Source organism: Actinacidiphila acididurans, from assembly GCF_016918855.1.
Taxonomy (GTDB): domain Bacteria; phylum Actinomycetota; class Actinomycetes; order Streptomycetales; family Streptomycetaceae; genus Actinacidiphila; species Actinacidiphila acididurans.
In genome coordinates this window covers 1-57,671 of the sequence record NZ_JADKYB010000033.1, presented here as the reverse complement: position 1 = coordinate 57,671, position 57,671 = coordinate 1, and the positions used below count along the sequence as shown (strand labels likewise).

Genomic DNA, 57,671 nt, shown 5'->3' with positions numbered 1-57,671 from the left:
CACGCCCCACGTCACCGCCCCCGCAGCCGCGCCCGCTCCCCCCGCCACGGGAGCGGGAGCGGTCCCCGGGCTGGCCTTCGCGGTCACCGGCGCCGAGGAGGAGCGGTACGCCGCCGTGCCCACGCTCCGTTTCCGCCTGGAGATCACCCGCACCGGCGGCCCCGCGATCGCCTCGCTCGCGCTGACCGCGGACGTACGGATCGACGTGGCCCGCCGCCGTTACGGACCCGACGAACGCCGCGCGCTGGCCGAGCTGTTCGGCCTGCCCGACCAGTGGGCCACCGCGCTGCGCCCGCTGACCTGGGCCCGTACCACCGTGCACGTGCCGGCTTTCGACACCCGTACCACCGCCGATCTCCCGGTCGCCTGCTCGTACGACACCGAACTCGCGGTCACCAAGTACCTGCGAGCGGTGCGGGACGGGGACGTGCCGCTGGACTTCCTGTTCAGCGGCACCGTCTTCCACCACGGCCCGGACCGGGCCCTGCGGGCCGGGCGGATCCCGTGGTCCGGCGAGGCGGCGTACGCGCTACCGGCCGACCGCTGGCACGCCCTGACCGGCCGTTACCACGCGGGCGGCCCCTGGCTGCGGCTGTCCCACGACACGTACGAACGCCTCGACGCCTACCGCGCCCGCCACGTCCTGCGCACCCCCGACGAGGCCGTCGCCGCCCTGCTCGCCCGCGCCCCCCACCACGACCCGGAACCGGAATGACTGACACCACCACCGATCCCCTGCCGCCCGGCGGCACCGAAGACGCGGCTCAGGTCCGGGCCGAGGTCGAGGTCGAGGTCGAGAAGATCGTGCGGACCTGCCTCTACGAGGGCTATCTGCTGTGGCCCTACCGCCGGTCCGCGCTGAAGAACACCAAGCGCTGGACCTTCGGCGGCGTCTTCCCGCCCGCCTGCGCGGCACCGCTGGGCGAGCCCGGCACGATGACCACGCAGGTGCTGTACGAGGGCGACGACCGCGACCTGACCGTCCGCGTACGGTTCCTGCACGTGGTGGACCGCACGGTGCTGCGGGACGGACCCGGCGGACCCGAGCCGGTCGCCGAACTCACCGTGGACGGACGCACGTACGTCTCCTGGCAGGAGGCCACCGAACGCGAGACCGTGCTGGCCGGCGGGCCGGGCACCGCGGCGATCGACGTGCCGGCCGGCACCGCCACCGAACCGCTGCCCGGCGGCGCCTGCTTGGTACGGAGCTGGCAGCCGCTGACCGGCACGGTCGAGGTCACCGCGGAACCGGTCGCGGACGGGGTGCGGCGGCTGACGGTGCGGATCGCCAACACCACGCCCTGCCCGGCGCCGTCGCCGGGTGCCCTCGGCGCCCGCGAGGAGGCCGCGGCCCACGCCTTCGTGTCCACCCACACCGTGCTGCACAGCTCCGGCGGCCGGTTCGTCTCGCTGCTCGCCCCTCCGCGGCCGCTGGCCGAGGCCGCGGCGGGCTGCCGCCAGCAGGGCACCTGGCCGGTGCTGGTCGGGCGTGACACCGGCGACGGCCGCGCCACCACCGTGCTGTCCTCGCCGGTCACCCTCTACGACTTCCCCCGGGTGGCCCCGGAGAGCCCCGGCGACCTTTTCGACGGCACCGAGATCGACCAGTTGCTGGTGCTGAGCGTGCTCAGCCTCACCGAGGAGGAGCAGGCCGAGGCCCGCGCCACCGACCCGCGCGCCCGGGAGATCCTGGACCGCTGCGCGGCCCTGTCCGGCGACGGCCTGATGGCGCTGCACGGCACGATCCGGGAATTCCGCGAGCTGCGCGGACTCGCCGGGGCGGGGGAGGCGCGGTGAGCGAGTCGACGAGGAGCGCGGTGAGCATGCCTGCGAGCGGTACGACGAGCACGCCGGGGAGCGGACCGATGAGTACACCGGCGAGCGGCCTCGCCGACACCGCACTGAGCACGGCGCAGGGCACCCCGGCCGGCACGCCGGCCGGCGCCGCACCCAGCGGCTCGGCCGGCGCTCCGGGCAGCGGCACGTCCAGCACGCCGATCAGCGGCCCGTTGAGCGCCAACCCCTTCCGCCCCGGCAGCAAGGTGCGGCTGCGCCCGTCGCGCAGCGCCGACATCCTCGATCTGGCGCTGGCCGGGCGCACGGCCGAGGTGACCGCGGTCGAGGAGGACCTGGACGGGCAGGTGCACGTCGCGGTCGTGCTGGACGGGGACCCCGGGCGGGACCTGGGCGCCGCGGTCCAGATCGGCCACCGCTTCTTCTTCTCGCCCGAGGAGCTGGAACCGGCCGGCCCGCCCGGCGCCGCCGCCGCGCCGCCGAGGACGCGGGTCCTGGTGGCGGGCGTCGGCAACGTCTTCCTCGCCGACGACGGCTTCGGGCCCGCGGCCGCGGCCGCGCTCGCCCGGACCGAGTTGCCGGAGGGCGTGCACGTGGCCGACTTCGGCATCCGCGGGATGGACCTGGCGTACCGGATGCTGGACGGCTACGACACAGTGGTGCTGCTGGACGCCGCCCCGCACGGCGAACCCCCCGGCACTCTCAGCGTCATCGAGCCCGACCCGGACGCGCTGCCGTCCGGCGCAGCCCCCGAGGCCCACGCCATGGACCCGGTCAAGGTGCTCGCGCTGGCCCGCACCCTGGGCGGCGGCGCCCTGCCGCGTGTCCTGGTCGTCGGCTGCGAGCCCCAGGTCCGGATGGCCGGCGACGACCCCGACGTGGTGGTCGCCCTCAGCGATCCGGTCCGCGAGGCGGTCGACCGCTCGGTCCCGTTCGTCCACACCCTCCTCGCCGACCTCCTCACCGCAGCCGGAAGGAGGTGATCACGCCATGAAGAACGGCATCCTCATCCCGCCCGGCGTCGTCCGCGCCACCACCGCGGCCCTCGCGGTCGCCTTCCTCGCCCTCGCCATGGGCACCGCCCCGGAAATCCGCCGCTACCTGAAGCTCAAGTCGATGTGAGAAGCCGCGGGCCGGGCGCCGGTTCCGCCCGAGCCGGCCCCCAGCCCCCGGCCCCCGTTCCACGGCACGTACCGGGCAGCGACAAGTCCACGGCGCCGCGCCCGACGGACGCGATGCGGCGCCCGGCGGCGCGGACCGGACGGGCCACCGGCCCGGCAGGCGACCGTACGACCCACCGGGCCGGCCCCAACGCCCGCGCTTCGTCGCCGGCAGGCGCGGACGAGGCTCGGCCGCAACACCGCCCCCGAACCACGCGCAACGCGCCCCGGCCGGGCAGGCACCCTTCGACCCCCTGGGTCCGGGCCTGCCCGGCTCACCCTTTTCCTGCGCACCCCGCAGGGGACCCTCAGCAGTCCCGCAGTTCCGGGGACTGGTTGAGCACCTGGGCGCGCAGGGAGGTGAATTCCTGGTAAGGGGCGGCGGATTCGGTGCCGGGGAGGAAGACGGCGACGCGGTGGCAGTTCTGGAAGGCGAGGCGGACGCCGAAGTGGCGTTCCAGGCTGCCGCGGATGGCGTCGCTGGACAGGGCGCGCAGCAATTGGCCGCGCTGGGCCTCGCTCGCCGGGGGCTCGGTGTTGTCGGCGAAGGGGGCCGAGCCGGCGCCCAGGGTGCGGGTGAGGCCGGCGATCAGGTCGTACGCGTACGGCAGGGAGGTGCGGACGGTGTCGACGAAGGCGGCTTCGTCGACCGGTCCGGCCTCGGCCTCGGCGAGCAGGGCGGGGGAGACGTCGAGCGACATGGCGGATCCGTTCGGTTCGAGGATTGTTGCGGGTGGGGGGATCAGGCCGGGGCCGGTGCCTGGGCGAGCAGGGCCCGCGGGCCGTGCCGGAAGCCGGGGTCGACCTGGCGGGACAGATCCTGGCCGGTGGCGCGGTCGGCCCAGGCCGCGGCGTTCTTCAGGTGGAAGGCGACGGCCTGCTCCTGGAAGGCGGCCCAGTCCTTCGTACGGGCCTCCATCGCGGTCCGCAGCAGGTCCAGGGCGGCCCGGTTGACCGGCTCGAGGCCGTCGAGGGAGGCGTGGCCGCCCTGGTCGAGGGCGCGGACGTAGCGCGAGTGCGCCACGCAGGCGAGCAGGTCGTCACCGGCCTGCTCGCGCAGGAAGGCGATGTCGTCCGGGCCGGTCACCTTGTTGCCGACGACGGCGAGCGCGATGCCGTACTCGGCCGCGTAGTCCCGGTACTGACGGTAGACGGACATGCCCTTGCGGGTGGGTTCGGCCACGACGAAGGTCAGGTCGAAGCGGGTGAACAGGCCCGAGGCGAAGGCGTCGGCGCCGGCCGTCATGTCGACCACCACGTGCCGGCCGGGGCCGTCCACCAGGTGGTTGAGGTAGAGCTCCACCGCGCCGACCTTGGCGTGGTAGCAGGCCACGCCCAGGTCCTCCGCCGCGAAGGCGCCGGTGACCAGCAGCAGCACCCCGTCCACCCGCCGGGCCAGGCCGTGGATCGGGTCGTCGCCACCGGGCACCAGCAGTCGGGAGCCGCGGCCGGGCGGCGTGGTCTTCACCATGGCGGCGGCCGACTCGATCAGCGGATTGTCGCCCCGCAGGTACTCCTTGATCGGGGTCAGCCGGGCGCCCAGCGCGGGCAGCGCCGGCACCTCGTCCTCCGCCAGCCCGAGGGCCACCCCGAGGTGCTGGTTGATGTCGGCGTCCACCGCGACCACGGTGTCGCCGGCGGCGGCCAGATGCCGGGCGAACAGCGCGGACAGCGTGGTCTTGCCGCTGCCGCCCTTGCCCACGAAGGCGATTTTCACAGCCCATCACCCCGCTCCGTACACATGGAAATGGAAACGACTTTCAATACGGTGAGCTTGGCCCGGCCGCTGATCCGTCGTCAAGTCGAATCCCTCCAATGGGGGATGCGCGCCGGCCTCGAAGGCGTCGTTTCTCCTGGCGCCGCCCGCAGGGCGCACCTGGGAAAGAGGCACCCTTTCGCGCATAATGTGACGTATGTCGCACGCACTGCACCTCGCCCAGCAGCCGGAGGCGGACGAACTGCTCGCACGGAGTCCGCTCGCGCTGCTGGTCGGGATGCTGCTGGACCAGCAGGTGCCGATGGAGTGGGCGTTCACCGGGCCGTACACGATCGCGCGGCGGATGGGCGGCGAGGATCTGGACGCGCAGGCGATCGCGGCCTACGAGCCGGACGACTTCGCCGCGCTGCTGTCGCAGAAGCCCGCAGTGCACCGGTATCCGGGGGCCATGGCCAAGCGGGTGCAGCAGCTGTGCCAGTACCTGGTGGACGAGTACGACGGCGATGCCGCCGCGCTGTGGGAGGGGGCCGCCGACGGGCGGGAGCTGCTGGAGCGGCTGAAGGGGCTGCCGGGATACGGCGACCAGAAGGCGAAGATCTTCCTGGCGCTGCTCGGCAAGCGGCTCGGCGTACGGCCGTCCGGGTGGCAGGAGGCCGCCGGGTCGTACGGGGAGCACGGCTGCTACCGCTCGGTCGCCGACATCACCGGCCCGGAGTCGCTCGCGCAGGTACGGGCCCACAAGCAGGAGGCCAAGGCGGCGGCGAAAGCCGCGAAGGCGGCCAAGGGCCCGAGGGCGCCGCGCTCGTCCCGGCCTCGGGCCTGAACCGGCCCACCGGACCAGGCAGCACGGAACGGGCAGGCACGGAACGGGCAGGCACGGAGACCGCAAGAGCCCCCGGCGGCCGGCGGGAGCACCCCGGCCGCCGGGTGCGGGGCCCCGGGCAGTGGGCGCCAGGAGCCCCGCGCGGCCGGACCCTCAGGACCGCGGCGTCAGCCGCAGCGTGGCCTCGCGTGCCGCGGGCGCGACCATCGGGTCCACGTACTGGGGGCCGAAGCGCTGGTACTTCGTCCGGTAGGCCGCGTCGAGGCGTTCGTTGACGGACGCGTCGCCCTCGTCCGCGAAGTCGACGTCCTTGGTGACGCCGCCGGCGTCGACGCGGCCCTCGTGACGGGCCTGGGCGCCGCGGAACCAGCCGCTGGTGCGGCCCTTGAAGGAGCGGACGTAGAGGTCGTCCCCGTCGCGCACCACCCAGATCGTCACCGGGTCGCGCAGGGTGCCGTCGGGCCGCAGGCCCGCGATGCGCAGTTCGTCCGCCGACCCGATGCGGTCCAGCTCGTCGTTCGTCCATGCCGCCATGGGGCGTGCCTCCTGCTCTGCTCGGTCGTGGTCGGCGGCGCTTCGGTAAGAAGCAGCCGCTGCTGTACGAATCGGTCGCCGGGCCCGCCGCCTGAAGACGCACTGGGCCGCCCGGGGCACCCGGCGCCGCGGACCAGGACGGTCAGCGGCGGCCGGCCGCGATGTCCAGCAGGTCGGCCAGCCCGTCGATGGACCAGTCCGCGGCGGCCCGCACCTCCGGGTCGTCGGCCCACCAGTGGCCCCAGGGGCCGCGCCGCAGGTGGGCGCTGCGCAGGCCCGCGGCGCGCACCGGGAAGACGTCGTTGACCGGGTGGTCGCCGACGTAGACGACCTCCTCGGGGCGGCAGCCGGCCGCTTCGACCACCCGGCGGTAGAAGGCGGGGTCCGGCTTGGCGACGCCCCACTCCCCCGAGGTGGCGATCACGTCGGCGGGCACGTCGAGCGCGCGCAGCAGTTCGCCGATCCGGGCCGGCTGATTGCCGGCCACCACCACCCGTGTCCCGGCCGCGCGCAGCGCCGTCAGCACCGGGCGCACGTCCTCGTAGAGGTCCTCCTCCGCCAGCCGCACCCCGACGCCGGCGGCCTCCCGCGCGGCCTGCTCGGCCGCCACGTCCACCCCCGGCCGGGCCAGCCGCAGCGCGTCGGAGTTGTCCCGCCCGGCCACCACGACCGCTCCCACCAGCGCCGACAGCGTGTGCCGCGGCACCTTCAGCCAGTCCGCCCAGGTCTCCCAGTCACGGTCGTCGCGGATCAGCGTCTCGCCCACGTCCAGTCCCACCGCACGGATCGCCACGCAACCCAGCGTACGGCCGCATCCCCGCCCCCGCCCCGGCGTTCCGCCGGCGAACGGGCCGTCACGGAACCGCGGGCACCCGTGACGCGTGGTCACATCCGGGCGCCCGCCACGGGGTGGGCACCCGTACGGACGGTTCGGCGAAGAGGGAGCGCATGGAGTTCACGGGCAACGGCGGACACAGGCCGACGGGAACGGCGTACGGGGCCGGGCGGTGGGTACGGGCGGCGGCGCCCGTGGTCTGCGCCGCGGCCACAGTGGCGGCGCTGGCCGGCTGCTCCTCGTCGTCGGACAACAAGGACAGCAGCGCGTCGGGTCCGAACTCGCCCTCGGCCACGAGCACTTCGGCCCCCGGCAGCACTGCGGCCGCGGACGCCGGCGTGAGCGCGGGCCGGCCGGACGACGCGTGCACCATGATGACGTCCGACCAGGTGGCCCAGCTCGTGGGCACCCCCGGCCCGTACACCGGGGCGCACGAGGACCCGGCGCAGGACGGTTCGCCGGTGTGGGGCTGCACCTGGGGCACCCCCGCCTCGTACGCGGACGTCCGGGAGATCGACCGGGCCCGGTTCACGCAGGACACGTCGAGCCCGAGCGCGGACGACGTGGTCGCGCCGCTGAGCGGCATCGGCGACAAGGCGGCGCTGGAGAAGCGCAAGAGCGACGGCAGCAATCCGTACGTGTACTTCGCCGCGGGCGGCGCCTATTACGAGGTCGAGGTCGTGGTGGACCGGCGCGAACTCGGTGCCGCCAACGCCCCGAAGGAGGTCCTCGGGGAGCAGGGGCTGGCGAAGATCCTGGCGGCCGAGCTGGCCGGCTGAGGCCCTTGCCCGGCCGAGCCGCGGCTCGCGCGTCCGGCCCGCCCCCGGAGGGAGGGGGCGGGCCGGACCGACAAGGGGCCGTACGGGGTGTCACTTGGCCTTGTGCACGAAGGCGTCGGTCCAGGTCTTCGCCAGGTCCACCGAGTGGCCCTTGACCGTGGGGTCGAAGGCGGAGAGCACGGTGAGCACGGTCTGCGGGCCGTCGGCCGGCATCAGGCCGTCGGGCGAGTACATGCCCTTCTCGTTGTCGAGCGCCTTGACGTACACGTCCTTGCCGACGCCCGCGTAGTAGTCGGCCGGCATCCGGTCGGCGATCTCGGCGGCGGAGTGCGACTGGATCCAGTGCAGTGTCTCCACGTACACGTCGACCAGCCGCTGCACGACGTCCGGGTTCTTCTGCACGTAAGCCGTCGTCAGGTACAGGCACGACGCCGGGTAGGTGCCGCCGAGGGCCGTCTTGGCGCCGGCCGCGGTGCGCATGTCGATCAGCGGCTGGGCGAGGTGCTTGCGCTCCAGCATGGAGATGGTCGGCTCGGTGGTCATCCCTGCGTCGATCTGCTTGTTCTGCATCGCCGCCACGAAGGTGGAGCCCGCGCCGACCGCGACGGAGGTGGCGGCGCCGGCCTTCACGCCGTTCTTGGCCTCCAGGTACTGGGTGAGGAAGTTGGTGGAGGAGCCGAGGCCGGTGACGCCCAGGTGCTTGCCGGTGAAGTCGGCGGGGCTCTTCACGGTCGCGGCCTCGTCGGTGCGGACCATCTCGACCTCGCCCGGCGCCTGGAGGAGCTGCACCACGGACTCGGTGGACTTGCCCTTGGACTGGAGGTCGATGTTGTGGTCGTAGAAGCCGATGACCGCGTCCACCTGGCCGGCCAGCATCGCGGTCTCGGCGTCCACCCCCGCGGGCTCGTCCGAGAGCTGCACGTTGATGCCGTGCGCCTGGTAGTAGCCCAGGCTCTTGGCGAGCATCGCGGGCAGGTAGATCTGCTTGTCCAGGCCGCCGACCATGATTCTGACCGTGGCCTCGCCCTTGGCGTTCTTCGGCGCGGTCTTGGCGCCGTGCCCCCCGCAGGCCGAGGTGCCCACGGCGAGGGCGGCACAGGTGGCGGTGGCGAGCAGGGTCTTGAGCACCGGCTTCATCGCGGGTCTCCTTCGGGTGTACGGGGCGGGGGCGTGCGGAGGGGGTACGGGCGGGGGTACGGAACAGGGCGCGCGGGAGGGCGTACGGCCGGTGGGGCGGCGGGTCACAGGCCCGTGCCGTCGCCCGCGGACTGGGCGGGACGCCAGCGCAGCACCCGCTTCTCGAACCGGGTGACGACGAACTCCGCGATCAGCGCGAGCACGGCGATCAGCAGGGTGCCGGCGTAGACGCCGTCGGCGTTGAAGTTGCCCTGGGCCTGCGCGATGAGCTGGCCCAGGCCGGCCTGGGCGCCCAGCATCTCGCCGACGATGGCGCCGATCAGCGCGAAGCCGAAGGCCGCGTGCAGGGAGGCGACGATCCAGGTCATCGCCGAGGGCAGCACCACGTGGGAGGTGACCCGCCACTCGGAGGCGCCCAGGATGCGGGCGTTGGCGATCAGGTTGCGGTCCACCTCGCGGGTGCCCTGGAAGGCGTTGAAGAAGACCGAGAAGAACACCAGCACGACGGCGAGCGCGACCTTGCCGGAGGGGCCGAGCCCGAACCAGATGATGAACATCGAGCCGAGCACGATGCGGGGGATGGAGTTGGCCGCCTTGATGAACGGCGCCATCACGTCGGCCAGCGCCCGGATCCGGCCCAGCGCGATGCCCAGCACCACGCCGGAGACGGTCCCGATGAGGAAGCCGAGCACGGTCTCCTGCATGGTGACGGCGATGTTGTGCCAGATCGAGCCGAGCGAGGTGCCGTCGGCGAACCAGGTCCGCAGCTGCTTGACCACGCCGTCCGGCGAACCGTAGGTGAAGGTGTCCAGCGCGCCGGAGGAGGCGCCCAGTTGCCAGCCGCCGAGCACGGCCGCGACCAGCGCGACCTGGGTGAGCAGGATCAGCAGCCGGCGCCGGCGGGCCCGGGCCCGCGCGCCCCTGATCAGGGCGGCCTCCTCGGCGGTGCCGGCGAGCGCGCCGGAGGAGGGCGGGGCGGCGCCGGGGACGGAGGCGGTGCCGGTGTGGGTGTCGGTCATCACGGGGCTCCTGGTCATTCGGCGTCACTCGGCCCGGTCGGCGGTGGTCGGGGAAGAGTTCCGGGAAGAACTCGCGGACGTGCTCGGCGACGGCGTCCCGGAAGCGGTGGCAGGTGCGGGTACGGGCGCGGATTCGGGCGCGGGCGCGTCGCCGGCCGTACGGGCGTAGGCGAGCCGGACCTCGTCGCGCAGGCTGGACCAGATCTGCTCGTACAGCTCGACGAAGCGCGGCTGGAAGCGGATCTCCTGGACCTTGCGGGGGCGCGGCAGGTCGACCCGGAAGGTGTCCTTGACGGTGCCGGGGCCGACGGTGAGGACGACGACCTTGTCGGCGAGGGCGATCGCCTCCTCGAGGTCGTGGGTGACGAACACGACCGCGGGCCGGGTCAGTTCCCACAGCGCCAGCAGCTCGTCCTGCACGATCTGCCGAGTCTGCACGTCCAGCGCCGAGAACGGCTCGTCCATCAGCAGGATCTCCGGCTCGTTGATCAGCGTCTGGGCGAGCGCGACGCGCTTGCGCATGCCGCCGGAGAGCTGGTGCGGCAGCCGGTCCTCGAAGCCGGACAGCCCCACCCGGCGCAGCCAGTCGCGGGCCCTGGAGAGCGCCTCCTTCTTCGCGGCGCCGCGGAACTGCGGGCCGGCCGCCACGTTGTCCAGCACCGACTTCCAGGGGAAGACGGCGTCGGTCTGGAACATGAAGCCGACCCGCGGGTCGATGCCGGTCACCGGCTCGCCGTGGACCAGGGCCCGGCCGGCGCTGGCCCGCTCCAGCCCGGAGATCAGCGAGAGCGTGGTCGACTTGCCGCAGCCGGTCGGCCCGACCACCGCGCAGAACTCGCCGGGCGCCACGGTCAGGTCCAGGTCGCGCAGCGCGGTGTAGACACCGCCGGACGGGGTCCGGAACCTCTTCGTGGCCGCGCGCAGCTCGATCGCGGCAGCCGCCGACGCAGCCTCGGACGCCGACGCTGCCGCGGACTTCGACGCCGACTTCGCAGCGGTGGCCGGAGCCGCCGGGGTCCCCGAGCCGTCCCTCGCCGTGCCTGTCACTGTGCCCCCTTTCCGCACCGCCGGTGCGACCGTGCGTGGTACCGGCAGTGCTGGTGATGCCGGTGGTGCCGGTGTCTCCGGCGGGTGTCGTGACCGTAGGGCGCGGCAGAGGACCGGGCGAGGCTTGCGCACGTTGCGCGGTTTTCCCGCGTTCACCGGGGTTCTGCGCGTTCTGCTCACCGCGCCGGGGGTGGGCAAGACGGCCGTCACCAGGCACAATCTCCGGCACGCGGGCCCGGCGAAGGGGCCGGGTCCGGGTGCGGCCGGTCCGCGGGGCGTCCCGCTCCGCCGGGGGCGGGCGCCGCGCCGAGCGTGAGGTGTGCCAGGAACACGGAGGCGCCGGTGCCGACCGTCCGTAGCCGTGCCGTCCCGGCGGCAGGCGTCGCCGCCGTACGGACCGCCCTTGTCGCCGTCGCCGTCCGGCTCCGAAAGGCAGTGCGGGCCCGCCCCCACCGCGGCGGCAAGCGGCGGCTGTCCACCCGGATCCTGGTCAGCCAGGTGCTGATCCTCGCGGTGACCGGCGTCATCGGCTTCCTGCTGCTGGCCGTCGCCCAGCGCACCGAGCTGGACCGGGCGTACGAGCAGCGGGCGCTGGCCATCGCGCAGACCACGGCGGCCGAGCCGCAGATCCAGCAGGCCATGGAGTACGGGACCGGCGGCGACGTGGTCCAGGCCGTCGCCGAGCGCATCCGCCGGGCGTCGCGCGCCTCGTACGTCGTGGTGATCGACCTGCACGGGGTGCGGCACTCGCACCGGATGCCGGACCTGGTCGGCAAGCGGGTCGAGGAGCCGATCGTGGTGCGCGACGGCCGCCCGCACGTCGGCATCGACGAGGGCGCCACCGGGCGGTCGGCCAACGGCAAGGCGCCGCTGTACGGTCCCAGCGGCTCCCTGGTCGGCGAGGTGTCGGTGGGCATACCGGAGCAGGCCGTGGTCGGCGAGCTGTGGCGGGAGCTGCCCACCTTCGGGCTGTACGCCGGGATCGCCACGGCGGTGGGCTCGGTGGCCGCCTTCCTGCTGGCGCGGAAGCTGAAGCGGTCCACGTTCGGCCTGGAGCTGGAGGAGATCGCCGGGCTGCTCCAGGACCGCGAGGCGATGCTGCACGGCATCCGGGAGGGCGTGCTCGCCTTCGACCCGCAGGGCAGGATCACCGTCGTCAACGACGAGGCCCGGCGGCTGCTGGGCCTGGGCACGGCGCTGGGCAGCAGGCTGGAGGACGTGCTGCCGGACGGGCGGCTGCGGCGCGCGCTGGACGGCACGCTGGCCGGGGTGGACCTGACCGTGCTCACCGACGAGCACTGCCTGGCCGTCAACCGGATGCCCGTCACCCTGCACGGCCGCGCGCTGGGTGCGGTGGTCACCGTGCGGGACCGCACCGAACTGGTCGGGCTGCTGCGGGAGCTGGATTCGGTGCGCGGGCTGACCGACGCGTTGCGCGCCCAGCAGCACGAGTTCACCAACCGCATGCACACCCTGGCCGGGCTGCTGGACCTGGGCGAGCACGAGGCGGCGTACGCCTACGCGGTCGAGTCGGCCGGGGCCGGGCAGGCGCTCGCCGAGTCGGTACGGCAGCGGATCGGGAACGCGCTGATGGTGGGGCTGATCGTGGCCAAGACCACGGTGGCCGCCGAACGCGGCGTGCGGATCCGGCTGACCGCCGACTCCGCGCTCGGCGCGTCCCCGCCGCACCTGCGCCGGCTGCTGACCATCGTCGGCAACCTGCTGGACAACGCGATCGACGCGGTGGCCGGCGGCCCGGTCGGCGCCGAGGGGCCCGAGGTGCGGCTGTCGCTGGTCGAGACCGCCGAGCGGGTCACCGTGACGGTGGCCGACGCCGGTCCGGGGATCCCGCCGGGCGCGGCCGAGGCGATCTTCGAGGACGGCTGGTCCACCCGGCCGGACCGCGGCACCGCCCGGCGCGGTCTCGGCCTGGCGCTGGTCCACCGGCTGGTGCAGCGGCACGGCGGCACGATCGACGTGGGCGGCGGGCCGGGCGCGGTCTTCACCGTGGTACTGCCGCTGCCGGACACCGCGCCCGCGCCGCTGGGCGCGCTGTTCACCACCGCCCCGCCGGTGCCGGCGGGAGCGGCCACGACGGTCGAGGACCCGGGAGGGCGCTGGTGATCCGGACCCTGGTGGTGGACGACGACTTCCGGGTGAGCGCCATCCACTGCGCCTACGTCAGCCGGATCGAGGGCTTCGAGGTGGTGGGCCAGGCACCCACCGTGGCCGCCGCCCTGGATGCGGTCCGCGCGCTGGAGCCCGGACTGCTGCTGCTCGACATCTTCCTGCCCGACGGCAGCGGCCTGGACGTGCTGCGCCGGCTGACCGGGGACGCGGGCGGCGCCCGGCCCGACGCGCTCATGATCACCGCGGACCGGGACATCGCCTCGGTGCGCACCGCGATGAAGCTCGGCGCGGTCGGCTACCTGGTCAAGCCGTTCGGCTCGGCCGCGCTGGCCGAACGGCTGGCCGCCTATCGCGAACTCCAGCACCGGGTGGACGCGCTCGGGCCGGCCGCCGAGACCGATCAGGCGGACGTGGACGCGCTGTTCCGGGCCGCGCGCCCGGCCGGCCTGCCCGCGCTGCCGGCCAAGGGCCACTCGGCGCCGACCCTGGCCCTGGTCCGCGACGCGGTGCGCGGCGCACGCCGCGACCTGTCCGCGGCGGAGGTGGCCGAACTCACCGGCGTCTCCCGGGCCACCGCGCAGCGCTACTTGTCGTACCTGGTCCGCGAGGGCCTGGTCCGGCTGGAACTGCGGTACGGGCTGACCGGCCGGCCGGAACACCGCTACCGGACGGCGTGAGCCTGCCGGACGGCGGCCCCCGGTGACGGCCACCGGGTGACATGACGCGCGCCACTCCCCGTACGGGCGGCCGGAGCGCCGGATCGGGGCCGTCGCCTGCGAGAATCGGCACGGTCGCGGTGATCGCCGACGAAGGGAGCGCCCTGTGCCACGCAGTTCGCAGCCGTTGCGGAAGCTGGGCTTCCTGACCATCGGGCTGTTCGACCCGGCCGATCCGCTGGCCGGTCACGAGTCCACGCTGGACATCATCGCGCTGGGCGAGCGGCTGGGCTTCGACAGCGCGTGGGTGCGCCACCGGCACCTGCAGTACGGGATCTCCTCGCCGGTCGCCGTGCTGGCCGCCGCCTCGCAGCGCACGCGCCGCATCGAACTGGGCACCGCCGTCACCCCGTTGGGCTGGGAGAACCCGCTGCGGCTGGCCGAGGACCTGGCCACCGTGGACATCCTGTCCGGCGGCCGGCTGAACCCGGGGGTGAGCGCCGGGCCGCCCATGCACTGGGACCGGGTCAAGGGCGCGCTCTACCCGTACACCGCCGAGGGCGAGCACTTCGGCCACGAACGGGCCGCGCGCCTGCTGTCGTACGTGCGCGGCGAACCAGCCACCGACTTCAGCGGCACCGAGGGCTTCGAGGTGTACTCCGACCGCGTCCAGCCGCACTCCCCGGGCCTGGGCCGCCGGATGTGGTATGGCGCCGGCAGCCTGCGCTCGGCCGCGTGGGCGGGCGAGCACGAGATGAACCTGCTGACCAGCAGCGTGGTGAAGGCCGAGGAGTCGGAGGACTTCGAGCACATCCAGCTCTCCCACATCCGCGCCTTCCGGGCCGGCCACCCCGACGGCGAGCGGGCCCGGGTCTCGCAGGGCCTGGTCGTCATCCCCACCGACAGCGCCTCCCTCGAACAGCGCGCCCGGTACGAGGAGTTCGTCCGCGCCCGCACCCCGCGCACCACGTCCCCGCAGGGCCCGGCCCGGTTGCTGTTCGCCCGCGACCTGGTCGGCCCGTCCGCCCTGATCGCCGAACAGCTCTACGCGCACGCGGCCTTCCAGGAGGTGGACGAGGTCGCGTTCGCGCTGCCCTTCACCTTCACGCACGAGGACTACGTGCAGATCCTCACCGACATCGCCACGCACCTCGGCCCGGCCCTCGGCTGGCACCCGGCCGACTGAGCTCCCCCTGGGCTACGGGTTCGGGCCCAGGACCCGGTCGATGTCCAGCCGCAGCGCGCAGACGCCCTCGGCCGAGCCCGCCACCAGGTGCCCGTCCGGCAGCAGCGCGAGTGCGGCGGCCGGGGCGAGCAGCGGGAGCGTGCCGGTGCGGCCGGTCGCGATGTGCCACAGGCTCACGGTGGCGTCGTTCCAGGCCGCCGCGAGCACCGGGCCGTACGGCGTGTGGGCGGCGGCGAGCGCGGTGACCAGCGCGGGCCGCTGCTCCACGGGGGTCGGCATGGGTGCGGCGGACGGCTCCCACAGCCGGATCGCGCCGTCCATTCCCGCGCTCATCACCAGCGTCAGGCCGTCGCCGGGCATGGGCAGGCAGGTCACCGCGGTCGCCGCGGATCCGTGCAGCAGATGGGAGACCGGCCCGGCCGCGGCGCTGTCCGGCCGCCACACGTGCACGGCCCCCTGCTCGTCGCCGACCACCACCACCGAGCCGTCCGGGCTCTGCCCGAGCGCGGTGGGGCGCCGGCCGGGGTCCCGGAGTGCGGCCAACGAGTGGTGCGCGGCGATCCGGCCGAGGAAGGCCGCGGCCGAGGCGTCCGGGGTGCCGTACGCCATCGACTCGCCGACCGGCACCAGCGCGCCGGTGTCGGCGAGCAGCAGCAGCGCGCGGTCGGGGCGTACCGCCACGCCCGACGGGTGCAGGGCCGCGGCGTTCGGCAGCGGTACGGTGCCGGTGGCCCGGCCGCTGTCCGCCGCCAGCAGGGTCAGCCCGCCGACCGGGTCGGCGGTCAGCAGCGGGCCCGGCCCGACCTCCGACTCCGGCCCCTCCGGCACGGCGGCCAGTGCGGTCACCGGTGTGTCGGCCCGGGCCCAGCGCGCCGTGACGGGACCCTCCTCGGCGAGCGGCAGCAGATAACGCGCGAGGGCGGGGCTGTCGGCGAGGGCGGCGGTGTGCAGCAGCGCGGCGCGTTCGGCCGTACCGAGTTCGGACCCCGACAGCCGCGGCGCCGCCGCCCGCCACGTCTCCCGCAGCCCGGCGGGCGCCGGTATCCGCGGATCGGCCAGGCAGGCGGCGACGGCCACGGCCGAGCCGTGCACCAGGAACCCGGGATCGCTGATCAGCGCCCGCACCGCCCGGTCCCGGTCGGGCCGGGCCAGCGCCTGGTCGAGCGCGTGCTCGCGCACGTCCGCGGAGGCCAGGTCCCAGCGCGGCCGCCCGTCGGGGGTACGCACCAGACGCGCCGGCAGGTCGTCGTCACCGGGACCGACCGGGACGCCCTGCCCGTGCGGCCTGCGGCCCGGGTCCACGACCTCGGCGTCAGCAGGGGCCAGGTCCCAGCGCGGCCGCCCGTCGGAGGTACGCACCAGACGCGCCGGCAGGTCGTCGTCACCGGGACCGTCCTCGGTGCCCGGCCGGTACGGGCTGCGGCCCGGGTCCACGACCTCGGCGTCCGCGGGGGCCAGGTCCCAGCGCGGCCGCCCGTCGGAGGTGCGCACCAGACGCGCGGTCAGGTCGTCGTCACCGGGACCGACCGGGACGCCCTGCCCGTACGGGCTGCGGCCCAGGTCGACGACCTCGGCGTCCGGCCAGGAGTCGAGCAGGCCCGAGTCGCCGACCTCGATCAGGGCGCGGGTGCCGGGCAGCGCGAGCAGGGGCAGGACCAGGTCCTGGACCAGGGTCCGCGGGCGGGCGAGGGCGCGGTCGGCGGGGCCGCGGCCGGCCCGGTGCAGGTCGGCGACGAGCAGCAGCAGCGGGCGCGGGTCGACGGCGAGGCGGTCGAGCAGCCGCTCGGCGGACACCGGTCCGTAGCCGAGTTGACGGCCCGCCTCCCAGGCGAAGGCGTCGGCGAACAGCCCGTCGGCGAGCACCGTGGCGTGCACGGTGGTGCGCGTATCGCTGGGTGAGCCGAGCAGGTACCAGGCCAGCAGTTGGCTCTTGCCGCTGCCGCGCGCGCCCTTGACCAGGCACACCCTGGGCCGGCCGGGGGCGGCCGCCCAGTCCAGCAGCGCCGGCCCGTACGCCGCCGTGACCCCTTCCGCCGGCGGCCAGGCGGCCGGGTCGGGGCGGCCGTCCGCGGCGCCGCTCACGCCGGTCCACCCGCGCTGCCGTCGTCGCGCGCGGCGGCCTCGCGCAGCAGCCGTACGCCCTCGGCCCGCGAGACGGCCGTGTCGCCGTACGGATAGCTGTGCGTCAACTCGGCGTGCGGGAAGACCTCGGCGAGCCACATCGAGCAGTAGTGGCCGGGCAGGAAGCAGGGTTCCAGGTCGGTGTGGACGCGCAGCACCTGCTCCGGCTCGACGCCGGCCGCCCGCAGCGCGGCCCACAGCCGCTCCTCGGGGTGCGCGGCGACCGCCCCGGCGGCGGTGACGATGCGCTTGCCCTCGGCCGGGTCCTCGTACTCGAACGCGGCGTAGTTCCGTACGCTCGCGGTGTCACGGATGTCGTCCAGCACCAGCGGCCACCAGTGCTCGCGCTCGGCGAAGGCCAGCGGGTCACGCTCCCGCAGCCGCTCGGTCAGCCGGTTGAAGGCGTCCATCGCGGCCTGCGGCCGGTCGGCCCCCATGATCACGCCGAGCGCGGCCCGCAGTTCCGCCAGCCCCTCGGCGAACGCCTGCGGCGAGGCGTTCACGAACCGGTCCGGCTCGTCCCAGTCGAGCAGCACCGACCACACGGTGCCGTCCTCGTCGGCGCACAGCTCGTACCCGTTGTCGCCGCCGAGCCTGGCCCACCGCGCGCACTCCGCGCGCGCCACCTCGCGCCCCACCGACCCGGCGTACTCCACCAGTTCCACCGGGTCCCCGTCCCGGGTCACGAAGTACGGCCCCACCTGCGCCGGCACGGCCACCCCGGCCAGCACCCCCCGCGTGCCGAAGTCCCGCACCACCGCGTCGCCGCCCCCGCTCACCGCGCCCCCACCGCTCCTCGTCCGCGTCCTTTACGTCCCGTGCCCACGTCTACGTCCCGTGCCCACGTCCCCATCGTGCCAGCGCCCGACGGCGGGCCTCCAGGAGAGCGCCGGAGCCGTCAGTAGTACTCGCTCTCCGGGTCCTCGATGAAGGTCAGCACGTTGTGCCAGCGCGACTGCGGGTCCGCCAGGGCGGCGGGATCGACCGCCCGCATCGCCGCTTCGACGCGTTCGCGGGCGCCCCGCGGGTCGAAGAGGTCGTCGTCGCCTTCCGCTTCGACGTCGTAGTGCGGCCGTTCGGCCTCGAGGATGTACAGGAAGTGCACGAATTTCCGGAAGGTGCTGTTGAAGAGGTAGATCTCCCCGTCCTGCGGAAAGCAGAAGACCTTGCCGGCGTACGGGTCGAGCACGATGCTGTCGTACGGAATCACGGTCAGCGGAATCCACGTCTCGGCCCCGAGGGGGACGTCGTCGTACCGCTCCGGGAGTTCCCAGTCGTAGACCTGCGAGAACGGGGGGAATTCCTGCGCGAGCCGTCGCTGGAGCACGACCTGCGGATTCTTCCCGATCGGCAGCCCCAGCGTCCGCATGGCGTCCCTGGTGTCGGAATCCGCGATGACGTCCAGGCTGCCCGCGGGGACGGGCAGCAGGTTTTCCGGGCCGAACACAGCCTCGAGGTTCGGACGGCTGAGTTCCAGAAGATCGGGCATGAACCTTTCGGGCCTTTCCTGTCGCGCACTCGTGATCGAAATCTTCCGATCGCAATCTACCGACGGGCCTTCAGCCCGTCGAGATAGGTCTGCAGCGCCTGATTTCCCGCGTCCCGGGAAGCCGACGTGTCACCGTACTCGACGGTGTGCGAGACCTGTACATGCGGTAACCGCTCCGCCACCCATGACGAGCAGTTCGGCGCCATGGAACACGGCTCGCGTTCGGTGTAGAGATCCTGTATCCGGCTTCCCTCGCCCTGTCTGAGGAACGGTATCCCGATCATCCGTTCCGAGTGGGCACCGGTCCGTACGCCGTCGGGGCGGTGGCTGCGCCCGACCAGGATGAAGTCGCCGTTGCCGTTCGCTCCGGTCACCCGCGCGGCGGCGTAGTTGTTGCTGGTGAAGGTGTCCTTTTTGTGCGTGCCGTAGCTGTTGTCCGCGTGCCGGGCGAGCTGCGTGGCCTGCGCGAGGTCCGTGCTGCCGGCCGGAATCCGCTGGGAGGACGCCGTGGGCCGGGGCTTGCTCCGGCCCTCCTTGGCGTCCTTGAGCAGGGCCAGGCGTTCGCCTTCCCTGGGGCCGCCGATCGACGTGCTGTCCAGGCCGAGCCGGTCGTGGTCGTCCTGGGTCAGGGCCTCGTGGCGGTAGCGGTCCGCCGGGTTCGCGGCCGTGGGGTCGTGCCGCAGCCGGGTGATGTTCCCGTCGTCGTCCAGGTGGTAGACGGGGGTCTCGTCCGTCTCACCCTTGTGCCGCTTGGCGATCCGCTCCATGTCGTCGGCGATCGCCTTGTCGTTCGCGAGGTGGTCGTCCGCGTCCTGCCGCAGCCGCTTGCCCGTGTCGTGGTAGAAGTCCTTGATCGCCTTGCCGGAGTCCTCGCCGAGGGTCTTGGCGAGTTTGCCGGCGCCGTGTTCCAGGGCCTGGACGATGCGGTTGGTCACTCGAAGCTCATCCCCGAGGCCTTGGCGTGGAAGTCGGCCGCGTGGCCGGCGATGGTGGTGGCGTGGCCGTGCATGAGGTCGGCGTGGTCGTGGACCGCCTTGGGGTGGATGAACAGGGTGCCGGTGGGGGCGGTCGCCTCGGGGATGCCCAGGGCGTCCTCGGTGGCCTGGTAGAGCAGGCCGTTGACGGCCCGGCCGACGACCTCGACCAGCGGGTTGACGGCGGCCTCGACGACCTCGCCGATGATGTACTGCTCGAGTTGCTGTTCCAGGTAGTCGACGCACTTCTCGGCGGCCTCGACGATCAGCGCCTCGGCCGCCTCGGCGATGCCGAAGGTGAGCACGGCGGCGGCCTGGTCGGCGACGAAGGAGGCGGCCAGGCCCACGAGTTCGGCGATGGCGGCGGCCTTCATGCCGACGATGACATCGGCCGCGGCGTCCATCGCGGTGGCCACCGTGTGGCAGGCGGTGACCAGGTCGGACATGTGCGTGTCGGACATCCGGGCCCAGGTGGTGGCCAGCGCCTCGTAGCCGGCGCCCTGGTAGACCGTGGCCAGATTCTTCACGGTGGCGGTCGAATCCTGGTGGGTGCTGTCGACCTTGTCGGCGAAGTCCCGGATGTGGCCGGCGAACTCGCGGACCTTGTCCTCGTTCACGTTCGGCCAGTTGATGCCGATGAACTGCAGCAAGGAGACGACCTCGCCGGGAAGTTCGATGGCCACGGCGGCATCCCCCCGTCAACTTCGTCGCGTACGCCGGACGTCCGGCACCGGCGTCCCGCCCGCGGACCGGAAACCCGTCTGGTAAGACTCACGCCGCGCTGCCGCGGACGGCCCCGCCTCCCGCGGTAAAGCTTCGGCAAAACGCATCGGGACGCGAACGGGCCCCACCGCGGGGTGCGCGGTGGGGCCCGTGGGGCGGGGCCGGGAGTTTGCGGACGATCTCCCGGCCGTCAGCCGGTCACTGCCGTGGCCGTACGGCCATCGGTCGCCCGGCGTCCGCCGGTCAGTGCATGACCGCCGGGAGCGCGGTCTCCTCCTCGGCACCGTCCTCGCTGGAGGCGAGCTTCGTGCCGGCGGCGCCCGGACGGCCTCCGTTGATGGCGGTCAGGGCGATCAGGGAGGCCACCGCCTCGATGCCGACGGCCCACCAGATGGCGTGGGAGTAGCCGTGCACCAGACCCTGAGCCTGGAGCAGCTTCTGCCCGCCGGCCGCGGCCGCGGTGTGCGCGGCCAGGTAGCTGGTGGTGGCGGAGGCCGCGATGGTGTTCAGCAGCGCCGTACCGATGGCGCCGCCGACCTGCTGCGAGGTGTTGACCATCGCGGAGGCGACACCCGCGTCACGCGGCTGCACCCCCTGGGTGGCCAGCGACAGCGCCGGCATGAAGGCCGTACCCAGGCCCAGGCCCAGCAGGATCAGGCCGGGCAGGATCACGCCCGCGTAGGACGAGCCGACCTGGATCCGGGTCAGCAGCAGCATCGCGACGGCGGCGGCCGCGAAGCCCGGGGCCATCAGCGCCCGTGCGGGCAGCCGGGTCACCAGCCGGGCGCCGATCTGCGTGGAGCCGACCACGAAGGCGGTGACCATCGGCAGGAAGGCGAGGCCGGTCTTGACCGCCGAGTAGCCCTGGACGATCTGCAGGTAGTAGGTGAGGAACAGGAACACGCCGAACAGGCCGATGATGGCCAGGCCCAGCGACAGGTACGTGCCGCCCCGGTTGCGTTCGGTCACCACGCGCATCGGCAGCAGCGGGGCCTTGACCCGCGACTCGACCAGCGCGAAGGCGGCCAGCAGGACGCCGGAGGCGACGAACAGGCCGATGGTGGAGGCGGACGACCAGCCGTTGGTCTCGGCGCGCGTGAAGCCGTACACCAGGGACACCAGGCCCAGGGTGGACAGGATCACGCCGGGGATGTCCAGCGGCGAGGAGTTGCGGCCGCCCTCCGGCTCGCGGATCACGAAGTACGCGCCCAGCACGGCGATCGCCGCGAAGGGGATGTTGGCGAAGAAGGTCCAGCGCCAGTTCAGGTACTCGGTCAGGACGCCGCCGAGCAGCAGGCCGACCGCGCCGCCGCCACCGGCGATGGCGCCGAAGACGCCGAACGCCTTGGCCCGTTCCTTGGCGTCGGTGAAGGTCACCGCGAGCAGCGAAAGGGCCGAGGGCGCGAGCAGCGCGCCGAACAGGCCCTGCGCCGCACGGGCGCTGAGCAGCATGGCCTGGTTGCCGGCCGCGCCGCCGACCGCGGAGGCGAGGGCGAACCCGATCAGGCCCAGGGTGAAGGTGCGCTTACGGCCCCACAGGTCGGCCACGCGCCCGCCGAAGAGCAGCAGGCCGCCGAAGGCCAGGGCGTAGGCGGTGATCACCCATTGCTTGTTGGCATCGGATATGCCGAGGTCGTGCTGCGCGCTCGGCAGCGCGATGTTCACGATCGTGGCGTCCAGCACCACCATCAGCTGGGCCAGTGAGATGAACACCAGCGCTTTCCAGCGGCGGGGGTCGGGAAGCCGGGTGTCGGCTGTCTGGGACATGGAGGTAGCCACCTAGGAGCGTTTCGGAGCGTGAGGGAGTACGTCCCGGCGTTCCCGGGCGCCGCTCACGGTGCCGCTGCATCGCGGAACACGGTGCGCCGGGGAAAACGGGGATGAGGAGTCAGTGCGACATATGCGTACGAAAAGGTCGATGAAGGGTCGGCGAAGTCGGCGGGATCGGCGACTCAACAGGTCATGGTCGGCGTCGTTGTCGGCGTCGTGGTCGGCGTCAAGGCCGGCGACTCAGCAGGTCATAAGGGTCATGACGTGGTCGTGGCGGCCCGGGGGGCCGGGGTCGTGGCGGCGGCGGTCCGCAGACCGTCGAGGAACAGCCGCAGATGCCGGTGCGCGTCGAAGCCCATGCAGGTGATGCCGGGCAGCGGCCGCGAGAGCTGCGCCACCGCGACCATCAGGTCGTCGAAGGTGACGTCGTCCCGCAACTGCCCCGTCCGCCGGGCCCGATCCATCACGGTCTCGACGGCGGCCACCAGCCTGCGGTACTGGGCGGCGAGCGCCGGGAAATCCTGCTCCCCGTCGCCTTCGGCGAGCAGCAGGGAGCACATCGCCCCGACGTTCTCGTCCACCGCGGCGTGCGCGAACCGGCGCAGCCCGGCGTACGGATCGGGGTCACCGACCGCGGCCTCCGCGTGGTCCGCACTGCGGGTCACGACGGACAGCACCACTTCGTGGAGCAGCGCCCGACGGTCGGGGAAGTGCCGGTACAGCGTGGCGTTGCCGATGCCCGCGCGCCGGGCGATCTCGTCGAACGGGACCTCGGGGCCGAACTCGACCAGCACCTCGCGGGCCGCGCCGACGATCCGTTCCCGGTTGCGCAGTGCGTCCGCCCTGGTCCGCTGGCCGCGGCGGGCCGCCGGACCCGCGGCCTGCTCGGCGGCCTGTACGGCCACCTGCTCGGCGAATGTCGTCACGACGGACCCTCCTTCCACCGTTCCGGACGGACACCCTCTCGGCATCCGTGGCATGCAACCGGGGAGCGGGTCCCCGGTTATTCATTCACGTGCATGCAAACGGGGACCCCCTCCCCACATATTTCACCTCGGCGATGTGACCTGCGTCACATGGGCGGGTGAGAGCGGGGAGGGGGTCGCGTGCCTGGTCAGAAGTCCTCGCCGAAGGGCCGGGCCTACTCCTCGAAGTCCTCGTCCCCGTCCGGCCCGTCGAACGGGTCCGCGAGGTCGTCGCGGCCGGCCGGGCCCGGCTCCTGGTCGAAGAAGTCGGCGACCCGGTCGGCCAGGGCGTGGTACTCGGCGACGGTCAGCCCCTCGCCGGCGCCGCGCAGCGTCGCCCGCACGACGTGCCAGCGCTCGTCCAGCCGGTTGGCGGCACCCGGAGTCGGCGCGGGCACCGAGCTCGCCGCCCGGCGGTCGGCCTCCAGGGTGCGCAGTAGCGCGGCGGCCTCGCTCCGGCCGGCCTGCTCCAGATCCTCCGGCGTGACCCGTACCGCCAGCGCCATGCGCGCCAGGGTGCGGTCCGGGCCGCGGACCGGGGCCTTGCGACCGCTGACCGACTGATAGCCGGACACGATCTGCCGCCAGCGGCTCTCGCTGATCCGCGCCCGGCGGGCGGCCTCGCGCTGGGAAAACCCGACCCCCTTGAGGGCCGTCGCGATCAGCCTGCCCTCCGGCGGCACATCGGGTGACTCGATGAACGACTGCGTCATGCGCACAGCTTCGCGCAACTACGCAGTTTTGTCCAGTCTCCTGCGCACCGTATTTCTCTGGCCTGCGCAGATGCGCACTACTAGCTGTCACTTCGCGCGGAGTTCGCGCGAACTACTTGCTTCTGCGCCCGACTACTCGCTACTTTGTCCTCATGTCGCCCCCGCGCACCCGCACTCGCACCCGTCCCAGCAGGCTCCACCAGGAGCCGGAAGCGGTCACTTGGGCGCGGGAGAAGGCCGGCCTCACCAAGCGGGCGCTGGCCGACCGCGTCGGCATCTCCGAGCAGCTCATGGGCGAGATCGAATCCGGCTGGCGCAGCGCCACCCCGGCGAACCTCGCCAAGATCGCCGAAGCGCTCAACTGCCCCCTGGTCGCCCTGGAACGCAAGCGCCCCACCGGCCCGGCCGCCCCCGAGCCGGCCGGGCAGTGAGCGCCCCTCAGGTCACGGCCGGGGACCGGACGACCGATCGCTGAGCCGGCGTGCCGCCGGATCCGGACACCGGTCGGGCCCGAAGAGCTTTGGTACGGGCGGGAGTCGAGCGACCTCCGAGCGGTACGGGCCCCGGTGCCGGGAAGGTACGGGACCCGTCGTCCGGTCCGGCGGGACATGTCCGGCACTGCTTCTACGATGTCGGGCATGAATCACGGGGAGCCGGCGACGCGGCTCATCGACGGCCGCTTCGAGCTGCTGCGCCGCCTCGGCGGGGGCGGCATGGGCCTGGTCTGGCTGGCCCGCGACACCGCGCTGGACCGCGAGGTCGCGCTGAAGGAAGTACGCCCGCCCGACCCGGCGGCCGAGGCGGCCGATCCGGAGGCGGCGCGGCAGATGCGCGAGCGGGTGCTGCGCGAGGCGCGGGCGCTGGCCCGGCTCCAGCACCCCAACGTGGTGACGATCCACCACATCGTCGACACGCCCGAACACCCCTACCCCTGGCTGGTGATGGAGCTGGTCAGCGGCGGCAGCCTGGCCGAACGACTGGAGGCCGGACCGCTGACGCCGGCCGAGGCCGCGCATATCGGCCGCGGCGTTCTCGCCGCGCTGCGCGCCGCCCACGCGGCCGGCATCCAGCACCGGGACGTCAAGCCCGGCAACGTCCTGCTGCGGCCCGCGCCCGACGGCGGGCCCGACACCCCGGTCCTCACCGACTTCGGCATCGCCGCCGTCCACGGCGCCACCGCGCTCACCATGACCGGCGCGCTCATCGGCTCCCCGGAGTACATCGCCCCCGAACGCATCCGCGGCCAGGAGGGCGACCCCGCCTCCGACGTCTGGTCCCTCGGGATGATGCTCTACGTGGCGGTCGAGGGCAGCCATCCGCTGCGCCGCGGCTCCACCCTGGCGACCCTGGCCGCCGTCCTCGACGAGCCCCTGCCGCCCCCGGTCCGGGCGGGCGCCCTCGCCCCGGTGCTGGCCGCGGTCCTCGCCAAGGACCCGGCCGCCCGCCCGGACCCGTCCCACCTGGACACGCTGCTCGCGGCGGCGTCGGCCGGCGCAGTACGTGGCACCCCACCGCCCGGCGCCACGGGACACACCACCGGCTGGCACCTGGCCGCCCCGGCCGGGGGCGCCGCCGCCCAAGCCGCCTGGCCGGGCACCGACACACCGGCCCCCGGCGGAACCCCGGCCCCGGCGTGGCCCGGCACCCCCGACCCGGCGCAGGGAGGTTCCTGGCCCGGCACCCCGCCGCCGCCCGCCGGACACGGCACACCCGACCCGGCGCAGGGAGGTTCCTGGCCCGGCACCCCGCCGCCGCCCGCCGGACACGGCACACCCGACCCGGCGGCGCAGGCCGGAGCGTGGCCCGTCGCGGACGCTCCACCCGCGGGCTACGGCACCCCCCGTCCCGCGGGCCGGCACGCCGCGTGGCCCGCGCCGGACGAGCCGCGGGCCGCCGGGTGGGCGCCGGCCGACGGCTCCGGTGGCATCACGCCCTCCGGGCCGCACCCGGGCCGGCCCAGCGGAAACACCCCGGCGCCCGCGTGGCCCGGCGCCCCGCAGCCGCCCGCAGGGCACAGCACCCCGAACCCGGCAGCTCAGGCCGGGGCCTGGCCCGTAACGGACACCCCGCCCGTAGGCCACGGCACACCCAACCCCGCGGCACAGTCCGGGGCGTGGCCCCGTACCGACACCCCGCAGCCCGCCTTGAGGCAGGGCGCCCCCGGGCAGGGGGGATGGGCCGCGCCCGAGGGGCCGCGAGCGACCGGGTGGGCGCCGGCCGGGGGCGCTGCCCAGGCCGCAGGCGCCGGGGGAGCCGTGCCCGGGGCCAATGGCGGGCAACCCGCGCGGTGGGGCGGGGCGGCCGCGCAGGGCTACGGGGCGTCAGGGGCCGTGGAAGGCGGCGCGGCAGGCGCGCGGTGGGCGCCGCGGCCGGGTCGGCGCAGACGCGGCACGACGGTGGCCCTGTCGGTCACCGCCGTCCTCCTCGCGGGCGTCCTGATATGGGCGATGGGCCACGGCCGGAACCGCGACGACAGCGCGGGCAACGGCACGCCCGGCACCGTACGTCCCCCGGCCTCCGCCGCCGGCGCGGGCAAGGGCACCGGCAAGGGCGGCAACCCGGGCTCCACCTCCGCCGCCGAGCCGCCCGCCGGGCAGACCCCGGACATCCCCGCGGCCGGGAACCTGCTCACCCCGGCCGGGGTCCGGTCCGCCGTGGCCGCGCTCACCCCGCACCTGCGCGACCACCGGGTCAAGCAGCTCGTCGTCTACTCCCAGTTCGCCAGCGCCGAGGCCCCCACCAAGGCCGACGCGAGCCTCTACGACCAGTTCGTCTACCGCGACGGCGACGTGACCTCCTCCCCCGGCGGCACCATGAGCTCCGACGACGGCACCGTGGACCTGCGGCAGTACGACTGGAACGTGCTGCCCGGCCTGCTGAGCAAGGCCACGAAGACGCTCAATGTGCCGCACCCCACGATGCGCTACATCATCGTCGGCCCCGACCTGTTCACCGGCGCGCCCACCATCAGCGTCTACCTGACCGACGGCTACGGCGCCGGCTACCTCTCGGCGACCCCGCGCGGCAAGATCACCCGCACCTATCCGCGCGGCTCCTGACCGGTCTCCCCCGCGGGCTTCGGCCGCCGCCGTCCGGCTGATCCGGGGGCGCGTCGGGCGGCGCGCGGCGGGCGGGCGGCGGGGACGGGTATTACGTTCGTGGCTCCCGTCCCCTGCGGCTCTCCGTGGAGATCATATGAACGGCATCGACCGCCGATCCGTCCTGCTGGCCGGTCTGGGCGTCGCGGCCGGCGCCGGCACCCTGGGCGCGGCTGGCCCGGACACCACGGCGGCACCGCACCCGGACCCCACCGCTGCCGCCGCGCCGGCCCCCGCCGGCACGACCGGCACCACCGGCCAGGAGCGGCGGGTCCAGCTCGGCGCGGCGCCCGCCACCGTGGACCTGGGGGCCGGGATCACCACGCAGACCTGGGCGTTCGACGGCCTGGTGCCCGGCCGGGAGCTACGGCTGACCGCCGGGGACACCCTGGTCGCCGAACTCGCCAACCGGCTCCCCGACCCGGCCGGCACCGCGGTGCACTGGCACGGCCTGGCGGTGCCCAACGCCATGGACGGCGCCCCGCCGGTCACCCAGCGCGCGGTCGGCCCGGGCCAGACCTTCACGTACCGCTTCACCGCCGCGACCCCGGGCACGTACTTCTTCCACCCCCACATCGGGGTCCAGCTCGACCGCGGGCTGTACGGGGCGCTGATCATCGAGGACCCGCACGAACCGCTCGCGTACGACGACGAGTGGGTGGTCGTGATCGACGACTGGCTCGACGGGATCAACGGCGCCACCCCGGACCAGGTGCTGGCCGACCTCACCACGTCCGCGGGCGCGTCGACGATGGCCGACGGCATGCGGGACGGCGGCCCGGGCACCTCGACCGGCCGTCCCGGCGGCCAGTCCGGCGCCGCGTCGAGTGGTCAGTCCGGCGGCACCGGCCTGCTCGGCAGCCCCGGCGGATCGGTCACCTACCCGTATCACCTGATCAACGGCCGGGTGCCGGCCGACCCCGCGGTGTACACCGGCACCGCCGGCCACCGGGTGCGGCTGCGGCTCGTCAACGCCGGTTCGGACACCGCCTACCGGGTGGCCCTGGGCGGCCACCGGATGACCGTCACCCACACGGACGGCTATCCGGTGGAGCACCTGGACACCGACGCGATCCTGGTGGCCATGGGCGAGCGGTACGACGTGCTGGTCACCCTCGGCGACGGGGTGTTCCCGCTGGTCGCGCAGGCCGAGGGCAAGACCGGCAGCGCGCTGGCCCTGATCCGTACCGGCGCGGGCGCCGCGCCCGCCGCCGACGTGCGCCCGGCCGAGCTGTCCCGCAATCTGCTCACCGCGCACCGGCTCTCCGCCGCCGGGGACGTACGGCTGCCCACCCGCCCCGATGACGTGACGTACCAGGTCCGGCTGACCGGCAGCATGGCTCGCTACGACTGGTCCATCAACGACCGCCGGTTCGACATGGCCGACCCGACGGCGAACCCGTTCCAGGTGGCCAAGGGCCAGCGGGTCCGGCTGGACTTCGCCAACCGCAGCGACATGTGGCACCCCATGCACCTGCACGGCCACACCTTCCAGCTCGGCACGGCCGGCACCGGCGCCCGCAAGGACACCGTGGCCGTGCTCCCGCGCCGCACGATCTCGGTCCGCCTCGACGCCGACAACCCCGGGAAGTGGATGCTGCACTGCCACAACGTCTACCACGGCGAGACGGGGATGATGTCGCTGCTGACGTACACCACCTGACGGCCGGGCAGGCGCCGGGCATGGGCGTGCTCGTCGGGACCTCGGGATGGCAGTACCGGGACTGGCGCGGGACGGTGTACCCGGCCGGCGTGCCGCAGCGGCTGTGGCTGGAGGAGTACGCGCGGCGGTTCACCACCGTGGAGAACAACAACGCCTTCTACCGGCTGCCCGCGAAGGAGACCTTCGAGGCGTGGCGGGACCGCACCCCGGCCGGCTTCGTGATGGCGGTCAAGGCAAGCCGCTACCTGACCCACCTGAAACGGCTGCGGGAGCCGGCCGAGCCGGTGGCCCGGCTGATGGACCGCGCCGCCGGGCTGGGCGAGCGGCTGGGCCCGGTGCTGCTCCAACTCCCGCCGGACTTCCGGGAGAACGTGCCCGCCCTGGACGCCTGCCTGCGCTGCTTCCCGCGCGGCGTGCGGGTCGCGGTCGAACTGCGTCACGCCTCCTGGTGGGAGGCCGAGCGCGAACTGCGGGCCGTCCTGGAGCGGCACGGCGCCGCGCTGTGCTGGGCCGACCGCGGGTCGCGCCCGGTCACCCCGCTGTGGCGCACGGCCTCCTGGGGATACGTCCGCTTCCACGCCGGCCGCGCCCTGCCCTGGCCGCGGTACGGGCGCCAGGCGCTGCGGACCTGGGCCGAGCGGATCGCCGGCACCTGGGCCGACGCCGAGGACGTGTACGCGTACTTCAACAACGACCCGGGCGGCGCGGCCGTCGCGGACGCCGTGACCTTCGCCCGCGCGGTGGCCGCGGCGGGGCGGACGGTGAGCCGTACCCCATGAGGCCCGTCGCCTCGTACCGCCGATCGGCTGATCCGGGCCGCGCGGGGCGGAGTGTCGCGGGCGGCGGGCGGGAGGAGCGACGGACCTTGAGGACGCCCGTGGCGCCGCGGCGCGGCCCCCGCGGGTGAACCGCTGCCGCCCCCTACGGACCTCGGAGTCCACGTATGCGCCTGCTCGCGCGCGGTGTGACCGCCGCCGCACTGCCGCTCGCCCCGCCGGCCGCGCTCCCCCATGCCGAGTACGCCGAAGGCCCCGGGCGCGGGAGCCGCGTCAGGGGCCTTCGTGCCGGCCGGTGGTCAGTCGTCCGGTGGTCAGTCGCTCGGCCGGGTCGGCCGGTCGTGCGGTGGATCAGTCGGTCCGCCCTTGAGTCAGTCGGCCGTCCAGGCGGTCCACGACATGTTCCAGCCGTTGAGGCCGTTGCTCGGGTCGATGACCTTGTCGGGCGAGTTGACGACCTGCACCACGTCGCCGATCAGCGAGTGGGCGTAGAACCAGGCGGCCGGGGTGCTCGGGTCGCCGGCGCCCTTCACGTCGTGCAGGCCGACGCAGCCGTGGCTGGTGTTCTCGTGCCCGAAGGTCGAGGTCGGCCGCCAGTAGTTGCCGTGCACGAAGGTGCCGGAGTCCGACAGCCGCATGCCGTGCGGGACGTCCTTGATGTGGTACGCGTTGCCCAGGCCCACGGTGCGCGAGTCCATGTCGACGAACATGGACTTCTCCTCGATCACCATCTTGCCGTTGTACGTGGTGTGCTGCGCGTCGCCCAGGCTGGCCGGGAAGGTCTTGTAGAGCGAGCCGCCCCGGTAGATCTTGAGCGTCTTGGCGGTGTTGTCCGCCACCGAGGTCTGCGAGCGGCCGACGACGAAGGACACGTCCTTGGACTGCTGGCCGTAGACGCCGGGCGACATCTTCACGCCGTTGAGCCGCAGGTGCAGGGTGACCTTGGTGCCGGGCGCCCAGTAGTGCTCGGGCCGGAAGTCGATGCGCTGGTTGCCGAACCAGTGGCCCACCACGTCCACCGCCGGGCTGGCGGTGACGGTGATCCCCTTGTGCACTTCGGCCTGGTTGATCACCGGCTTGTTGAAGTGGATCGACACCTCCATGCCCACGCCGTAGGTGGCACCGGAGTCGATGTTGAAGTTGCCGTAGTTCACGGCCGACGGGGTCAGCGTGGTGAACGAGGACTGCTGCGCGGTGCTGAGGCCGGCGGCGTCGGTCGCGGACGCGGACACGCTGTAGTGGGTGTGCGTGTGCAAGGTGACGCCGGCGGCCGGCGTCCAGGTCGTGCCGTCGGCGGATATCGATCCGTCCACGGCGCCGTCCGGACCGGTCACGGTCACCTTGGTGAGCTTGCCCTTGGCCGCCGAGACGTGCAGCGCGCCGGTCGTGTCCACCCCGGTGGCGCCGTTGGCCGGCGCTATGGTCACCGATGCCTGGGAGGTCGGCGTGGTACTGGTGCTCCCGGGGGCGGCACCCTTGCCGTCGTCGTGGCTCTTGCTGCCCGAGCCGGAGTTGCCGCCGCAGGCCGTGGCCCCGAGCAGCAGCGCGCCGACCGCGAGTGCCAGCAGTCCGCGGCCCGTCCGGCGGTGCCGGCGCATGGTCATGGTGCCGGCTTCGCTGCTCTCGCCCCCCGCGGGGGCCCTGTCTATTGCGACGGAGTCCGCCGTCCGTACCGTTCTCAATCGAGTCTCCCCATCTCGCCCATCGCATTGTAGGAGGGCAGGCTGTGCTTGTGCGGTTGCGGCTGTTGCGAGGCTGATACGACCCCGACACGACTCGGCCACTGTCCGGAACCGGTCGCCCACCGCGCCCGGCCCCCACCAGGTACAACGCGCCGACCCCCCGATTACGGCTCAACTTCTCGCCTGTGTGCATCCTTTGGCCCGTCTCGTGCGTCTTTTGATCGAGCCGCACCGCAACTCCATGCGGCGGCACATCAGGGGCATTTGGAGCATTTATCTTGAAGACCGGCATCACGGCCATTCGTCGCGCCTCTGCGGTCCTGGTGACCGCCGGCGCCGTACTGACCGCGGGCGCGCTCGCCGTACCCGCCCAGGCCGCCACTCCCGCACCGCCCGCGATCTACGCCAAGGGCGGCTACGTCATGAACAACGCGACGGGGACGACGTACTACACCAAGGCCGCCGACACCCGCCGTTCCACCGGCTCCACCACCAAGATCATGACCCTCGAGGTGGTGCTGCGGCAGCGCAACCTCAACCTGGATTCCAAGGTCACGGTCCAGAAGGCGTACAGCGACTACATCGTGGCGCACAACGCCTCCTCCGCCCACCTGATCGTCGGCGACAAGCTGACCGTCCGGCAGCTGATGTACGGCCTGATGCTGCCGTCCGGCTGCGACGCGGCCTACGCGCTCGCCGACAAGTACGGCGTGGGCACCACCCGCGCGGCCCGGGTCAAGCAGTTCATCGGCCAGATGAACGCCACCGCCAAGTCGCTGGGGCTGAAGAACACCCACTTCGACTCCTTCGACGGGATAGGGAACGGGAACAACTACTCCACGCCCCGTGACCTGACCAAGCTGGCCAGCACCGCCATGAAGTCCGGTACCTTCCGCGCGGTGGTGCGCACCAAGTCCACCAAGCAGAAGGTCACCACGAAGACCAACGGCTACCGCTACTACACCTGGACCAACACCAACACGCTGCTCGGCACCTACGCCGGCACCATCGGCGTGAAGACCGGTTCGGGTCCGCAGGCCGGCTACTGCCTGGTCTTCGCCGCCACCCGCGGCAGCCGTACGGTCATCGGCACGGTCCTGGCCTCCTCGTCCATCACCAACCGCGCGACCGACGCGAAGAAGCTGATGGACTACGCCTTCAAGCGCTGAGCGCCCGAGGCACCGAGTCCCTGAACGCCGGTCCGGCCGGCCCGCACCCGCGGGCCGGCCGGACGCGTCTACGGGGGCGGGCCGGTCGTGAATCCGGGGGCCGGTCGGTCGTGGGCGCTGGGCCCGCGCCGCGCCTATTGCGACAGGTCGTCGATCCGGGATAGCGGTTCGCGCAGCACCCCGGCGAGGCGGGTGGTGGTGGCGGGGGTCAGGCCGAACCGGGCCCGGCGCAAAGTGGGCGCCTCGGTGGCGATCAGGTCGAGGTCGCGCAGCTGGCGGCGCAGCTCCTCGGCGCGGGCCTCTTCGGGGTCGTCGGCGAAGTCCTCGTCCTGCGGCGGCAGTTCGGTGGCCGCCTCGATCGCGTGGCCGCTGACGAAGAGGGCGAAGTCGTGGCAGCCGTGCATGTACGCCTCGGCCGCGTGCAGCACCGCGGCGGCGGCGTGCTCGTCGGCGTCGTCCGGCCCGTCCGGGCCCTCGTTGTGGCAGTACGGGCCCAGGTAGTAGGTGCCCAGGCCGCGCTTGATGCTGTCGAACGCGGCGGCGTCGCCGAGTGCCCCGTCCCACACCGCCTCCAGCAGCGGGCGCAGGCCCAGCGTGAAGGGGCGGCGCTCGTCGGCGGGCAGCGCCTCGTGGGCCAGCATCAGGCGCTGCGCCGCCGCGGCGCAGAACACCGCCCGCTCGCCGTCCGAGGCCGCGGCCAGCCGGCCGGCCACCGTGGTGTCCAGGTCCTTCCACACATGCATCACCGCGCATCCTGCCACCCCGGTGCTCCCCGGTGCGGGACCCCGGGCCGCTCGGCCCGGAACCCGCACCGGCCGGCCGTCAGAAGTTGATCATGTGACCGGACAGGCCGTGCACCGCCTCCTTCACCGCTTCGCCCAGCGTCGGGTGGGCGTGCACGTTGCGGGCCACCTCGTGCACGGTCAGGTCCCACTGCTGGGCCAGGGTGAGCTCGGGCAGCAGTTCGGTGACGTCCGGGCCGACCAGGTGGGCGCCGATGATCTCGCCGTGGGTGTTGTCGCTGATCAGCTTGACGAAGCCGGTCGGGTCGCCGAGGCCGTGCGCCTTGCCGTTGGCGGTGAACGGGAACTTGACGACCTTGACGTCGAAGCCGCGCTCGCGGGCTTGGGCCTCGGTCCAGCCGAAGCTGGCGATCTGCGGCTGGCAGTAGGTGGCCCGCGGGATCATCACGTAGTCCAGCTCCATGGTCTCCGCGTCCGCGATGGTCTCGGCGGCGAGGATGCCCATGGACTCGGCGGCGTGCGCCAGCATCAGCTTGGCGGTCACGTCGCCGATCGCGTAGATGTGCGACTGCGAGGTGCGGCAGCGGCCGTCCACGTCGATGGCGCCGCGCTCGGTGAGCTTGACGCCCGCCGCCTCCAGGCCGTATCCCGTCACGTTCGGCGCGAAGCCGATCGCCTGGAGCACCATGTCGGACTCCAGCACCTGCTGGGTGCCGTCCTTGGTGGTGACGGTGACCTTGACCCGGTCGCCGGAGTCGTCGATGGCTTCCACCCGGGTGGAGGTGAGCGCGTCGATGCCCAGCTTGCGGTACTGCCGGGCCATCTCGGTGGAGACCTCGGCGTCCTCCAGCGGGGCGAGCCGGTCCAGGAACTCCACGATGGTGACCTTCACCCCGTAGTTGTGCAGCACGTACGCGAACTCCATGCCGATCGCGCCGGCGCCCGCGATCACGATGGACTGCGGGAGCTGCTCGCTGAGGATCAGCTCCTCGTACGTCACCACCCGCCGGCTCAGCGAGGTGCCGGGCAGCAGCCGGGTGCTGGCGCCGGTGGCGATGATGCAGTGGTCGAAGCCGATGGTCCGGGTGCTGCCGTCGGCCTGGGCGACCTGGAGGGTGTGCGGGTCCAGGAAGGTGCCGCGGCCGTCGATCTCGGTGATCGCGTTCTTCTTCATCAGGTAGTGGACGCCCTTGACCCGGCCGTCCGCGACCCGGCGGCTGCGCCGGAACGCCTCCCCGTAGTCGAAGGTGATGGGGCTCTCCGAGCTGATGCCGAAGGTCTTGGCCTCCCGGGTGACGATGTGGGCCAGCTCCGCGTTGCGCAGCAGGGCCTTGGTGGGGATGCAGCCCACGTTCAGGCAGACGCCGCCCCAGTACTTCTGCTCGACCACCGCCACCCGCTTGCCCAACTGGGCGGCGCGGACGGCGGCCGTGTAGCCGCCGGGGCCCGCTCCGAGTACCACCACGTCGAAGCGCTCGTCCATGAGGGTTCCTTTCCGGTGAAAGCGCCGATGCACCGATCATGCGCCTCCGCACGGTGCGTGCGTCGGGCACCCTGTGGATAACCCGGTCCGGGCGGCTGAGCGGGTCGGACACGCGCCCAGCCTAATGCCCCGCGGTCAGGGCCCGGTTGACGCGCCGCGGACCCCCGGCCGGATCCCGCGGGGCGTCCGGCAACCCTCCGGCAAGCTTCCGGCACCCCCTGATCACCCCCCGATTGCGCAAAAAGCCAACAGAGACCCGTACGTGGCCTGCACGTAGCCGAAATCAACCTGCACGAACCTTGTGAAAACGGAAGTGCGCCCCCTACTGTCACCTCACCTCGATGGCGTGGGAACCGACAGAAACGAGCGTGCGATGTCACGGAGCAGCAGCGGCGACGGGCGGCGGCGCCCGGCAGGACCGCGGCGAAGAGCCCTGGTGGCGGTGGTCACGGCCACCGCGGCGGCGGCCGGCCTCGGCCTGATCAACGGCGGCACGGCGCTGGCCGGACCGCGCCCCGGCGGCAGCGCGGGAACCGGCGGCGGGGCCGGACCGGTGGTCACCCGCGCCGCCCTGGACCCCTCCCTCGTGGCCGGCCGCGGCGCGGCCGTGGACTTCACCGAGCAGGAGGCGGAGAACGCGGTCACCAACGGCACGGTCATCGGCCCGGGCCGGTCCGCGTACACCCTCCCCGCCGAGGCCTCCGGCCGTGAAGCCGTCACCCTCGGCGCCGGGCAGTACGTGGAGTTCACCCTGCCCAGCGCGGCCAACGCGATCACCGTCCGCTACAGCATCCCGGACGCCCCGGCCGGCGGCGGCCTGACCGCCCCCCTGTCGGTCACGGTGAACGGCGGCAACCGCCACACCATGACGCTCACCTCGCAGTACGCCTGGCTCTACAACGAGTACCCGTTCACCAACGACCCGGGCGCCGACATCCTCCACCCCGACTGGTGGATGACCGAGTGCGGCTGCGTGCCGAACGCCACCACCCCGGCGCCCGTCGTCGACAAGCCGTTCCGGCCCAACCACTTCTACGACGAGCAGCGCCTGCTGCTGGGCCGCACCTACCGGGCCGGCGACAAGGTGCGCCTGGCCGTGCCGGCCGGCGGCAGCGTGCCCACCACGATCGACCTGCTGGACTCCCAGCTCGTCGGCGCCCCGAAGGCGGACCCGGTCGCGGCGAACGTGCTCGCCTTCGGCGCCGACCCGACCGGCCGCCACGACTCCGCCGACGCCATCGACCGGGCCATCGCCTTCGCCAAGCGGGCCCACCTCAAGGTCTACATCCCGCCGGGCACGTACCAGGTGAACCGGCACATCATCGTGGACCGGGTGACGATCGAGGGCGCGGGCAACTGGTACACCGTCATCAAGGGCCACCAGGTCGACCTCGCCACGCCTGCTCCGGACGGTTCGGTGCACAGTGGTGTCGGCTTCTACGGCAAGGACGCCTCGGCGGGCGGCAGCACCGACGTCCACCTGTCCGGTTTCGCCATCGAGGGCGACGTGCGCGAGCGCATCGACACCGACCAGGTCAACGGCATCGGCGGCGCGCTCAGCGACTCCACGATCGAGGGCCTGTACATCCAGCACACCAAGGTCGGCATGTGGTTCGACGGCCCCATGCACAACCTGCGGATCACCGGCAACACGATCGTCGACCAGATCGCGGACGGCATCAACTTCCACACCGGCGTGACCGACTCGGTGGTCTCGGACAACTTCGTCCGCAACACCGGTGACGACGGCCTGGCGATGTGGTCGGAGAAGACCGAGGACGCCCGGGACGTCTTCGACCACAACACCGTGCAGACGCCCGTGCTCGCCAACGGCATCGCGGTCTACGGCGGCACCGACAACACGGTGTCCGCCAACCTGATCGCCGACCCCATCCGCGAGGGCAGCGCCCTCCAGGTCGGCTCCCGCTTCGGCGCCGAGCCCTTCACCGGCCACCTGTGGATCACCGGCAACACCACGGTGCGGGCCGGCACCTATGAGCTCAACTGGAACATCGGCCTGGGCGCGATCTGGTTCTACGCCCTGGAGCGCAACATCGACGCCGACATCCAGGTGAGCGGGGACAACTTCCTCGACAACACCTACAACGCGATCATGCTGGTCAGCGACTTCCCGGTGAAGGACCTCTACCACATCTCGGGCGTGCACTTCTCCGACATCCATGTGGACGGCACCGGCACGTCCGTGGTCAGCGCCCGCAGCGCGGGCAGCGCCACCTTCTCCAATGTCGACGCCCGCAATGTCGGCGCCGTGGGCATCAACAACTGCGGCTCGTTCAACTTCACTCCGGCCGGCTCGGAGTTCACCGTCACCGACCTCGGCTCCAACGACGGCGGCGGCACCACCGGCCCCTGGATGGCGCCCTGGGAGCTGCCCAACACCATCACCTGCGACGACCGCCCGGCGGTCGTCCCGCCGCCGGCCCCGACGGCCTGGTGACCGGCTGCCTGGTGACCGGCCGTCGCGGGTCCCCCGCGGCCCGGGCCTGAACCCCCATGACGGAACCGCCCTTTCCGGCCCGCGCCGGAAGGGGCGGTTCCGTCGTTCCGTACCGCGCCTCGGACGCTCGGCTCCGTACGCCTCTTATGCGCTCCGTCCGCTCACAGCCGCGGGTGCAGCAGGGTGGACGGCGCCGCGCCGCGTTCCGGGCGGGGCAGCGGGGTGGCCGGGAGCCGCGGCAGCCGGGTGCCGGGCCGGGCGGCCAGCAGGAAGTTCCACGGCTCGGGGGTGCCGGCGGGCGGCCGGAGCGGGCAGCCCTGCGGGGGCGCCGGGGTCGCGTACGGGACCGCGTGCAGGCCGGCCGCGGCAAGGGTGGCGCGCAGCGTCCACAGGGTGTGCGGGGACCGTCCCGCGGGCACCGCCACCCGCCCGCCCGGCGCCAGCGCGCGGGCGGCCAGGCCGAAGAACTCCTCCGAGTACAGCTTCGCCGACGCGGTCGGCCCGGGCCCGGGCAGATCCGCGACGATCACGTCGTACCGGGGCTTCCCCGGCCCGCGGTCGCGCAGCCAGCCGAACGGGTCGGCGCTGACCATACGCACCCGGGGATCGGCGAACACGCGCCCATTGAGCGCGGAAAGCGCCGGATCGGTGCGCCCCAGCCGTATCAACTCCGGGTCCGAGTCGACCACCGTGACGTCCCGCACCCCGGGGTGGGCGAGCACCCGGTGCGCGGTGAGGCCGTCGCCGCCGCCCAGCACCAGGACGCTGCCGAAGCCGTCCGTACGCGCCGGCGCGCTCGTACGGTGCGCGTCGCCGGGTTGCGGGCCGCGGCTGGGCGCCGGGGTCAGGGCGGGGTCGGCCAGGGCGTGGTGGTAGGGGTCGGCGGCCGTCCCGCAGACCCGCAGCCGGCCGTCGAGGAACAGCCGCAGGCCCTCGGGGTCGTCGGCGGAGCCGGTGAGCACGATCTCCTGGACCGGGCTCTGCCGGACCACCCGGACCAGGCCGCCGTAGACCGCGTGCCTGGCCGCGCGTTCGAAGGGCTGTGCGGTGGCGGCCGCGGTGCCCAGCAGTGCCAGCACCAAGAGGTTGACCAGCAGCAGGCGGAAGCGCGCGGCTGACGACAGGTCGTCCCGGAACAACCACAGCACAATGGCGCTGCCCGCCACCGCGTTGACCGCACCCGTCACAAGGGCGCCGCTCAACTGCCCGAAGTGCGGCAGGAGAAGGAACGGGAAGGCCAGGCCGCCGGCCAGCGCCCCCACGTAGTCGGCGGCGAACAGGTCGGCGACCGCGCCGCCCGCGTCCTGGCGGCGGATGCGCTGCACCAGCGTCATCAGCAGCGGCACTTCGGCTCCGGTCAGCAGCCCGATCGCGTAGGCGCACCCGATCACCGCCGGTCTGGTCTGCCCGTACCAGGCGAAGCAGGCGTACATCGCCATGGCCGACAGCCCGCCGACCAGCGCCAGTACGGCCTCGACGGCGGCGAACGCGATCGCGGCGCGGGCCCGCAGTCTCTTCGCCAGCAGCGAGCCGCACCCCATGGCGAACACCATGACCGACAGCACGAGCGACGCCTGGGTGACCGAGTCCCCGGTCAACGACGTCGCAAGGGCGACGAGTTCCAGTTCGTACACCAGGCCGCAGGCGGCGCACACGAAGACGGCGCCGAGCACAAGGGCGCGGGCCGCGGCGGCGGGCACGGGCAGCGCGACGCCGCGCGGGCGATCGGGACGGTCGGAGCGGTCGGGGGCGGGCCGGTCGGGGGCGGGCCGGTCGGGGGCGGGCCGGTCGGGGGCGGGTCCGCCCGGCTCGGCGGCCGTGCACGCCCCACCGGGCACCCCGGACGTACCGGGTGCGGCGGCCGGCGCCCGGGATCTCGTCGGCGCCTCGGAGCAGTCCGGGAACTTCTCCCGTTCCGGCTCGGCGGCGCCCGTGGGCCCCTGGGTCGTACGGCCACGCTGGTCGATCATGAATGCACGCTATGTCAGGTTCGCGCCCTCATCGGTCACCCACAGGGGTGGCATCGAGGCGTCAAACCGGCGCTGTGGAGCGCGTTCGCCGAGCCGGCCCGGAAAACGCGCCCCCCGCCCGCCGGGTCACGCCGGGTCACGCCGGCGGCACCGTCACCTTGGTGCGGGTCGTCACCAGGCGCCCTTCTTGCGGGTACGAGTGCCAGGTGCGCCAGCGGACGCTGCCCTGGCCGCACTGGACGAGCATCGCGGTGAAGGCGTTCGGGTCGCCGGGGAAGGTGCCGGCCAGGCCGAGCGGGTGGTCGGCCACCAGTGCGAGCAACTCCTGGGCGCGGCCCTCGAAGGTGCCGCGCGGCAGGGTCTCGATGCGGGCCCCGAACTCGTACTCCCAGGCGCCGACCCGGCGGGCCACCCCGAAGGGCAGGGGCGCCTGGCTGCCGGGCATGCAGGCCACCGTCTCCGAGCATTCGCCGGGCGCGGCCGACACCAGCACCTGGTGGGAGGCGCCGAGCAGGCGTAATTCGACGTGTGCGCTCAAGCCCCCGCCGTCGCCCACCTCCAGTCCGCGCACGGCGAGCGCGGGAAGCGCGGCTCTGCCCAGTGCCCAGGCGAGGTCACCCGCGCGGGTGTCGGTGTAGGCGGTCTGAAGGGTGGTGAGCATGGATGGGCTCCGCAAGCACGAAGTGAAGCAGTGACGTTCGGGCACACGGGGGTCGAGCACGCGATGGAGGGGGGACCCGCACCGCCCCGAAGAGGCCTGCCCCTGAGGAGGTGCGCCGGCTCGTGTCCACGTGGGGTCCAGGGATCTGCGCCGGGATCCGCTAGCTACGGAATCACGAAAGGCGAGCCCTCCTCAGCGTTTTTACCCATCTGTGCCCAGTTTCCATCCCTTGGAGCGCTTAAGAGTTCAGGTGTTCATATTTGACCGTCCCGTGATCACTCCGGCCCACCCGGACCCCACCAAGTGATCACATCCGCCTGCCGGACTGTCCGGCACGCCGCGCGGCCGGGTTGTCGGGGCACCGAGCCCGCGGCGAGGATGGCAGCCGGACGCCGAGACGAGGAGCCGCCATGGACGACCGGCCACTGCTGAACCGCAGGCTGCAGGGCCTGGGCACGACGATCTTCGCGGAGATGTCGGCGCTGGCCGCCGCCACCGGGTCGATCAACCTCGGCCAGGGCTTCCCGGACACCGACGGCCCCGAGGCGGTACGGGAGGCGGCGGTACGGGCGTTGCGCGACGGGCGCGGCAACCAGTACCCGCCCGGCCCCGGCGTCCCCGAACTGCGCACCGCGATCGCCGACCACCAAAAGCGCTTCTACGGGCTCGCGTTCGACCCCGACACCGAGGTGCTGGTCACCGCGGGCGCCACCGAGGCGATCGCCGCGGCCATGCTCGCCCTGCTCGAACCCGGCGACGAGGTGATCGCCTTCGAGCCGTTCTACGACTCATATGCCGCGTGCATCGCGATGGCCGGCGCGACCCGGGTCCCGCTCACCCTGCGCGCCCCCGACTTCCGCCCGGACCTGGACGCCCTGCGCGCCCTGATCACCCGCCGCACCCGGGTGCTCCTGCTCAACTCCCCCCACAACCCCACCGGCATGGTCCTCACCCGCGAGGAGGCCAGGGCGATCGCGGCCCTGGCCGTCGAGCACGACCTCCTGGTGGTCACCGACGAGGTCTACGAACACCTGGTCTTCGACGGCGAGCACATCCCCCTGATCTCACTGCCCGGCATGCGCGACCGCACGGTCTCCATCTCCTCCGCCGGCAAGACCTTTTCCTTCACCGGCTGGAAGGTCGGCTGGGTCACGGCCTCCGCTCCCCTGGTCGCCGCCGTCCGCACCGCCAAGCAATTCCTGACCTACGTCTCCTCCGGCCCCTTCCAGTACGCCGTCGCCGAAGCCCTCACCCTCCCCGACACCTACTACACCGCCTTCCGCGACGACCTGCTCACCAAGCGCGACCTCCTCGCCACCGGCCTCCACGACGCCGGCTTCACCGTCCACACCCCCCAGGGCACCTACTTCATCACCACCGACATCGCCCCCCTCACCGACTCCGACGCCCTCACCTTCTGCCGCACCCTCCCCAACCGCTGCGGCGTCGTCGCCGTCCCCAACTCCGTCTTCTACGACCACCCCACCGCCGGCCGCACGCAGGTCCGCTTCACCTTCTGCAAACAACAACGCATCCTCACCGAGGCAGCCGACCGCCTGCGGAAGGCATTCAACGGCTGAGCGGGAAGGGGCACAGAACAACAGCTTCGGACGTATCCGCACAGAGGGCTGCAAGCCCGCCGCTCTTGCAGCGCTCGCAGAGAGCAGAGGAGTACGTTGTCGCGAGGTGCCGATGAAACAAAACGCGGCCGGCGGCGGTACAAGTAGCTGATCGGCCGCCTGAGGCGTTGCGGTTCCCGTGGCCAGGCAGCCAACGCTTCATCCTCCACATGTTGGCGCCCGACTGTACAGCCACGGAGTACCCAACCGCCGCCCTTTGCATCGGGGAGAACGCTGGGCACTTTGGTGACAGGATGGCTCCATGGTGCTTCAGGTGGGGGTCAGGGCGCTCCAGAAGAGACGAGATCAACTGCGCGACTCCGCGGAGTCAATAGATTCGAACGGTACGCTCGGAGACGTAGCCACTGTCTGTCTTCTCTTATTCTATGCCGCCGAGTGCGGGCTCAAGGAGCGACTGCTCGTCCGGCGAGGGCAGCGCGACTCCACGGGGTTGGAGCCCACCCACGACCTTCGCAAACTGGCCAAGGAACTGCGGCTGCCTAGGGCCATGGGGGCACAGCTCGACCGACTTCAGAGTTGCAGAATGCACCCGCCCACGCGTGGCGCCATCGCGCTGGCCGATCTCCATCAAGCATGGCGCTATGGTGCAAAGCTTGATTCTACGGACGAGGAGGACGCCCAGAAAGCCCTTCGCTCTCTGATCAGATGGTGCGAGCAAGACTAGGGGTAGGAGTACGAGGTCGTGGCCGAACTAACCGAGGTAGAAGGACTGGCTCCTCCCGAACACCTATTCACTTGGGTGGACGTGGAAGAGCACCTGGCTCTCCTGGCGGCAGCGGGCCGGTGGCCGCGTTGGCTGCAAGCGGCGGATGGCTGGTGGGACTGCCTCGAACTTGTCATTGCCCCCGGCACGGATGCCGAAGAAGTGAAGCAATGGCTGGACGAAGCTTTTGGGGCGGGTTCGACCGAGTGGCGCGACGGCACTCTGGTGCTAGGGCTCGACGATCCACGGACGAGCGAGTTTGTCGGCTTGCCCGTCATGCTCAGCCCCGAGCCAGAGAACTCCCACCAGCCGCGCCGTGTCCCGCTGCTACGCGAGAAGCACATCACCCGGCAGTTGGCCCACTCACTGCAAAGGCCCGTCGACGAGTTCTTCGCCGGCGAAGTGCAACTGGTGGCGTTCCACTCGTTCAAGGGCGGAGTCGGGCGCACCGTCCACGCCCTCGCCATGGCTGACGCCGTGGCCCGGCGCGGTGGCAGCGTCCTACTGATCGACGCCGATCTTGAGGCTCCCGGAATCACGTGGATGCATAGAGCCCAAGGTGGACAACTCGACTTCTGCTACGAGGACCTGCTTGCTTTGTTGCAGGGAACCGAGGACGGCAACTGGTCGGCGGCCGTGGACATCGCCGCCGCATATCTGCCAAACCAGCAGGTCGGCCGGTACACCAGTGGGGGACGTGTAACCGTGGTCCCGACCAGTCGAAGGCCGCTGCTCGGTCCGCCCCGGATCGACCCGGCGGATCTACTGACGCCGGGCCGTTCCCCGTACTTCGTCACTGAAGCGCTCGCGGCGCTCGCTGCCCGTGTTGGCGCAGACACCGTCGTCGTGGACTTGCGAGCAGGAGCTACCGAGTTGTCCGCACCAGTGCTGCTCGACCCCCGTGTTCAGCGCGTTTTCGTCACCACTTTGAGCCACCAGTCACTCGCCGGAACCGAGAGGCTGCTAAGACAGCTGGGGCACCGAGCACCAACGCTGCAGGGTGTCGACCCGGCGAGTTCTGTGATCATCACTCAATATCGACAAGATGTACATGAGGACCAGGCGGAACGAGCGCGTAACGAGCTGGGCAGTGCGCTGTTCGAATCGCTCAGATGGCCGGACAATGAGCCAGATACTGAAACTCACGACGGCAGTGAGGTAGACACTGCCCTCCTTTCCCAGCCGCTGCTCAGCCCATTTCGAGAGGAGCTGCTGGCACTCCCTTCGTCCTGGGACGCTGTCATGCGAGTGCTGGCGAGCTGCAAAGTAGCCGATATTCTCGAGCCGATCGTGCCTACGCCGGTCTCACCAACCGCTCCCGAAATAGAAGAGTTGGAGGCCGTCGATCACGCCACGCTACGCAGCCGACTGGCGGAGACCGCTCGTCGATTCATTTACGCCGAACGAGAGGGTATGTCGTCGGCCAGCGGCTTCCTGGTGACCGATTCGCTGCGTAGGCTGCTGGGCGATCACCGCACAGAGCCACCCTTGGCCCTCGTGGTGGGCGCCAAGGGCGCGGGCAAGACCTTCATGTACGCGAAGGCATGCGCAGCTCAGTCCTGGGACAAGTTCGCCGAGCAGTCCGGCATCGAGGACGTTCAACTGGCCGTACCTGTAGTTCCGGTACTTGAATCGGACAGCCTGGAGTATGACAACCTGACGACGCAGGACCTGCGGAATGCGTTCGTGGCAGGACACAGCGGAGGGCCGGGGGAAGCTGCCACGTCTCAGGAAATCAAGGACCGGTTGAAGGCAGGGCTTGCGACAATCAACGAGCAGGACGAGATCCGGTGGCGGCACTTGTGGCTCGAGTGTCTGGCTATCGCGGCAGGTGTGCGGCTGACGGATAGTGGCGGCGCGGAAGCCGCTCTCACTGAACTCGGCAGGCGAGCACGGGCGGTGTTTGTCATCGACGGACTCGAGGACCTATTGCAGTCACTCGATAACGAGTCCAAGCGCACCGCACTGCGCGTGCTGCTGATCGACGTTCTCGCCTGGCTGCGTTCGCTGCGGGGGCGTCCTCTTGGATTGGTGGTCTTCGTCCGTCAGGATCTGGTGACACGGGCGGTCCGCCAAAACAGCGGACAACTCCTTGCCCGATACGATCCCTATGCACTGCGCTGGGACAAGGAAGAGGCACTGCGGCTTGCACTGTGGGTGACTGCTCACGCCAACGCACTGCCCACACCCGTAGCCAAGTCCGAGATCACCGAACTGTCCTACGACGAATTGGTGGATACCCTCATCCCGGTATGGGGTTGGAAGATGGGAACAGAGAAGTCCAAAGAGGCGCGTTCACACCTCTGGGTGCCCGCTGCCCTCGGGGACTTCAATGATCAGGTGCAGGCCAGGGACGTTGTCGTGTTTCTGGCCGAGGCGGCACAATTGTCAATTCCTCAGACCGCATGGGAAGACCGCGTACTCGCACCAGGGGCAATGCGCAAGGCACTACTCGCGTGCAGTACAAACAAAATCGATTCGATCCAGCAGGAGAACCAGGAAGTCGGCGAATTGTTGAGCCGGCTACAGCAGGTTCGTCAGCCAGTCACAGTACCCTTCGACTTGGAGGAGGTAGGCGTCTCAGTACAGGACGCAGACTTCCTCGTGGACTCCGGGGTTTTCGCTCGAGGCAACGACGGTCGCTACTGGGTAGCTGAAATCTACCGACATGGCCTAGGGTACGGCAGCGAGCGCAGGGCGAAGGTGCTGTGGCGACGGTAGACCTGCCACTGCCGCCAACGGATTACGAGAATCTCTCCACGCGACCACACTCGCACACCATCCTGACACGCCTTTTAATTTGAAGTCCGGAAGGATGGGTGTGAACGCCGCACCGCCTACGTCTCCTTAGTGCGGCACCTGCTTCATCACCAGCGACATCGCGCCGCCCTCGGCGAAAACGACGCCCTAACCTTCTGCCGCACTCTCCGCCGCTGGCGCACCCAGGTCTGCTTCACCCTCTACAAGAAGGCCGAGGTTCTGCGAGAGGCCTTCGCACGGCTCGGGCACCCCGCCGACCGACGTCGGGAGGGTGCCCGGGGGCCTTTCACGGCGCGGCCCGTTCGGAGGGCGCGCCCATAGTGCGGGTCAGTCCGTACCCGCCTCCATTGCGGCGCGGTCCAGGAGTTCGTCGTCGTCGGAGACGGTCTCGCCGCGGGCGGCGATCGCTTCGGCGCCGCCTTCGGGCATGCGGGGCATGGTGCCGATGAGGCCGGTCGCGGCGGCCTGGGCGGCGCCGATGGCGGGGGTGCCGGTGCCGATCAGGCCGAGCTGGACGTACTGCTCGAGCTTGGCGCGGGAGTCGGCGATGTCGAGGTTGCGCATGGTGAGCTGGCCGATGCGGTCCACCGGGCCGAAGGCCGCGTCCTCGGTGCGCTCCATGGAGAGCTTGTCCGGGTGGTAGCTGAACGCCGGGCCGCTGGTGTCGAGGATCGAGTAGTCCTCGCCGCGCCGCAGCCGCAGGGTCACCTCCCCGGTGACGGCCGCGCCGACCCACCGCTGGAGCGACTCGCGGATCATCAGCGCCTGCGGGTCCAGCCAGCGGCCCTCGTACATCAGCCGGCCCAGGCGCCGCCCCTCGTTGTGGTACTGGGTGAGGGTGTCCTCGTTGTGGATCGCGTTGACCAGCCGCTCGTACGCCGCGTGCAGCAGCGCCATGCCGGGGGCCTCGTAGATGCCGCGGCTCTTGGCCTCGATGATCCGGTTCTCGATCTGGTCGGACATGCCCAGGCCGTGGCGGCCGCCGATCGCGTTCGCCTCCATCACCAGATCCACGGCGGAGGCGAACTCCTTGCCGTTGACCGTCACCGGGCGGCCCTGGTCGAAGCCGATCGTCACGTCCTCGGCGGCGATCTCCACCGACGGGTCCCAGAACCGTACGCCCATGATCGGCTCGACGGTCTCGATGCCGTTGTCCAGGTGCTCCAGGGTCTTGGCCTCGTGCGTGGCGCCCCAGATGTTGGCGTCGGTGGAGTACGCCTTCTCCGTGCTGTCGCGGTACGGCAGGCCGTGCGCGACCAGCCACTCGGACATCTCCTTGCGGCCGCCGAGTTCGGTCACGAAGTCCGCGTCCAGCCACGGCTTGTAGATCCGCAGGTGCGGGTTGGCGAGCAGGCCGTAGCGGTAGAACCGCTCGATGTCGTTGCCCTTGAAGGTGGAGCCGTCGCCCCAGATCTGCACGCCGTCCTCGAGCATCGCCCGGACCAGGAGCGTGCCGGTGACCGCGCGGCCGAGCGGCGTGGTGTTGAAGTAGGCGCGGCCGCCCGTGCGGATGTGGAACGCCCCGCAGGTGAGCGCGGCCAGACCCTCCTCGACCAGCGCCGCCCGGCAGTCGACCAGGCGCGCGATCTCGGCGCCGTAGGTCTTGGCACGGCCGGGCACCGAGGCGATGTCGGGCTCGTCGTACTGGCCGATGTCGGCCGTGTACGTGCACGGAACGGCGCCCTTGTCGCGCATCCATGCGACGGCCACGGACGTGTCGAGGCCGCCCGAGAAGGCGATGCCGACCCGCTCGCCGGCCGGAAGGGAGGTGAGGACCTTGGACATGGGTAGAGTATGCATAATTGTGCATGATCATGCAAACCCATCCAGTCCGCCGTGCTCGAGACCCTCCGCCTCCCGACGGCTGCGTCGACCCCCTCCGCGCCCGCGGCGCCGCACCAAGAATTTGGTTGTCCCTGGTCAATGCGGCCAACTAGCGTCCGTGAGGCTGTCATTCACGGACGCGACAGGGACGGAATACGACCCATGGCTCTCATCGATTCGCCACGCACCCGTCACAGACGCGGGCTGGCCGGTCTTCTCGCGGCGAGCGCAATCATCGCTTCCGCCCTTCTGGCCGCGGTTCCCGCACACGCCGAAACCGCACCCGCCGTACCCACCGACGTATCCACGACGCCGGCGCCGCAGGACGCCACCGGCCAGCCCAACTACGGCTGCAACGGAACCGGCGACTGGGGCTGGATCGCCGCCGGCGGGAGCGGCGGGGAGGTGGTCCTCCAGGGGAGGATCACCGATCCGGACGCCGGCCGGCCCATCTCAGCGCAGTTCGAAATGTGGGACGGCCCGCGCCACCTCATCGTCATGGGCCAGCCCGCCGACCCCACCGCCGGGACGCTCGACAGCGACGCCGACACACACTGGCAGACCTCCGGGTCGATCGCCTCCAAGGCGGTGCCCACCAGCCTCCTCGTGAGCGGGCACTCGTACGGCTTCCGGCTCCGCGCCACCGACGGCACCGCCCAGTCGGCCGTGAGCGTCTCCTGCCACTTCACGTACGACGCGACGACGCCCGACCTCACCATCAACGGCTCCAGGAGCACAGGCTCCGGCACGTGCATCGACGGCGGCACTCTCGCGTCGAACCGGACCGCCCTGGACCTCACCCTCCGGGCGACCGACACCGTCAGCGGCCTCGACCACTTCGGCTCGTCCCTCGGCAGCGCCCCCGTCGTCCCCGACGCCAACGGGGCGGCCGTCCTGCACGACCCGTTGAGGGGACCGGGCACGTACATCATCGAGGCCACAGCCAACGACAGGGCCGGCAACCAGGCCACCATGTGCTACCGGTTCAACGTCTCGGACGCCCCCGCGACGCAGGTCGCCCCGGGTGACATCGACGGCGACGCGCTCCCCGACGTCGCCGCCGTCCCCGCCGCGGGCTCGTACACCGGCAACCCCGGCCTGCGGTACTACCTCACCGACGTGGCCGGCCCGCGCGGCGCCATCGCCTCGAACAGCAACAACGGCCCGAACACGGACGGAACCTGGACCGGAGCCCTCACCGCCCACCGCTCCTCCCCCGTACGGTCCGTGACCGGCGGCCGCGTCGACGACCTCTGGGCGCTGGGCACCAATCACCTGATGTACCTGTATCACAACAACGACGGCCCACTGATGGCCGACCACGGGAACCAGTACTACTCGTCGGACAGCCGCGTATTCGTCTCCCGCCCCGCGTGCGACACGGCCCTCTCCGACTGCTCCCACTACACCGGCACCTGGGCGTCGGTCCGCCAGAGCGTCGCGCCCGGTGACATGAACAACGACGGCATTCCCGACCTGATCACCGAAGAGGCCGGCAACCAGCTCTGGTTCTTCCCCGGCACCAATGCCGCCGGGTTCGGCCGGGCCCAGCTGATCGGGACCGGCACCTGGGACGACGAGACCCTCATCGCCCCGGGCAACACGTCCACGACGCCCGGCACCGCCGCGCTGTGGGCCCGCGACGACACCACGGGCGCCCTCTCCTCGTACACCGCCGCCCTGGACGCCACCACGGGCAGGCTCACCCTCTCCGCCGCCACCCCGATCGGCGCCGGCTACCCGGCCGCCGGCTACCCGCTGATCATCAGCGTCGGCGACATCAGCGGCGACGGCCTCCCCGACCTGATCGCCACCACCGCCTCCGGCGCCCTCGTCGACCAGCTCGCCACCCCCGCCACTGCCTTCGACGGCACCCCCGGCCACCCCACCCGCCTGTCCACCGGCGGCTGGACCCAGATCGCCTCGATCAGCTGAAGCCTCGCTGTGCACGTACCACCGCGGCCCCCGCTTCCGGAGAAGCGGGGGCCGCGGTGTCACGGGTCAAGCCCGGCGATCAGGGGACTCAGCGGGTGAAGTGCGCACTCCCGCGCGGCGCGGGGGCGACGTGCGGGGCTGCCGGGCGCGGGCCCGAGGGGGCCGCGGTCGGGCCCGAGGAGCGGGGGGAGGCGAAGGTCGTGGCGGGTGCCAAGGCGGTGGCGGAGGCTGGCGGGGTGCCGCCCGCGATCCAGACCGTGGTCGTCCACGAGCTGCTCGCGGCGATCGCCGTGCCGATCGACGTACGGTTCGCGGGCGTGTACGCGTCGTTCCCGCCGAAGGTCTGCACGTACTGGATGCTGGCCGACTCGCTGGTCAGGTAGGCCGCCGACTGGGGGGACAGGTCGATGACGGTGGACCACAGCATCGGCCCGTACGTCGCGGTGACGGCCTGGCCGGTGATCGCGTACTGCCAGTTCCAGGTGTCCTCGACGACCGCGTTGTTGGGCGACGCCCACCAGAAGCGGGCCAGGTTCACCGCGGTGACCTCGGTGGTGCTGCCGCTGACGTCCCAGAAGTTCCAGGAGTTCTTCAGAGGGGTGTTCTCCAGCGCCTTACGGGCGTTGGTGCCCACCGACACCAGGTTCGTGGTGGCCGGGTTCAGCGCGTTCAGGTACGCCTGCGTGGCCGAGGGGAGCGTGGTGCCCCGGGAGAGCAGCACCACGCCGGTGCCGCGGTAACCGAGCGCGCCCGCGGCCGAGGCCGCCGCCACCGGGTCGTGGTAGTCATTGAGGTCGGCCACGAAGATCCAGCTCGGCTTCTGGGTGATCTGCCGCGCGATCCGGGCCCCGACGGTGCCGAGGTCGGCGCCGTCCATCCGCAGCGCGGTGTAGCCGAGCGCCTGCACCTGGCTCGCCACCTTGCTGCTGAGCACCTTGGTGTTGCCCACCAGGTACACCGTGCTGCCCTTGGGCAGCGACCGCTTGAGCTCGGTGACCGCGGAGGAGTCCAGCCCGCCGGTCGAGGTCAGCACCACCGGCCCCTGCTTCTCGGCCGCCAGCGACACGGCCGGGGCCGCGTACGTCGAGAACGACTTGCTGACCAGCACCGCCGACTTGGCCGGCAGCAGCCCCGGGACGTGCGTGGCACCCAGCGTGTCGAACGTCCAGCGCGACGCGGCGCCGTCGATGCCGATGGACCCGGTGCCGTACACCCGGTCCAGGATGTTGTGCCGCAGCGGCTGCCAGGCCGGCTTGCTGCCCGTGGTGGACAGCGTGGTCTGGGTCCCGTCGGCGAGGCTCACGATCTTCGCGGTCACCGCGCCGGTGGCCGGGTCGACCGAGTCGTACGCGATCCGCCCGCCGGCCGGGTCCCAGGACAGGTCCTGGTGGTCGGCCGCGTCGGTGGTCACCTGCTTGGCGCCGGTGCCGTCGGGCGCCGCCGTGAAGATCTGCTGCCGGCCGTCCACCGAGCTGGTGTAGGCGAGCGCGCTGCCGTCGGCGGCGAACGCGGGGTGCTCGCCGCTGACGACGATCCGCTTGGCCGTACTCGTCTTCGGGTCGTACTCCCACACGCCCGGCCCGGCGGACGTCCCGCACGGGTCGGCCCGGGTGAAGGCGATGATCCCGTTCGGGGCGGCCGTCGGCTCGTCGTCGCAGGCCGAGGAGGGCCGCTGGCTCACCGGCAGCAGCGGCTGCGAGCCGTACGAGCCGTCCGACGGGCCGTACATCAGCTCCTCGCCGGTGCCGGACACGACGTACGTGCCGTCCAGCCAGAACACCGCGTTGTGGTAGCCCGTGCCCGACACGTCCGTGTCGGGCGCCGGCAGGGTGACGCGCGAGGCGTTGCCGCTGACCTTGGCGGTGGCGAGCGACCATCCGCCGTCGCCGGCCAGGAGCCGGCTGCCGTCGGGCGCCCAGTTCGGGGCGAGGTGGCCGGCGTCGGTGATGCCCGCGACGGTCCGCGCACCGCTGCCGTCGGGGTTGACGAGCTGGACGGAGGTGCCGACGTTGAGCGCGATCTGGCCGGCCGCCGGGTCGGCCGTGCCCGCCGCCTGCGCACCGGTCGCGGTGGCCGCCACGATGCCGGCGGCCAGCGAGACAGCCGAGGTGAGCGCCGCGACACCGCGGCGCGAACGTGATGCCAAGTGAATCCCCCCACTGAAGTTGTCGCCGCAGTGCGGCGGGCGGCACCGTAACCCCGGGCCACGTCCGGGCGGAGAACATGCGGTGAACATTCCGTTATTCGGGGGGTGGTACGGCACCGCGGGGGCTCGGGGCCGGTGCCGGTAGGGAGCCGGGTGCGGCGCCGGGTCCCGCGCCGGTTACGGCTCCGGTACGGGGTCGGTCGCGAGGCGGGCGTGCAGGTGGGAGTCGTGGCGGCGGCCGTCGTGGGCGATGAACGACTCCCGCATGGTGCCCTCGACGCGGAAGCCGGCCTTCTCGGCGGTACGGCACGAGGCGGGGTTGACCAGGGCGTGGTCGAGGCTGATCCGGTGCAGCCGCAGGGCGCTGAAGCCCCAGTCGGCGGCGGCCCGCAGCGCCCGGGCCGCGACCGCCCGGCCGCGGGCCGCGGGCGTCACCCAGTAGGCGGCCACGGCCTGGTCGGGCGTGCGGTGGACGTCACGCAGACCGACGTAACCCAGCAGGGTGCCGTCCGCGGCATCGGTCACGGCGAAGGCGGCGGTGCCGCTGGACCAGCCGGTCAGCCGGGGCCCCAGCCAGGTGGCGCCCCGCTGCCCGGGCACGGCCGCCAGCACGACCCGCCCCGCGGCCCACCGCAACACCTCCGGGTCCGTCATCGCCTCGCCCACCGCGGCCTCGTCCCCCTCGTCGAACGGCCGCAGCACCAGATCCCCCGCGACCAGCCGCACCGGCCGCAACCCCCCGAAGTACTGCGCGAGCGAGCCACTTGCCGTGGGCCCACCACCCGCACGCCGCGATACGCCGCCGGTCGCCCCGGCCTGCGCGGACGGCCGCCCCGGCTCGTGCGGTACGGGGCCGTCGCTCACCGCCCCCGACGCCTCCGCCTGATCCCGCTCACCGGGCCGGCTTTCCGCCCGCACCCCTGGCAGTACGGGCCCGCCGCCCGATGCCGGGACCGGCCTCTCCGCCTGATCCCGCTCACCCGACCGGCCCGGTTCCGGTGCCTCTGGCGGTACGTGCTCGCCGCCCGACACCGGAACCGAGGCCTCCGGCTCATCCCACTGGCCCTGTGACCGCGCCCTTGGCGGTACGGTCCCACCACTCGCCACCCCGGGCCCCTTCGGCTCATCCCGCTCACCCGGCCGGCCATGTGACCGCGCTTCCGACTGCGCCTGCGGCCAACCTTCCGACCGACCCTGCGACCGGCCCTGTGGAACACCCCGTACTGACGACATGCCGTCCAGCCTAGGAAGGCACCGGCCGCGCCCGATGGGCAGCCCTGCCGAATGTGCCGGACCCACTGGCGTGTCAGCGCCCGTTATGCGCACCGCATCACCGATGATCCCTTTGTCCGACCAGCGCACCGTAACCAAGGGCGCCCCCGCCCCGAGCCGCGCCGACCGCCCCAACCCCGACCCGACCGCCGACCGCCGACCGCCGACCGCCGACCGCCGACCGCCCGACCATGGACCACCGACCGCCGGATGCCGACCTCCGGGACGGCCGACCGGGCCGGGGCCTGGCAGCGAGCCCGGCCGGTGGCTCAAGCCCCGAACCGGCCCGCGCCGTCCGGGCGAGGGCGAGCCCGCAACCACGGTGAGCCCCGCAGGGAGCCGCATTTGTTCACCGCCGACCCCGTCCCCTCCTCCCCGCCCCCGGCCGCCACCCCGCCGCGCGTCGGGACGGCCGACTGGGCCGGGGCGTGGCGGCGGGCCCGGCCGGCGGTGCTGGCGTTCGCGGCGGCGCGGCTGGCGGGGATCGCCGTCCTGACGCTGTGGGCGCACCGAAGGCACACCCACCCGCGCGACATCCTCGGCCTGGAGTGGGACGCCCTCTGGTACCACCGGATCGCCGAATGGGGCTACGGCACGTTCATCCCGTCCTGGGAGGCGCCCGGCCTGCGCTACGACGACCTGGCCTTCTTCCCGCTGTACCCGATGGCCGTACGGGTCCTGGCCGCCGTCCTGCCGATCGGCTCGGTGACCTGCGCGCTGCTGCTGTCATGGGTGTGCGCGCTGCTGGCCGCCTGGGGCGTGTTCGCGGTGACCGAGCGCGCGTACGGCCGCCGGACCGCGACCGCGGTGGTGGTGCTGTGGGCGCTGCTGCCGCACGCGATCGTGCTGTCGATGGCGTACACCGAGCCGATGATGACCGCGTTCGCGGCCTGGGCGCTGTACGCCACGATGACCCGCCGGTGGCTGGCCGCGGGCCTGCTCGGCGCGCTCGCCGGGCTGAGCCGGCCGAACGGGGTGGCGGTGTGCGCGGCCGTGGTCGCCGCGGTGCTGGCCGACGCCTGGCACCGCCGCCGTACCGGACGGCCGCAGCAGGCCGCCGCCTGGGCCGCCGCGGCCATCGCCCCGCTGGGCTGGTGCGGATACGTGCTGTGGGTCGGCTTCCAGACCGGGGAGCCGCTGCGCGGCTACTTCGACGTGCAGAGCCGCTGGGGCTCGGACTTCGACTTCGGCCACTACGCGCTGCACTACGTGAAGCACCTGGTGCTGTCCCCCGACAACCTGTCGGCGTACATGGCCACGGCGCTGTGCGCGGGCGCGGTGCTGCTGCTGGCGATGGCGCTGATGGACCGGATGCCGCTGCCGCTGCTGGTCTACAGCGCGGTGCTGGTGGTGATCGCGCTGGGCGGCGCCAACTTCTTCTCGTGCAAGCCGCGCTTCCTGCTGCCGGCCTTCCCGCTGCTGGCACCGTGCGCGGGCGCACTGGCCAGGGCCCGGCCGCGCACCACCGCGCTGGCGGTGGTGACGCTGGCCGGGATCTCGCTCGGTTATGGCACCTACGTGCTGGCGATCGTCAACCAGCCGCTGTGACGGGCCTGGGTCGACAAACTGCCGACCAGGGCCTCAGTTGCCCGGGCCCTCGCCGTCGTCCGGGCTCTCGACGTCCTTCTCCAGGCCGAGCGTCTCGACGACCCACTTGTCGAACTCGATCGAGGCGCGCACCCAGCTGACCGTGCTGGACACGAAGTGCTCCAGGCCCACGCCCAGGCCGATGAGGAGCTGGGCCTCGCCGATGAGGCGGACCGAGCCGTCGTCGTGGGTGTGCGTGTAGACCTTCGGCCACAGGGTGCGGCGGTTCCAGTCGTCGATGACCTCGTGCAGCTGCGGCTTGTCGTCGACCGTGTACGCGCGGTCGTAGAACGTGCGCACCGCGAAGACGGCCTGCTCGCCCTCACCGCGGAACATGAAGTAGGTGCGGAACTCCTCCCAGGGCGCCGCGAGGTCTCCCTCGTCGTCCACCAGGTACTTCAGCTCCATCTGGTCGAGGAGCTGCTTGACCAGGTCCTGGTCCGGGATGACCACGCTGCCGGCGGGTCCGGTCGGCTCGGGGTCCGGCTGGCCCCCGAAATTGGGAATCGAGGACGGGTCGATGCTCACCGTATAGGTCCCTTCGTAACGTCTCCCAGCCATCCTCCCCCATATCCCGCCGCCGTCCACAACCCACCCGATTACGCGCGGCGCGTAGTGGCCGGCCGTGGTGGCCGGCCACTGCGCGGGCCTCGTCACTTCGTCAGGTTCAGCCCCTCCGGAGTGTCCTCGTCCGGGGAGTCGGGGGAGGGGACCGGGCCGACGATCAGGCCGCCGGGGGCGCGGTCGACGCGGACGGTCTGGCCGTCGAGGATCTCGCCGGCCAGGATCTCGCGGGCGAGCTGGTCGCCGATCGAGGTCTGGACCAGGCGCCGCAGGGGGCGGGCGCCGTAGGCCGGGTCGTTGCCCTCGCGGGCCAGCCAGTCCAGGGCGGCATCGGTGACCTGGAGGGTCAGCCGGCGGTCGCGCAGCCGGCGGCCCAGCCGGTCGGTCTGGAGCTTGGCGATCCGGCGCAGCTCGTCCTGGGTGAGGGCGGAGAAGACCACGATGTCGTCCAGCCGGTTCAGGAACTCCGGCTTGAAGGAGGCGCGCACCGTCTCCAGCACGCTCTCCTTCTTCTGCTCGTCGCTGAGCGTGATGTCGATCAGGAAGGTGCTGCCCAGGTTGGAGGTGAGGATCAGGATGGCGTTGCGGAAGTCGACGGTCCGGCCCTGGCCGTCGGTCAGCCGGCCGTCGTCGAGCACCTGGAGCAGGACGTCGAAGACCTCCGGGTGGGCCTTCTCCACCTCGTCCAGCAGCACCACGCTGTACGGGCGCCGCCGCACCGCCTCGGTGAGCTGGCCGCCCTCCTCGTACCCGACGTATCCGGGCGGGGCACCGACCAGCCGCGCGACCGAGTGCTTCTCGCCGTACTCGCTCATGTCGATACGGACCATCGCCCGCTCGTCGTCGAAGAGGAAGTCGGCGAGCGCCTTGGCCAGCTCGGTCTTGCCGACGCCGGTCGGGCCGAGGAAGAGGAACGAGCCGGTGGGGCGGTCCGGGTCGGCGACGCCGGAGCGGGAGCGGCGCACCGCGTCGGCCACCGAGCGCACCGCCTCGGTCTGCCCGATCAGCCGCTTGCCCAGCTCCTCCTCCATGCGCAGCAGCTTCTGGGTCTCGCCCTCCAGCAGCCGGCCGGCCGGGATGCCGGTCCAGGCGGCGACCACGTCGGCCACGTCGTCCGGCCCGACCTCCTCCTTGACCATGGTCTCGGTGGCGGCCTCCTGCTCCTCGCGGGTGGCCTCCTCCAGCTCGGCCTCCAGCCGCGGCTTCTCCCCGTACAGCAGCTTGGAGGCGGACTCGAAGTCGCCGTCGCGCTGGGCGCGCTCGATCCGGGTGTCGATGTCGTCCAGGTGCTCCTTGAGCTCACCGACCCGGTTCAGGCCCTGCTTCTCCTTCTCCCAGCGGGCGGTCAGGCCGCGCAGCTCCTCCTCGCGGTCGGCGAGGTCCTTGCGCAGCTTCTCCAGCCGCTGCACGGAGGCGGGGTCCGTCTCGTTGCGCAGCGCCAGCTCCTCCATCCGCAGCCGGTCCACCGAGCGCTGGAGCTCGTCGATCTCCACCGGGGAGGAGTCGATCTCCATGCGCAGCCGGGAGGCGGCCTCGTCCACCAGGTCGATGGCCTTGTCCGGCAGGAAGCGGGAGGTGATGTAGCGGTCGGACAGGGTGGCCGCGGCCACCAGCGCGGAGTCCGCGATCTGCACCTTGTGGTGGGCCTCGTACCGGCCCTTGAGGCCGCGCAGGATCGCCACGGTGTCCTCGACCGACGGCTCGGCGACCAGCACCTGCTGGAAGCGCCGCTCCAGGGCCGGGTCCTTCTCGATCCGCTCGCGGTACTCATCCAGCGTGGTGGCGCCGACCATGCGCAGCTCGCCGCGGGCCAGCATGGGCTTGAGCATGTTGCCCGCGTCCATCGCCGAGTCGCCGCCGGCGCCCGCGCCGACCACCGTGTGCAACTCGTCGATGAAGGTGATGATCTGCCCGTCGCTGTCCTTGATCTCGGCGAGCACGGCCTTCAGCCGCTCCTCGAACTCGCCGCGGTATTTCGCGCCGGCCACCATCGCGCCCAGGTCCAGGGCCACCAGCCGCTTGTCGCGCAGGCTCTCGGGCACGTCGCCCTTGACGATGCGCTGGGCCAGCCCCTCCACGACGGCGGTCTTGCCGACGCCGGGCTCGCCGATCAGCACCGGGTTGTTCTTGGTGCGCCGGGACAGCACCTGCACCACCCGGCGGATCTCCTGGTCCCGGCCGATCACCGGGTCGAGCTTGCCCTCGCGGGCCGCGGCGGTGAAGTCGGTGCCGTACTTCTCCAGCGCCTTGTACGTGCCTTCCGGGTCCTGGCTGGTCACGCGCTGTCCTCCCCGGGCCTTCTCGAAGGCCGCCAGCAGTGTCTTGGCCTTGGCACCCCGCTCCGCGAGCAGTTCGCCGGCCGGGCCGCCCTTGACGGCGATCCCGATGAGCAGGTGCTCGGTGGAAAGGTACGCGTCCCCGAGGTCCTTGGCGCGCCGCGAGGCGTCCGCGATCACGGCGAGCAGGTCGCGGTTGGCCTGCGGGGGTGCCACGGTGGAGCCCTGCACCTGCGGCAGGCCGGCGACCAGCTTCTCGGCGCCGGCCCGCACCTCCGCTGGGTCGGCCCCGACCGAGGACAGCAGGTCGAGGATGTTCTCGTTCTCCGTGCCGCTCAACAGGGCGAGCAGCAGATGCGCGGGCGTCAGGTCGGGGTTGCCCTCGGCGACGGCCCGGGTGTTGGCATTGTTCAGCGCTTCCCGGCTCTTGTTGGTCAGCTCGGCGTCCACGGGCGTCCGGTCCTCCTCGTCTCCTAAACCTGCCTACAGCAACATGAAGCAAGTTGAGTCTATTCCACTCAAGGCCGATGCGGGGGCCGATCGGGGCGCGTCCCGCGCCGAATGTGGCGGAATTTTGTACGAATCTTGAAGATGTCGTGGTGGCGGTGGGAGAATACGGGGCCCAACGCGCCTGATCGTGAATGGAGTTGGGGACACCGGATGACCAGCCCGCACACCATGGACCCCACCGGTTCGGCCGTGCACGAGGAGGCGGCGGCCCTGCGCGAGGCGGCGCCCGCCTGCCCGGTGGTGCTCCCGGGCGGTGTCCCCGGCATGATCGTCACCCGCCACCACGAGCTGCGCGAGTTCCTCGCCGACCCGCAGATCGCCAAGAACGCCCGGCACTTCGCCGCCCTGCACGAGGGCAGCATTCCCGAGCAGTGGCAGCTCAATGCGTTCGCCCTGGTCAACGGCATGACCACGGCCGACGGTGACGACCACCGGCGGCTGCGGGGGCTGGCCACCAAGGCGTTCACCCCGCGCCGGGTGGCCGCCATGCGGCCCTGGATCGAGCGGCTGACCGCTGATCTGCTGGCCGCCCTGCCGGGACACGCCGGCCCGGACGGCGTGGTGGACCTGCGCATGCACTACGCGTACCCGCTGCCGATGGGCGTGATCAGCGAACTGCTCGGCGTGGACCCCGGCCACCGCGACCGGCTGCACGGCCTCACCCATCGGATGGTCAGCACCTCCAGCGCCGCGGCCGACGCCATGGCGGCGCAGGCCGCGATCCACGAGATCCTGGCCCAGGTGGTGCGCGACCGCCGGGCCGCCCCGGGCGACGACCTGACCAGCGCGCTCATCGCCGCCCGCGACGAGGACCTGGGCGACGGCGCCGAGCGGCTGAACGACGAGGAACTCACCGGCACCCTGCTGCTGATGATCGTCGCCGGGCACGAGACCACGCTCAACCTGATCACCAACGCGGTACGGGCGCTGGCCGCCCACCCCGGCCAGCTCGCCCGGGTGCTGGCCGGCGAGATCTCCTGGGACGCCGTGGTCGAGGAGACGCTGCGCTGGGACAGCCCGGTGGCGAACTTCCCCTTCCGCTACCCGATCACCGACGTGACGGTCGGCGGCGTCACCATCGCCAAGGGCACCCCGGTGCTGGCCGGATACGCCGCCGCCGGCCGCGACCGGCGCGAGTACGGCCCGAGCGCCGACCGCTTCGACCTCACCCCGGCGCCC

At 72.5% G+C, this 57,671-nt stretch carries 45 protein-coding genes (1 of these 45 running past the window's edge); 20 read left to right on the top strand and 25 right to left on the bottom strand.

Going from position 1 to position 57,671, the window contains the following annotated elements; translation table 11 throughout:
* From ITX44_RS37945 to ITX44_RS42465, 4 genes are all read left to right on the top strand, one after another.
* Positions 1 to 715, top strand: the 3' portion of a protein-coding gene (locus ITX44_RS37945) for a DUF6084 family protein (RefSeq protein ID WP_205364017.1). Its footprint begins 8 nt before the window's first position; 715 of the gene's 723 nt are visible here — the last part of the coding sequence; its start codon lies off the left edge, out of view; the stop codon is at positions 713 to 715.
* Positions 712 to 1,797, top strand: a complete 1,086-nt coding sequence (locus ITX44_RS37940; RefSeq protein ID WP_205364015.1) for a hypothetical protein — start codon at positions 712 to 714, stop codon at positions 1,795 to 1,797. The genes ITX44_RS37945 and ITX44_RS37940 overlap by 4 nt, the downstream gene beginning before the upstream one ends.
* 68 nt (positions 1,798 to 1,865) lie before the next feature.
* Complete coding sequence (locus tag ITX44_RS42895) at positions 1,866 to 2,777, top strand: hydrogenase maturation protease (RefSeq protein WP_205364013.1); 912 nt, start codon at positions 1,866 to 1,868, stop codon at positions 2,775 to 2,777.
* Between the two features lie 7 nt (positions 2,778 to 2,784).
* Positions 2,785 to 2,916, top strand: a complete 132-nt coding sequence (locus ITX44_RS42465) for a DUF6893 family small protein (protein WP_265934379.1) — start codon at positions 2,785 to 2,787, stop codon at positions 2,914 to 2,916.
* Positions 2,917 to 3,262: 346 nt separating this feature from the next.
* Here ITX44_RS42465 and ITX44_RS37930 read toward each other — a convergent pair whose 3' ends face one another.
* Positions 3,263 to 3,655, bottom strand: a complete 393-nt coding sequence (locus ITX44_RS37930) for an SCO5389 family protein (protein ID WP_205364011.1) — start codon at positions 3,653 to 3,655, stop codon at positions 3,263 to 3,265.
* A gap of 41 nt (positions 3,656 to 3,696) precedes the next feature.
* Positions 3,697 to 4,671 (bottom strand): ATP-binding protein, encoded by a 975-nt coding sequence (locus tag ITX44_RS37925; RefSeq protein WP_205364010.1) that lies wholly within the window; start codon positions 4,669 to 4,671, stop codon positions 3,697 to 3,699.
* A 196-nt stretch (positions 4,672 to 4,867) separates the two neighbouring features.
* Here ITX44_RS37925 and ITX44_RS37920 point away from each other — a divergent pair, with 196 nt between their 5' ends.
* Positions 4,868 to 5,494, top strand: coding sequence for an HhH-GPD-type base excision DNA repair protein (locus ITX44_RS37920; RefSeq protein ID WP_205364009.1), 627 nt, complete (start codon positions 4,868 to 4,870; stop codon positions 5,492 to 5,494).
* Between the two features lie 153 nt (positions 5,495 to 5,647).
* Here ITX44_RS37920 and ITX44_RS37915 read toward each other — a convergent pair whose 3' ends face one another.
* Together ITX44_RS37915 and ITX44_RS37910 are read right to left on the bottom strand one after the other, a co-directional pair.
* Positions 5,648 to 6,028, bottom strand: a complete 381-nt coding sequence (locus ITX44_RS37915) for a DUF2255 family protein (protein ID WP_205364008.1) — start codon at positions 6,026 to 6,028, stop codon at positions 5,648 to 5,650.
* 142 nt (positions 6,029 to 6,170) lie between these two features.
* A complete protein-coding gene (locus ITX44_RS37910) occupies positions 6,171 to 6,815 on the bottom strand; it encodes an HAD family hydrolase (protein WP_205364050.1) in 645 nt (214 codons plus the stop codon).
* 161 nt (positions 6,816 to 6,976) lie between these two features.
* On the opposite strand from ITX44_RS37910, the gene ITX44_RS37905 reads away from it, so the two are divergent.
* Positions 6,977 to 7,642: a DUF3558 family protein gene (locus tag ITX44_RS37905; RefSeq protein WP_205364007.1), complete on the top strand. Its 666-nt coding sequence runs from the start codon at positions 6,977 to 6,979 to the stop codon at positions 7,640 to 7,642.
* Positions 7,643 to 7,732: 90 nt separating this feature from the next.
* Here the strand turns inward: ITX44_RS37905 and ITX44_RS37900 are convergent, their stop codons facing one another.
* From ITX44_RS37900 to ITX44_RS37890, 3 genes are all read right to left on the bottom strand, one after another.
* The gene (locus tag ITX44_RS37900) at positions 7,733 to 8,779 is read right to left on the bottom strand and encodes an ABC transporter substrate-binding protein (protein WP_205364006.1); all 1,047 of its coding nucleotides are present in this window, start codon (positions 8,777 to 8,779) and stop codon (positions 7,733 to 7,735) included.
* 104 nt (positions 8,780 to 8,883) lie between these two features.
* Positions 8,884 to 9,798, bottom strand: coding sequence for an ABC transporter permease (locus tag ITX44_RS37895; protein WP_205364005.1), 915 nt, complete (start codon positions 9,796 to 9,798; stop codon positions 8,884 to 8,886).
* A gap of 24 nt (positions 9,799 to 9,822) precedes the next feature.
* Complete coding sequence (locus ITX44_RS37890) at positions 9,823 to 10,728, bottom strand: ABC transporter ATP-binding protein (protein ID WP_205364046.1); 906 nt, start codon at positions 10,726 to 10,728, stop codon at positions 9,823 to 9,825.
* Positions 10,729 to 11,187: 459 nt separating this feature from the next.
* Here ITX44_RS37890 and ITX44_RS37885 point away from each other — a divergent pair, with 459 nt between their 5' ends.
* The 3 genes from ITX44_RS37885 to ITX44_RS37875 all read left to right on the top strand — a co-directional run bounded on the left by ITX44_RS37885 (position 11,188) and on the right by ITX44_RS37875 (position 14,817).
* A complete protein-coding gene (locus ITX44_RS37885) occupies positions 11,188 to 12,969 on the top strand; it encodes an ATP-binding protein (RefSeq protein WP_205364004.1) in 1,782 nt (593 codons plus the stop codon).
* The gene (locus tag ITX44_RS37880; RefSeq protein ID WP_205364002.1) at positions 12,966 to 13,652 is read left to right on the top strand and encodes a response regulator transcription factor; all 687 of its coding nucleotides are present in this window, start codon (positions 12,966 to 12,968) and stop codon (positions 13,650 to 13,652) included. The genes ITX44_RS37885 and ITX44_RS37880 overlap by 4 nt, the downstream gene beginning before the upstream one ends.
* Positions 13,653 to 13,797: 145 nt before the next feature.
* On the top strand, positions 13,798 to 14,817 hold the full coding sequence (locus tag ITX44_RS37875; RefSeq protein ID WP_205364001.1) for an LLM class flavin-dependent oxidoreductase: 1,020 nt from the start codon (positions 13,798 to 13,800) through the stop codon (positions 14,815 to 14,817).
* A gap of 12 nt (positions 14,818 to 14,829) precedes the next feature.
* On the opposite strand, the gene ITX44_RS37870 is transcribed toward ITX44_RS37875, so the two are convergent.
* The 8 genes from ITX44_RS37870 to ITX44_RS37835 form a co-directional block, all read right to left on the bottom strand.
* Positions 14,830 to 16,899, bottom strand: coding sequence for a hypothetical protein (locus tag ITX44_RS37870; protein ID WP_205364000.1), 2,070 nt, complete (start codon positions 16,897 to 16,899; stop codon positions 14,830 to 14,832).
* Positions 16,896 to 17,717 (bottom strand): nucleic acid/nucleotide deaminase domain-containing protein, encoded by an 822-nt coding sequence (locus ITX44_RS37865; RefSeq protein ID WP_205363999.1) that lies wholly within the window; start codon positions 17,715 to 17,717, stop codon positions 16,896 to 16,898. Before ITX44_RS37865 ends, ITX44_RS37870 begins: the two co-directional genes overlap by 4 nt.
* Positions 17,718 to 17,836: 119 nt before the next feature.
* A complete protein-coding gene (locus ITX44_RS37860) occupies positions 17,837 to 18,427 on the bottom strand; it encodes an SUKH-4 family immunity protein (RefSeq protein WP_205363998.1) in 591 nt (196 codons plus the stop codon).
* A gap of 56 nt (positions 18,428 to 18,483) precedes the next feature.
* Positions 18,484 to 19,362, bottom strand: a complete 879-nt coding sequence (locus ITX44_RS37855) for a nucleic acid/nucleotide deaminase domain-containing protein (protein ID WP_205363996.1) — start codon at positions 19,360 to 19,362, stop codon at positions 18,484 to 18,486.
* The gene (locus ITX44_RS37850) at positions 19,359 to 20,084 is read right to left on the bottom strand and encodes a WXG100-like domain-containing protein (protein WP_205363994.1); all 726 of its coding nucleotides are present in this window, start codon (positions 20,082 to 20,084) and stop codon (positions 19,359 to 19,361) included. The genes ITX44_RS37855 and ITX44_RS37850 overlap by 4 nt, the downstream gene beginning before the upstream one ends.
* A gap of 283 nt (positions 20,085 to 20,367) precedes the next feature.
* Positions 20,368 to 21,891, bottom strand: coding sequence for an MFS transporter (locus tag ITX44_RS37845; RefSeq protein ID WP_205363992.1), 1,524 nt, complete (start codon positions 21,889 to 21,891; stop codon positions 20,368 to 20,370).
* 260 nt (positions 21,892 to 22,151) lie between these two features.
* Positions 22,152 to 22,820 carry a TetR/AcrR family transcriptional regulator gene (locus ITX44_RS37840; RefSeq protein WP_372441090.1) on the bottom strand — a complete coding sequence of 223 codons (669 nt, stop codon included), beginning with the start codon at positions 22,818 to 22,820 and terminating at the stop codon, positions 22,152 to 22,154.
* Between the two features lie 215 nt (positions 22,821 to 23,035).
* Positions 23,036 to 23,572 carry a helix-turn-helix domain-containing protein gene (locus tag ITX44_RS37835; RefSeq protein WP_205363988.1) on the bottom strand — a complete coding sequence of 179 codons (537 nt, stop codon included), beginning with the start codon at positions 23,570 to 23,572 and terminating at the stop codon, positions 23,036 to 23,038.
* A gap of 152 nt (positions 23,573 to 23,724) precedes the next feature.
* Here ITX44_RS37835 and ITX44_RS37830 point away from each other — a divergent pair, with 152 nt between their 5' ends.
* The 4 genes from ITX44_RS37830 (at position 23,725) to ITX44_RS37815 (ending at position 29,112) form a co-directional block, all read left to right on the top strand.
* Positions 23,725 to 24,003 carry a helix-turn-helix domain-containing protein gene (locus tag ITX44_RS37830; protein ID WP_205363986.1) on the top strand — a complete coding sequence of 93 codons (279 nt, stop codon included), beginning with the start codon at positions 23,725 to 23,727 and terminating at the stop codon, positions 24,001 to 24,003.
* A 207-nt stretch (positions 24,004 to 24,210) separates the two neighbouring features.
* Positions 24,211 to 26,631, top strand: coding sequence for a serine/threonine-protein kinase (locus ITX44_RS43165; protein WP_372441089.1), 2,421 nt, complete (start codon positions 24,211 to 24,213; stop codon positions 26,629 to 26,631).
* A gap of 136 nt (positions 26,632 to 26,767) precedes the next feature.
* Complete coding sequence (locus ITX44_RS37820; RefSeq protein WP_205363984.1) at positions 26,768 to 28,333, top strand: multicopper oxidase family protein; 1,566 nt, start codon at positions 26,768 to 26,770, stop codon at positions 28,331 to 28,333.
* A 20-nt stretch (positions 28,334 to 28,353) separates the two neighbouring features.
* Positions 28,354 to 29,112: a DUF72 domain-containing protein gene (locus tag ITX44_RS37815; RefSeq protein WP_205363982.1), complete on the top strand. Its 759-nt coding sequence runs from the start codon at positions 28,354 to 28,356 to the stop codon at positions 29,110 to 29,112.
* Between the two features lie 368 nt (positions 29,113 to 29,480).
* On the opposite strand, the gene ITX44_RS37810 is transcribed toward ITX44_RS37815, so the two are convergent.
* On the bottom strand, positions 29,481 to 30,713 hold the full coding sequence (locus tag ITX44_RS37810) for a L,D-transpeptidase (protein WP_205363981.1): 1,233 nt from the start codon (positions 30,711 to 30,713) through the stop codon (positions 29,481 to 29,483).
* A 356-nt stretch (positions 30,714 to 31,069) separates the two neighbouring features.
* Between ITX44_RS37810 and ITX44_RS37805 the strand changes: the two genes are divergently transcribed.
* On the top strand, positions 31,070 to 31,960 hold the full coding sequence (locus tag ITX44_RS37805) for a D-alanyl-D-alanine carboxypeptidase family protein (protein ID WP_205363980.1): 891 nt from the start codon (positions 31,070 to 31,072) through the stop codon (positions 31,958 to 31,960).
* 134 nt (positions 31,961 to 32,094) lie between these two features.
* Here the strand turns inward: ITX44_RS37805 and ITX44_RS37800 are convergent, their stop codons facing one another.
* Both ITX44_RS37800 and lpdA read right to left on the bottom strand, forming a co-directional pair.
* A complete protein-coding gene (locus ITX44_RS37800) occupies positions 32,095 to 32,703 on the bottom strand; it encodes a hypothetical protein (protein ID WP_205363979.1) in 609 nt (202 codons plus the stop codon).
* A 79-nt stretch (positions 32,704 to 32,782) separates the two neighbouring features.
* Positions 32,783 to 34,186, bottom strand: a complete 1,404-nt coding sequence (gene lpdA, locus ITX44_RS37795) for a dihydrolipoyl dehydrogenase (protein WP_205363978.1) — start codon at positions 34,184 to 34,186, stop codon at positions 32,783 to 32,785.
* A gap of 373 nt (positions 34,187 to 34,559) precedes the next feature.
* Here lpdA and ITX44_RS37790 point away from each other — a divergent pair, with 373 nt between their 5' ends.
* The gene (locus tag ITX44_RS37790) at positions 34,560 to 36,644 is read left to right on the top strand and encodes a glycosyl hydrolase family 28-related protein (RefSeq protein WP_205363977.1); all 2,085 of its coding nucleotides are present in this window, start codon (positions 34,560 to 34,562) and stop codon (positions 36,642 to 36,644) included.
* 161 nt (positions 36,645 to 36,805) lie between these two features.
* On the opposite strand, the gene ITX44_RS37785 is transcribed toward ITX44_RS37790, so the two are convergent.
* Positions 36,806 to 38,614, bottom strand: coding sequence for a spermine/spermidine synthase domain-containing protein (locus ITX44_RS37785; RefSeq protein ID WP_236062383.1), 1,809 nt, complete (start codon positions 38,612 to 38,614; stop codon positions 36,806 to 36,808).
* A 136-nt stretch (positions 38,615 to 38,750) separates the two neighbouring features.
* Positions 38,751 to 39,275: a DUF2617 family protein gene (locus tag ITX44_RS37780; RefSeq protein WP_205363976.1), complete on the bottom strand. Its 525-nt coding sequence runs from the start codon at positions 39,273 to 39,275 to the stop codon at positions 38,751 to 38,753.
* A gap of 410 nt (positions 39,276 to 39,685) precedes the next feature.
* Between ITX44_RS37780 and ITX44_RS37775 the strand changes: the two genes are divergently transcribed.
* Complete coding sequence (locus ITX44_RS37775; RefSeq protein WP_205363974.1) at positions 39,686 to 40,855, top strand: pyridoxal phosphate-dependent aminotransferase; 1,170 nt, start codon at positions 39,686 to 39,688, stop codon at positions 40,853 to 40,855.
* Between the two features lie 742 nt (positions 40,856 to 41,597).
* On the top strand, positions 41,598 to 44,339 hold the full coding sequence (locus tag ITX44_RS37770; protein ID WP_307795670.1) for a KGGVGR-motif variant AAA ATPase: 2,742 nt from the start codon (positions 41,598 to 41,600) through the stop codon (positions 44,337 to 44,339).
* Positions 44,340 to 44,705: 366 nt separating this feature from the next.
* Here the strand turns inward: ITX44_RS37770 and argG are convergent, their stop codons facing one another.
* Entirely contained in the window at positions 44,706 to 46,163 is a 1,458-nt protein-coding gene (argG, locus tag ITX44_RS37765; protein ID WP_205363972.1) for an argininosuccinate synthase, read from the bottom strand.
* Positions 46,164 to 46,364: 201 nt separating this feature from the next.
* Here argG and ITX44_RS37760 point away from each other — a divergent pair, with 201 nt between their 5' ends.
* The gene (locus ITX44_RS37760; protein WP_205363970.1) at positions 46,365 to 48,137 is read left to right on the top strand and encodes a hypothetical protein; all 1,773 of its coding nucleotides are present in this window, start codon (positions 46,365 to 46,367) and stop codon (positions 48,135 to 48,137) included.
* A gap of 88 nt (positions 48,138 to 48,225) precedes the next feature.
* Here ITX44_RS37760 and ITX44_RS37755 read toward each other — a convergent pair whose 3' ends face one another.
* Positions 48,226 to 50,283, bottom strand: a complete 2,058-nt coding sequence (locus ITX44_RS37755) for a cell wall-binding repeat-containing protein (protein ID WP_205363968.1) — start codon at positions 50,281 to 50,283, stop codon at positions 48,226 to 48,228.
* A gap of 177 nt (positions 50,284 to 50,460) precedes the next feature.
* Positions 50,461 to 51,147, bottom strand: a complete 687-nt coding sequence (locus tag ITX44_RS41910) for a GNAT family N-acetyltransferase (protein WP_307795669.1) — start codon at positions 51,145 to 51,147, stop codon at positions 50,461 to 50,463.
* Between the two features lie 753 nt (positions 51,148 to 51,900).
* Between ITX44_RS41910 and ITX44_RS37745 the strand changes: the two genes are divergently transcribed.
* Positions 51,901 to 53,103: a glycosyltransferase family 39 protein gene (locus ITX44_RS37745; protein ID WP_236062382.1), complete on the top strand. Its 1,203-nt coding sequence runs from the start codon at positions 51,901 to 51,903 to the stop codon at positions 53,101 to 53,103.
* Positions 53,104 to 53,136: 33 nt separating this feature from the next.
* Here ITX44_RS37745 and ITX44_RS37740 read toward each other — a convergent pair whose 3' ends face one another.
* Together ITX44_RS37740 and clpB are read right to left on the bottom strand one after the other, a co-directional pair.
* A complete protein-coding gene (locus tag ITX44_RS37740; RefSeq protein ID WP_307795668.1) occupies positions 53,137 to 53,670 on the bottom strand; it encodes a type III secretion system chaperone family protein in 534 nt (177 codons plus the stop codon).
* Positions 53,671 to 53,795: 125 nt separating this feature from the next.
* Entirely contained in the window at positions 53,796 to 56,432 is a 2,637-nt protein-coding gene (clpB, locus tag ITX44_RS37735; protein ID WP_205363960.1) for an ATP-dependent chaperone ClpB, read from the bottom strand.
* Between the two features lie 210 nt (positions 56,433 to 56,642).
* On the opposite strand from clpB, the gene ITX44_RS37730 reads away from it, so the two are divergent.
* On the top strand, positions 56,643 to 57,671 hold a 1,029-nt coding region (locus ITX44_RS37730; RefSeq protein WP_205363957.1), incomplete at its 3' end, for a cytochrome P450.

Coding starts and splice junctions, on each gene's coding strand:
- ITX44_RS37830 (WP_205363986.1), top strand. CDS start 23,725: ATGTCGCCCCCGCGCACCCGCACTCGCACCCGTCCCAGCAGGCTCCAC.
- lpdA (WP_205363978.1), bottom strand. CDS start 34,186: ATGGACGAGCGCTTCGACGTGGTGGTACTCGGAGCGGGCCCCGGCGGC.
- ITX44_RS37915 (WP_205364008.1), bottom strand. CDS start 6,028: ATGGCGGCATGGACGAACGACGAGCTGGACCGCATCGGGTCGGCGGAC.
- ITX44_RS37775 (WP_205363974.1), top strand. CDS start 39,686: ATGGACGACCGGCCACTGCTGAACCGCAGGCTGCAGGGCCTGGGCACG.
- ITX44_RS37860 (WP_205363998.1), bottom strand. CDS start 18,427: ATGCCCGATCTTCTGGAACTCAGCCGTCCGAACCTCGAGGCTGTGTTC.
- ITX44_RS43165 (WP_372441089.1), top strand. CDS start 24,211: ATGAATCACGGGGAGCCGGCGACGCGGCTCATCGACGGCCGCTTCGAG.
- ITX44_RS37810 (WP_205363981.1), bottom strand. CDS start 30,713: ATGACCATGCGCCGGCACCGCCGGACGGGCCGCGGACTGCTGGCACTC.
- ITX44_RS37815 (WP_205363982.1), top strand. CDS start 28,354: ATGGGCGTGCTCGTCGGGACCTCGGGATGGCAGTACCGGGACTGGCGC.
- ITX44_RS37895 (WP_205364005.1), bottom strand. CDS start 9,798: ATGACCGACACCCACACCGGCACCGCCTCCGTCCCCGGCGCCGCCCCG.
- ITX44_RS37930 (WP_205364011.1), bottom strand. CDS start 3,655: ATGTCGCTCGACGTCTCCCCCGCCCTGCTCGCCGAGGCCGAGGCCGGA.
- ITX44_RS37780 (WP_205363976.1), bottom strand. CDS start 39,275: ATGCTCACCACCCTTCAGACCGCCTACACCGACACCCGCGCGGGTGAC.
- argG (WP_205363972.1), bottom strand. CDS start 46,163: ATGTCCAAGGTCCTCACCTCCCTTCCGGCCGGCGAGCGGGTCGGCATC.
- ITX44_RS37760 (WP_205363970.1), top strand. CDS start 46,365: ATGGCTCTCATCGATTCGCCACGCACCCGTCACAGACGCGGGCTGGCC.
- ITX44_RS37820 (WP_205363984.1), top strand. CDS start 26,768: ATGAACGGCATCGACCGCCGATCCGTCCTGCTGGCCGGTCTGGGCGTC.
- ITX44_RS37835 (WP_205363988.1), bottom strand. CDS start 23,572: ATGACGCAGTCGTTCATCGAGTCACCCGATGTGCCGCCGGAGGGCAGG.
- ITX44_RS37940 (WP_205364015.1), top strand. CDS start 712: ATGACTGACACCACCACCGATCCCCTGCCGCCCGGCGGCACCGAAGAC.
- ITX44_RS37845 (WP_205363992.1), bottom strand. CDS start 21,891: ATGTCCCAGACAGCCGACACCCGGCTTCCCGACCCCCGCCGCTGGAAA.
- ITX44_RS37920 (WP_205364009.1), top strand. CDS start 4,868: ATGTCGCACGCACTGCACCTCGCCCAGCAGCCGGAGGCGGACGAACTG.
- ITX44_RS37905 (WP_205364007.1), top strand. CDS start 6,977: ATGGAGTTCACGGGCAACGGCGGACACAGGCCGACGGGAACGGCGTAC.
- ITX44_RS37790 (WP_205363977.1), top strand. CDS start 34,560: ATGTCACGGAGCAGCAGCGGCGACGGGCGGCGGCGCCCGGCAGGACCG.
- ITX44_RS42465 (WP_265934379.1), top strand. CDS start 2,785: ATGAAGAACGGCATCCTCATCCCGCCCGGCGTCGTCCGCGCCACCACC.
- ITX44_RS37900 (WP_205364006.1), bottom strand. CDS start 8,779: ATGAAGCCGGTGCTCAAGACCCTGCTCGCCACCGCCACCTGTGCCGCC.
- ITX44_RS37800 (WP_205363979.1), bottom strand. CDS start 32,703: ATGCATGTGTGGAAGGACCTGGACACCACGGTGGCCGGCCGGCTGGCC.
- ITX44_RS42895 (WP_205364013.1), top strand. CDS start 1,866: ATGAGTACACCGGCGAGCGGCCTCGCCGACACCGCACTGAGCACGGCG.
- ITX44_RS37785 (WP_236062383.1), bottom strand. CDS start 38,614: ATGATCGACCAGCGTGGCCGTACGACCCAGGGGCCCACGGGCGCCGCC.